The sequence below is a fragment of the Pseudoalteromonas maris genome, from assembly GCF_049257235.1.
In the GTDB taxonomy this organism is placed as follows: Bacteria; Pseudomonadota; Gammaproteobacteria; order Enterobacterales; family Alteromonadaceae; genus Pseudoalteromonas.
This window is the reverse complement of the sequence record NZ_JBMMUF010000001.1, coordinates 1-57,671: the sequence shown is the minus strand read 5'-3', so window position 1 is coordinate 57,671 and position 57,671 is coordinate 1. Positions and strand designations below refer to the sequence as shown.

Annotated in this window: 51 protein-coding genes, 7 tRNA genes and 1 rRNA gene (1 of these 59 running past the window's edge); 46 read left to right on the top strand and 13 right to left on the bottom strand. The window is 45.2% G+C overall.

Annotated features, from left to right (window positions below):
- Nucleotides 1-83: the beginning of a Maf family protein gene (locus AAEU32_RS00295; protein WP_421968553.1), read on the bottom strand. 505 nt of this gene lie to the left of the window's left edge; the window shows 83 of its 588 coding nt (coding positions 1-83); the start codon lies at nt 81-83; its stop codon lies off the left edge, out of view.
- Between the two features lie 120 nt (nt 84-203).
- Between AAEU32_RS00295 and yceD the strand changes: the two genes are divergently transcribed.
- From yceD to AAEU32_RS00225, 14 genes are all read left to right on the top strand, one after another.
- A complete protein-coding gene (yceD, locus tag AAEU32_RS00290; protein WP_421968552.1) occupies nt 204-728 on the top strand; it encodes a 23S rRNA accumulation protein YceD in 525 nt (174 codons plus the stop codon).
- 10 nt (nt 729-738) lie between these two features.
- On the top strand, nt 739-909 hold the full coding sequence (rpmF, locus tag AAEU32_RS00285) for a 50S ribosomal protein L32 (protein ID WP_105190738.1): 171 nt from the start codon (nt 739-741) through the stop codon (nt 907-909).
- Between the two features lie 11 nt (nt 910-920).
- Nucleotides 921-1,958, top strand: coding sequence for a phosphate acyltransferase PlsX (gene plsX, locus AAEU32_RS00280; protein WP_421968551.1), 1,038 nt, complete (start codon nt 921-923; stop codon nt 1,956-1,958).
- A gap of 76 nt (nt 1,959-2,034) precedes the next feature.
- The gene (gene fabD / locus AAEU32_RS00275) at nt 2,035-2,961 is read left to right on the top strand and encodes an ACP S-malonyltransferase (RefSeq protein ID WP_421968550.1); all 927 of its coding nucleotides are present in this window, start codon (nt 2,035-2,037) and stop codon (nt 2,959-2,961) included.
- 11 nt (nt 2,962-2,972) lie between these two features.
- The gene (gene fabG / locus AAEU32_RS00270; protein ID WP_421968549.1) at nt 2,973-3,719 is read left to right on the top strand and encodes a 3-oxoacyl-ACP reductase FabG; all 747 of its coding nucleotides are present in this window, start codon (nt 2,973-2,975) and stop codon (nt 3,717-3,719) included.
- 242 nt (nt 3,720-3,961) lie between these two features.
- A complete protein-coding gene (gene acpP / locus AAEU32_RS00265) occupies nt 3,962-4,198 on the top strand; it encodes an acyl carrier protein (RefSeq protein WP_010374019.1) in 237 nt (78 codons plus the stop codon).
- An 81-nt stretch (nt 4,199-4,279) separates the two neighbouring features.
- A complete protein-coding gene (gene fabF / locus AAEU32_RS00260) occupies nt 4,280-5,518 on the top strand; it encodes a beta-ketoacyl-ACP synthase II (protein WP_421968548.1) in 1,239 nt (412 codons plus the stop codon).
- Nucleotides 5,519-5,600: 82 nt separating this feature from the next.
- Nucleotides 5,601-6,407 (top strand): aminodeoxychorismate lyase, encoded by an 807-nt coding sequence (gene pabC / locus AAEU32_RS00255; RefSeq protein WP_421968547.1) that lies wholly within the window; start codon nt 5,601-5,603, stop codon nt 6,405-6,407.
- Nucleotides 6,401-7,390, top strand: a complete 990-nt coding sequence (gene mltG, locus AAEU32_RS00250) for an endolytic transglycosylase MltG (RefSeq protein ID WP_421968546.1) — start codon at nt 6,401-6,403, stop codon at nt 7,388-7,390. The genes pabC and mltG overlap by 7 nt, the downstream gene beginning before the upstream one ends.
- Nucleotides 7,380-8,003 carry a dTMP kinase gene (gene tmk / locus AAEU32_RS00245; protein ID WP_421968545.1) on the top strand — a complete coding sequence of 208 codons (624 nt, stop codon included), beginning with the start codon at nt 7,380-7,382 and terminating at the stop codon, nt 8,001-8,003. The genes mltG and tmk overlap by 11 nt, the downstream gene beginning before the upstream one ends.
- Complete coding sequence (gene holB, locus AAEU32_RS00240; protein WP_421968544.1) at nt 8,003-8,902, top strand: DNA polymerase III subunit delta'; 900 nt, start codon at nt 8,003-8,005, stop codon at nt 8,900-8,902. The genes tmk and holB overlap by 1 nt, the downstream gene beginning before the upstream one ends.
- A gap of 13 nt (nt 8,903-8,915) precedes the next feature.
- Nucleotides 8,916-9,242: a PilZ domain-containing protein gene (locus AAEU32_RS00235; RefSeq protein WP_421968543.1), complete on the top strand. Its 327-nt coding sequence runs from the start codon at nt 8,916-8,918 to the stop codon at nt 9,240-9,242.
- A gap of 37 nt (nt 9,243-9,279) precedes the next feature.
- The gene (locus AAEU32_RS00230; RefSeq protein WP_421968542.1) at nt 9,280-10,059 is read left to right on the top strand and encodes a TatD family hydrolase; all 780 of its coding nucleotides are present in this window, start codon (nt 9,280-9,282) and stop codon (nt 10,057-10,059) included.
- 21 nt (nt 10,060-10,080) lie between these two features.
- A complete protein-coding gene (locus AAEU32_RS00225) occupies nt 10,081-11,916 on the top strand; it encodes a metallophosphoesterase family protein (protein ID WP_421968541.1) in 1,836 nt (611 codons plus the stop codon).
- Nucleotides 11,917-11,919: 3 nt separating this feature from the next.
- On the opposite strand, the gene AAEU32_RS00220 is transcribed toward AAEU32_RS00225, so the two are convergent.
- From AAEU32_RS00220 to AAEU32_RS00210, 3 genes are all read right to left on the bottom strand, one after another.
- Entirely contained in the window at nt 11,920-13,464 is a 1,545-nt protein-coding gene (locus tag AAEU32_RS00220; RefSeq protein ID WP_421968540.1) for a trehalase family glycosidase, read from the bottom strand.
- Between the two features lie 9 nt (nt 13,465-13,473).
- A complete protein-coding gene (locus AAEU32_RS00215; protein ID WP_421968539.1) occupies nt 13,474-14,730 on the bottom strand; it encodes an MFS transporter in 1,257 nt (418 codons plus the stop codon).
- 106 nt (nt 14,731-14,836) lie between these two features.
- Complete coding sequence (locus AAEU32_RS00210; protein ID WP_421968538.1) at nt 14,837-15,850, bottom strand: LacI family DNA-binding transcriptional regulator; 1,014 nt, start codon at nt 15,848-15,850, stop codon at nt 14,837-14,839.
- Nucleotides 15,851-16,140: 290 nt separating this feature from the next.
- On the opposite strand from AAEU32_RS00210, the gene AAEU32_RS00205 reads away from it, so the two are divergent.
- Complete coding sequence (locus tag AAEU32_RS00205) at nt 16,141-18,387, top strand: TonB-dependent receptor (RefSeq protein ID WP_421969037.1); 2,247 nt, start codon at nt 16,141-16,143, stop codon at nt 18,385-18,387.
- A gap of 333 nt (nt 18,388-18,720) precedes the next feature.
- Here AAEU32_RS00205 and rsmF read toward each other — a convergent pair whose 3' ends face one another.
- Nucleotides 18,721-20,160, bottom strand: coding sequence for a 16S rRNA (cytosine(1407)-C(5))-methyltransferase RsmF (gene rsmF / locus AAEU32_RS00200; RefSeq protein ID WP_421968537.1), 1,440 nt, complete (start codon nt 20,158-20,160; stop codon nt 18,721-18,723).
- Between the two features lie 226 nt (nt 20,161-20,386).
- Here rsmF and AAEU32_RS00195 point away from each other — a divergent pair, with 226 nt between their 5' ends.
- From AAEU32_RS00195 to prpF, 5 genes are all read left to right on the top strand, one after another.
- Entirely contained in the window at nt 20,387-21,070 is a 684-nt protein-coding gene (locus AAEU32_RS00195; protein WP_421968536.1) for a GntR family transcriptional regulator, read from the top strand.
- A gap of 28 nt (nt 21,071-21,098) precedes the next feature.
- The gene (gene prpB, locus AAEU32_RS00190) at nt 21,099-21,977 is read left to right on the top strand and encodes a methylisocitrate lyase (protein ID WP_421968535.1); all 879 of its coding nucleotides are present in this window, start codon (nt 21,099-21,101) and stop codon (nt 21,975-21,977) included.
- Between the two features lie 36 nt (nt 21,978-22,013).
- Nucleotides 22,014-23,138: a bifunctional 2-methylcitrate synthase/citrate synthase gene (gene prpC, locus AAEU32_RS00185; protein ID WP_421968534.1), complete on the top strand. Its 1,125-nt coding sequence runs from the start codon at nt 22,014-22,016 to the stop codon at nt 23,136-23,138.
- A 65-nt stretch (nt 23,139-23,203) separates the two neighbouring features.
- Nucleotides 23,204-25,795 carry a Fe/S-dependent 2-methylisocitrate dehydratase AcnD gene (gene acnD, locus AAEU32_RS00180; RefSeq protein ID WP_421968533.1) on the top strand — a complete coding sequence of 864 codons (2,592 nt, stop codon included), beginning with the start codon at nt 23,204-23,206 and terminating at the stop codon, nt 25,793-25,795.
- A gap of 46 nt (nt 25,796-25,841) precedes the next feature.
- The gene (prpF, locus tag AAEU32_RS00175) at nt 25,842-27,008 is read left to right on the top strand and encodes a 2-methylaconitate cis-trans isomerase PrpF (RefSeq protein ID WP_421968532.1); all 1,167 of its coding nucleotides are present in this window, start codon (nt 25,842-25,844) and stop codon (nt 27,006-27,008) included.
- Nucleotides 27,009-27,073: 65 nt separating this feature from the next.
- Here the strand turns inward: prpF and AAEU32_RS00170 are convergent, their stop codons facing one another.
- Complete coding sequence (locus AAEU32_RS00170; RefSeq protein WP_421968531.1) at nt 27,074-27,475, bottom strand: hypothetical protein; 402 nt, start codon at nt 27,473-27,475, stop codon at nt 27,074-27,076.
- Nucleotides 27,476-27,650: 175 nt separating this feature from the next.
- Here AAEU32_RS00170 and AAEU32_RS00165 point away from each other — a divergent pair, with 175 nt between their 5' ends.
- Nucleotides 27,651-28,403: a Nif3-like dinuclear metal center hexameric protein gene (locus tag AAEU32_RS00165; protein ID WP_421968530.1), complete on the top strand. Its 753-nt coding sequence runs from the start codon at nt 27,651-27,653 to the stop codon at nt 28,401-28,403.
- A gap of 47 nt (nt 28,404-28,450) precedes the next feature.
- Here AAEU32_RS00165 and AAEU32_RS00160 read toward each other — a convergent pair whose 3' ends face one another.
- Entirely contained in the window at nt 28,451-29,341 is an 891-nt protein-coding gene (locus tag AAEU32_RS00160) for a LysR substrate-binding domain-containing protein (protein ID WP_421968529.1), read from the bottom strand.
- 429 nt (nt 29,342-29,770) lie between these two features.
- Here AAEU32_RS00160 and pyrC point away from each other — a divergent pair, with 429 nt between their 5' ends.
- Complete coding sequence (gene pyrC, locus AAEU32_RS00155; protein WP_421968528.1) at nt 29,771-30,814, top strand: dihydroorotase; 1,044 nt, start codon at nt 29,771-29,773, stop codon at nt 30,812-30,814.
- Nucleotides 30,815-31,033: 219 nt separating this feature from the next.
- Entirely contained in the window at nt 31,034-31,873 is an 840-nt protein-coding gene (locus AAEU32_RS00150) for an isopenicillin N synthase family dioxygenase (RefSeq protein ID WP_421968527.1), read from the top strand.
- Between the two features lie 36 nt (nt 31,874-31,909).
- Here AAEU32_RS00150 and AAEU32_RS00145 read toward each other — a convergent pair whose 3' ends face one another.
- On the bottom strand, nt 31,910-32,665 hold the full coding sequence (locus AAEU32_RS00145) for a DUF3307 domain-containing protein (protein WP_421968526.1): 756 nt from the start codon (nt 32,663-32,665) through the stop codon (nt 31,910-31,912).
- Nucleotides 32,658-33,281: a hypothetical protein gene (locus tag AAEU32_RS00140; protein WP_421968525.1), complete on the bottom strand. Its 624-nt coding sequence runs from the start codon at nt 33,279-33,281 to the stop codon at nt 32,658-32,660. The genes AAEU32_RS00145 and AAEU32_RS00140 overlap by 8 nt, the downstream gene beginning before the upstream one ends.
- A gap of 365 nt (nt 33,282-33,646) precedes the next feature.
- Between AAEU32_RS00140 and nagK the strand changes: the two genes are divergently transcribed.
- The 10 genes from nagK (at nt 33,647) to AAEU32_RS00090 (ending at nt 43,336) form a co-directional block, all read left to right on the top strand.
- Nucleotides 33,647-34,555 carry an N-acetylglucosamine kinase gene (gene nagK, locus AAEU32_RS00135; RefSeq protein WP_421969036.1) on the top strand — a complete coding sequence of 303 codons (909 nt, stop codon included), beginning with the start codon at nt 33,647-33,649 and terminating at the stop codon, nt 34,553-34,555.
- A 2-nt stretch (nt 34,556-34,557) separates the two neighbouring features.
- Nucleotides 34,558-35,688, top strand: a complete 1,131-nt coding sequence (gene nagA / locus AAEU32_RS00130; protein WP_421968524.1) for an N-acetylglucosamine-6-phosphate deacetylase — start codon at nt 34,558-34,560, stop codon at nt 35,686-35,688.
- Between the two features lie 68 nt (nt 35,689-35,756).
- Nucleotides 35,757-36,890: a transmembrane glucosamine N-acetyltransferase NagX gene (gene nagX, locus AAEU32_RS00125; RefSeq protein WP_421968523.1), complete on the top strand. Its 1,134-nt coding sequence runs from the start codon at nt 35,757-35,759 to the stop codon at nt 36,888-36,890.
- Between the two features lie 211 nt (nt 36,891-37,101).
- Nucleotides 37,102-37,893 carry a glucosamine-6-phosphate deaminase gene (gene nagB, locus AAEU32_RS00120; protein WP_421968522.1) on the top strand — a complete coding sequence of 264 codons (792 nt, stop codon included), beginning with the start codon at nt 37,102-37,104 and terminating at the stop codon, nt 37,891-37,893.
- Between the two features lie 124 nt (nt 37,894-38,017).
- Entirely contained in the window at nt 38,018-38,938 is a 921-nt protein-coding gene (gene nudC / locus AAEU32_RS00115) for an NAD(+) diphosphatase (protein ID WP_421968521.1), read from the top strand.
- Nucleotides 38,935-40,104, top strand: coding sequence for a cystathionine beta-lyase (locus tag AAEU32_RS00110; RefSeq protein ID WP_421968520.1), 1,170 nt, complete (start codon nt 38,935-38,937; stop codon nt 40,102-40,104). The genes nudC and AAEU32_RS00110 overlap by 4 nt, the downstream gene beginning before the upstream one ends.
- Nucleotides 40,105-40,206: 102 nt before the next feature.
- Nucleotides 40,207-41,016, top strand: coding sequence for an ABC transporter permease (locus AAEU32_RS00105; RefSeq protein WP_421968519.1), 810 nt, complete (start codon nt 40,207-40,209; stop codon nt 41,014-41,016).
- Nucleotides 41,013-41,924: an ABC transporter ATP-binding protein gene (locus tag AAEU32_RS00100; protein WP_421968518.1), complete on the top strand. Its 912-nt coding sequence runs from the start codon at nt 41,013-41,015 to the stop codon at nt 41,922-41,924. The genes AAEU32_RS00105 and AAEU32_RS00100 overlap by 4 nt, the downstream gene beginning before the upstream one ends.
- Before the next feature lie 2 nt (nt 41,925-41,926).
- Nucleotides 41,927-42,301 (top strand): PH domain-containing protein, encoded by a 375-nt coding sequence (locus tag AAEU32_RS00095; protein ID WP_421968517.1) that lies wholly within the window; start codon nt 41,927-41,929, stop codon nt 42,299-42,301.
- Between the two features lie 243 nt (nt 42,302-42,544).
- Entirely contained in the window at nt 42,545-43,336 is a 792-nt protein-coding gene (locus AAEU32_RS00090; RefSeq protein ID WP_421968516.1) for a putative porin, read from the top strand.
- A gap of 60 nt (nt 43,337-43,396) precedes the next feature.
- Here AAEU32_RS00090 and AAEU32_RS00085 read toward each other — a convergent pair whose 3' ends face one another.
- On the bottom strand, nt 43,397-45,247 hold the full coding sequence (locus tag AAEU32_RS00085; protein ID WP_421968515.1) for a M2 family metallopeptidase: 1,851 nt from the start codon (nt 45,245-45,247) through the stop codon (nt 43,397-43,399).
- A 237-nt stretch (nt 45,248-45,484) separates the two neighbouring features.
- Between AAEU32_RS00085 and AAEU32_RS00080 the strand changes: the two genes are divergently transcribed.
- Nucleotides 45,485-47,761: an acyl-CoA dehydrogenase gene (locus AAEU32_RS00080; RefSeq protein ID WP_421968514.1), complete on the top strand. Its 2,277-nt coding sequence runs from the start codon at nt 45,485-45,487 to the stop codon at nt 47,759-47,761.
- 253 nt (nt 47,762-48,014) lie between these two features.
- On the opposite strand, the gene AAEU32_RS00075 is transcribed toward AAEU32_RS00080, so the two are convergent.
- Together AAEU32_RS00075 and cysK are read right to left on the bottom strand one after the other, a co-directional pair.
- A complete protein-coding gene (locus AAEU32_RS00075; protein ID WP_421969035.1) occupies nt 48,015-48,455 on the bottom strand; it encodes a hypothetical protein in 441 nt (146 codons plus the stop codon).
- Nucleotides 48,456-48,557: 102 nt separating this feature from the next.
- Nucleotides 48,558-49,526, bottom strand: coding sequence for a cysteine synthase A (gene cysK, locus AAEU32_RS00070; protein WP_421968513.1), 969 nt, complete (start codon nt 49,524-49,526; stop codon nt 48,558-48,560).
- Nucleotides 49,527-49,887: 361 nt separating this feature from the next.
- Here cysK and AAEU32_RS00065 point away from each other — a divergent pair, with 361 nt between their 5' ends.
- From AAEU32_RS00065 to AAEU32_RS00015, 11 genes are all read left to right on the top strand, one after another.
- A complete protein-coding gene (locus AAEU32_RS00065) occupies nt 49,888-51,039 on the top strand; it encodes a dicarboxylate/amino acid:cation symporter (RefSeq protein WP_421968512.1) in 1,152 nt (383 codons plus the stop codon).
- 67 nt (nt 51,040-51,106) lie between these two features.
- On the top strand, nt 51,107-51,757 hold the full coding sequence (gene uvrY / locus AAEU32_RS00060; protein ID WP_421968511.1) for a UvrY/SirA/GacA family response regulator transcription factor: 651 nt from the start codon (nt 51,107-51,109) through the stop codon (nt 51,755-51,757).
- Between the two features lie 9 nt (nt 51,758-51,766).
- Complete coding sequence (gene uvrC, locus AAEU32_RS00055; RefSeq protein ID WP_421968510.1) at nt 51,767-53,587, top strand: excinuclease ABC subunit UvrC; 1,821 nt, start codon at nt 51,767-51,769, stop codon at nt 53,585-53,587.
- Nucleotides 53,588-53,638: 51 nt separating this feature from the next.
- Nucleotides 53,639-54,190, top strand: coding sequence for a CDP-diacylglycerol--glycerol-3-phosphate 3-phosphatidyltransferase (pgsA, locus tag AAEU32_RS00050; RefSeq protein ID WP_421968509.1), 552 nt, complete (start codon nt 53,639-53,641; stop codon nt 54,188-54,190).
- 158 nt (nt 54,191-54,348) lie between these two features.
- Nucleotides 54,349-54,424, top strand: a tRNA-Gly gene (locus AAEU32_RS00045).
- Between the two features lie 9 nt (nt 54,425-54,433).
- Nucleotides 54,434-54,507: transfer RNA gene (locus tag AAEU32_RS00040), tRNA-Cys, on the top strand.
- 36 nt (nt 54,508-54,543) lie between these two features.
- A tRNA-Leu gene (locus AAEU32_RS00035) sits at nt 54,544-54,630 on the top strand.
- Nucleotides 54,631-54,655: 25 nt separating this feature from the next.
- Nucleotides 54,656-54,731, top strand: a tRNA-Gly gene (locus AAEU32_RS00030).
- A 41-nt stretch (nt 54,732-54,772) separates the two neighbouring features.
- Nucleotides 54,773-54,859 (top strand) — tRNA-Leu (locus tag AAEU32_RS00025).
- A 51-nt stretch (nt 54,860-54,910) separates the two neighbouring features.
- A tRNA-Gly gene (locus tag AAEU32_RS00020) sits at nt 54,911-54,986 on the top strand.
- Nucleotides 54,987-55,021: 35 nt separating this feature from the next.
- Nucleotides 55,022-55,095, top strand: a tRNA-Cys gene (locus AAEU32_RS00015).
- Between the two features lie 414 nt (nt 55,096-55,509).
- On the opposite strand, the gene AAEU32_RS00010 is transcribed toward AAEU32_RS00015, so the two are convergent.
- Nucleotides 55,510-56,922: an alanine/glycine:cation symporter family protein gene (locus AAEU32_RS00010; protein ID WP_421968508.1), complete on the bottom strand. Its 1,413-nt coding sequence runs from the start codon at nt 56,920-56,922 to the stop codon at nt 55,510-55,512.
- A 650-nt stretch (nt 56,923-57,572) separates the two neighbouring features.
- Between AAEU32_RS00010 and AAEU32_RS00005 the strand changes: the two genes are divergently transcribed.
- A 16S ribosomal RNA gene (locus AAEU32_RS00005) occupies nt 57,573-57,671 on the top strand; the annotation flags it as partial.

Here is a 57,671-nt window from a genome sequence, read left to right as displayed (position 1 = left end):
AAGTGATTAAACTCAGGGATAATTTTTTTTAATAATTGCTGCCTAAATGGCGAACTTGAGGCTAAGATAAAAGCTGTTTTCATTGCCCGATCATCGGATTGCTGTATTTTGACCTAAGAATACGGCGCAATCGGGCGAAAAACAAAAGGAAAGTCGAATTTTATTTTGACTCTAATGACAACTATCTATATGATGCAGCCCCTATGCAAAAGGTGAAGATTCCCGTCACCCTTGATCCGGGCAGAGCAGCAACTCGCAAGTTAGAATATGACGGCGTGGTGATGTTTGACGAACTTTCTCGTTTCGAGCAAGTTGTGCTGGATGAAAGTGGTGAAGTAGCGGTAAAAATTCATTGCAAGCATGACGAGCAAGGTTTAACTGTTCTCAGTGGTACTATTAAGGCCCGAGCAACCCTTGTCTGTCAGCGTTGTAATGAAGAGTTTGGGTTGGATTTGGAGCAAGACTTTGCGTATACGCCGGTTGGCATGGGTGCAGAGTCCGATCATCTCCCTGATTACTACGATGTGGTGGAGCTAGATGAGAACGGGGAAGTCAATCTTCGACAATTAGTGGAAGACGAATTGATTTTAGCCATTCCTATCGTGCCTATGCATGACGAAGCATCTTGTCGGTATTCAGAGCAACAAAAAAGCTTTGGAGAAATCGATGAAAAAGATGAAAAACCAAATCCATTTGATATTTTGAAACAACTTAAGAAAGATTCTTAGGAGAAGGCTCATGGCGGTACAAAAAAGCAAAAAGTCTCGTGCAAGACGTGGTATGCGTCGTTCACACGATGCAATCAGTGGTCCAGCTCTAACAGTTGATAAAGTGACTGGTGAAACTCACCGTCGTCACCACATCACTGCAGACGGCTACTACAAAGGCGTTAAAGTAATTTCTAAATAAGAGATTGCTTTATGCAGCGCAGTCTAACCATTGCGTTAGATATGATGGGGGGCGATTACGGCCCCCGTTCATCTATCCCTGCTGCGGTCGACGCGGTACATCATCACCCAACACTTACCCTGATCCTCTGCGGTAATGAAACTCTAATTCAAGAGCAACTTTCAAACCTCGACGCCCTTGAGCATCCTCGATTAAAAATCCATCATTGCACTCAAATAGTGACTAACGCTGACGATCCTGGCCATGCTTTACGTAGTAAAAAAGATGCGTCAATGCGTGTTGCCTTAAATCTTGTTAAATCAGGTGAAGCACAAGCGTGTGTGAGTTCGGGCAATACTGGAGCGTTGTTTGCTATGGCGCATTATGTATTAAAAATGCTGCCAGGTATTAAGCGTCCCGCATTGATTTCAGCTGTTCCCACTGAAACAAAAAATCCTGTTTATTTACTCGATCTCGGGGCGAACGTACATTGTGATGCACCGACGCTGTATCAGTTTGGATTAATGGGCTCGGTGGTTGCACGTGAAGTGCAGGGCATAGACCAACCAAAAGTAAGCTTGCTGAATATTGGCTCTGAAGATATTAAGGGTCATGAAGGTATTAAAGAAGCGGCCAAACTGATGACTCGATGTGATGCGATTAACTACACAGGCTATAGCGAAGGCAGTGATATATTCAGTGGTAAAGCCGATGTGATTGTGTGTGAAGGGTTTGTTGGTAATGTGGCACTTAAGACGTGCGAGGGAATTGCTAAATTAATCATGCATAAGATGACCAAAGCCCTGAAAAAGCATTTACTTTATCGCGGATTGGCTCTATTACTTATGCCCGTACTAAAAAAACTCTACAAAAAGGTGAACCCCGACCAGTATAACGGTGCATCTTTGGTAGGATTGCGCGGTATAGTGGTTAAAAGTCACGGAAATGCATCATCAAGTGCATTTCTGGCGGCAATTAATGAGGCTGTAAAGGAAGTGCAGCGACAGTTGCCAGAGAAAATTCAAGCAGCCTTCGCTGAGAAGATTCCAAAGCAAGAACCAAGCGAATAACGCACGTTCATTCCTCCCTCATTAATGTCTGCTAAAATCCGCGAATATCGCTAAAACAATACGAAAAGAGCAGCATATGTCTGAAAAAATCGCAATATTATTTCCTGGTCAAGGCTCACAGAGCGTTGGCATGTTATCTGAGCTTCTTAACGAATCAGAGGTAGTAAAAGCTACGTTCGCAGAGGCTTCAGAAGCGCTAGGTTACGACTTAGCAGCGCTTGTTCTAAATGGTCCAGAAGAAGAACTAAATCAAACACATCGTACTCAGCCTGCATTACTGTGCTCGTCTGTGGCAATTTTCCGCCATTGGCAACAACAGGCGCCAGAGCAAGAACTCGTGTTAGCTGGTCACAGTTTAGGTGAATATTCTGCACTCGTGTGTGCGGGTGTAATGAGCCTTGCTGACGGAGTGAAGCTGGTAGAAAAACGTGGCCAGTATATGCAACAAGCAGTACCTGCTGGTGTAGGTTCAATGGCAGCAATCATTGGCCTTGATGACGATGTAATCGCCAAAGCGTGTGCAGATAGCGCACAAGACCAAGTCGTTGCGCCAGTAAACTATAACTCACCGGGTCAGGTCGTTATCGCAGGTAACAAAGAAGCCGTGGATCGTGCCAGTGAAGCATGTAAAGAGGCAGGAGCCAAACGCGCTTTACCACTTGCTGTGAGCGTTCCTTCACACTGTGAACTAATGAAACCTGCTGCTGAGCAATTAAAAGGTGACCTTGATGCATTAGCGCTCAACGCGCCTGCGTACTCGGTCATTAACAATGTTGATGTTGCCGCAGAGCAAGATATTGAAGCAATTAAAGATGCACTTGTACGTCAACTTTACAGCCCAGTACGCTGGACTGAAACAGTTCAGGCAATTGCAAAACTGGGCGTAACTCAAGCCTATGAATTTGGTCCAGGCAAGGTATTGACTGGTCTTGTGAAACGAATTGATAAATCAGTCGCCTGTGCCGCTGTAAATGACAGCGCCAGTGTTGACGCAGCAAAATAAAGAGAATTGTAATGGCAAATTTATTTTCCCTTGAGGGTAAAGTTGTATTAGTAACGGGTGCTAGCCGTGGTATTGGTAAAGCGGTTGCTGAACAGCTTGTAGCGCAGGGCGCGAAAGTAGCGGGTACCGCAACAAGTGACGGTGGTGCCGAGAAGATTTCTGCATACCTAGGTGAGAACGGTAAAGGTTACAAATTAAACGTAACTGACGTTGATTCAATCACTGAAACGCTAGCGGCAATCAAAGCAGATTTAGGTGATGTTGATGTACTCGTTAACAACGCAGGTATCACTCGCGATAACTTGTTAATGCGTATGAAAGACGATGAATGGCAAGACATTATTGATACCAACCTGTCATCAATTTACCGCCTTTCTAAAGCTGTATTGCGCCCAATGATGAAGAAAAAGTCAGGTCGCATTATTAACATTGGCTCAGTTGTGGGTACAATGGGCAACGCGGGACAAGCAAACTACGCGGCAGCGAAAGCAGGCGTGATTGGTTTCTCTAAATCGTTGGCGCGCGAAGTCGCATCACGTGGTATCACAGTTAATGTCGTTGCACCTGGATTTATCCAAACGGATATGACTGATGAGCTAACTGATGAGCAAAAAGCGGCTACACTTGCAAATGTGCCAGCAGGACGCCTTGGTCAGCCGAATGAAATCGCCGCAGCGGTATGTTATTTAGCATCTGATGCAGCGGCATACGTTTCAGGCGAAACTCTGCACGTTAACGGCGCGATGTACATGGTTTAACGCTTTTTTGAAGCGTAACAAAGTCGCAAAAAGTCGGCTATTGGCATTGAACTTTTTGCGATCTTGCTTTAAACATACTTGAAATCGCTGCGAAAATGGGCGATAAAAGTTGAAATAAGTAAATGTAGAGGTTTGACCAGATAAAAAACTGAGGTCAAATCCTTGAACAAGATAAATATGCTGCGTAAACTACGCCGAAATCTGAAAAATAACGCGAAAGCGTTTAGTTAAAGGAAAGAAGAATGAGCGACATCCAAGAACGCGTAAAGAAAATCATCGTTGAGCAACTAGGTGTAAAAGAAGAAGAAGTAAAATCTGAAGCGTCTTTCGTTGACGATCTAGGTGCGGATTCTCTTGACACTGTTGAACTAGTAATGGCGCTAGAAGAAGAATTTGATACTGAGATTCCAGACGAAGAAGCTGAGAAGATCACTACAGTTCAAGCTGCTATCGACTACGTTACTGCTCACGCTGAGTAATAACGCATTTCTTTAAGGGCAGCATTCGCTGCCCTTAGTCTATCTGAGACCCCCATCTTTTATTCCCTTTTGGAGGACACCGTGGCTAAACGTCGAGTCGTAGTTACCGGCTTAGGTATGCTTACGCCGCTGGGTAATGATGTAGCGTCAACCTGGCAGGGCTTGTTAAATGGACAAAGTGGCATCGGCCCAATAACCCATTTCGATACATCTGACTTCGGTACCAAATTCGCTGGTTTAATCAAAGATTTTGATGTGACCAACTACATTGCCAAAAAAGATGCTAAGAAAATGGATTTATTTATCCAGTACGGCATCGCAGCGGGCTTGCAAGCACTTGAGGACTCTGGTCTTGAAGTCAATGAAGCAAATGCTGATCGTGTAGGTGTGGCTGTGGGCTCAGGGATCGGTGGTTTAACACTGATTGAAGAAAACCATGAAAAACTTTTAAATGTTGGGCCGCGTAAGTTATCACCATTTTATGTTCCATCAACGATCATAAATATGATTTCAGGGCACCTTTCTATCATGAAAGGCCTTCGTGGACCGAACATCTCGATCGTTACCGCGTGTACTACTGGTCTGCATAACATTGGCCATGCAGCGCGTATGATAGCGTATGGCGATGCCGATGCTATGGTTGCCGGTGGTGCTGAGAAAGCGTCTACACCAATGGGTATGGGTGGTTTCAGCGCAGCGCGTGCGTTGTCAACTCGTAATGACGATCCACAAGCGGCATCGCGCCCTTGGGATAAAGACCGTGATGGTTTCGTGTTGTCAGACGGTGCGGGTGTTGTGGTACTTGAAGAGTACGAACACGCTAAAGCCCGTGGCGCTAAAATTTATGCCGAGCTTGTGGGCTTTGGTATGAGTGGCGATGCGTATCACATGACGTCACCGCCAGCTGACGGTGCAGGTGCAGCATTAGCGATGGAAAATGCGATTAAAGACGCAGGTATCAATGCTGAACAAGTGGGCTATATTAACGCACACGGCACTTCAACACCTGCTGGTGATAAAGCAGAAACCAGCGCTGTGAAAAGCATCTTTGGTGCAGCTGCAGATAAAGTGATGGTGGGTTCATCAAAATCAATGATGGGTCACTTGCTAGGTGCTGCAGGCTCGGTAGAGTCAATTATCACAGTACTGTCACTTCAAGACCAAAAAGTATCGCCGACTATCAACTTAGATAATCCTGACGAAGGCTGCGACCTTGATTACATCGCCCATACTGCGCGCGACGTAAAACTTGATTACGCATTGTGTAACTCTTTTGGTTTTGGTGGTACTAACGGCTCGCTATTATTCAAAAAGATCTAACAGCGAAATCAACTACCTGCTGGCATAGACCTAACAAGGTCTATGCTGGTAACATAAGCTCGGTTATGACCGAGCTTTTTTTATGACAAAAACAATTATAAACGGCGACCCAGCTGGCGTAATAGACATTTCAGATCGCGGCTTAAATTATGGCGATGGTTTTTTTACCACCGCTAAAGTCTGTGCCCGACAGATTGAATTATGGCCTCTTCATCAACAGCGATTGGCTTCATGTGCCAAGCGTCTAGGCTTCGGTGAACTCGATTTTTGTGCGCTCGATAAAGATATCAATCAATTGCTTGAGGGCGACACCACACAACACAGTGTGCTTAAGGTAATGTACACGCGTGGTAACGGTGGTCGTGGTTATACCCCGCCAAGCGATGCTCAGCCCACTCGGGTGGTGCGCTTACTCCCTTATCCTGAGTCTTATCATGAGATTGGCAAAGTAGGTGTGACCTTGTCTGTGGCGAAAACTCGCCTAGCCCAGCAACCTTTGCTCGCAGGTTTGAAAACGCTTAACCGCCTCGAGCAGGTGTTCATAAAACAAGAAGCCGCTCAGCAAAGCAGTGACGACCTATTGGTGTTGGACACCACTGACAATGTCATTGAGACATCCAGTGCAAACCTTGTTATGTACCATCAAGGGCAATGGTTTACGCCAGAGCTCACACAAGCAGGTATCCAAGGCGTGTATCTGAGCCATTTACAACACCGGCTCGCCATTACCAGTTGTAAGCTATCATTGGCGCAATTGTTTACCATGGAAGCGGTATTTTGCTGCAACAGTTTAATGGGGTTGGTGCCTGTTACACGTATTGCGCATCACAGTTATAATTTAGATATTAGTCAAAGCCTTATGGCAAAGTATGGGATTTCAGTATGTTAAGGGTTGTTGTTGCTGTGTTGCTGCTGGCGTTAGGTGTTTGCTCATTTGGTTACTATCAACTGCAGCAAACAATAAATACCCCGCTGCGTATCGAGCAAAGCCAATTAGTGGAGGTAGCGACAGGTACCGGTTTTAATAAGCTGTGCCAACAATGGCAAGCCAAAAATTGGCTTAGTGAATGTTGGCGCTTTCAATTGATGGCTAAATTAGATCCTAGCCTCACTGATATCAAGGCAGGTTTGTACCAAATTCAGCCCGGTACGGTCCTGTCGGCATTTCGTAAAATTGCCCTAGGTCAACAGCACGAATTTAGCTTTACCATTATCGAAGGTGATAATTTGCGTCAGGTATTGGCGCGTTTAGCAGAAGCACAATTTGTGACAGAGCCGCTAAAATGGGGCGACTCTTTTTTAGGTAAGCCATTGAATGAGCAATTCGAAGGTAAACTATTCCCTGATACCTATCATTATCATGCTAACGAAACAGCCCAACAGATCCTCAAGCGCGCCTATAATAAAATGGAGCAAGAGTTGGCTTTAGCGTGGCAACAGCGAGCACAAAGCTCACCACTTCAAACCCCTTATGAAGCGCTCATTCTCGCCTCTATCATAGAAAAAGAAACGGGTGCGGCAGGTGAGCGACCGTTAATTGCTTCTGTGTTTGTTAACCGTTTAAATAAAGGCATGCGCCTGCAGACGGACCCGACGGTGATTTATGGGATTGGCCCCGATTTTGATGGCAATATTACTCGCCGCCACCTGCGTGAAGTAACACCTTACAACACCTACAGAATCGATGGACTTCCGCCTACACCCATTGCTATGCCATCGCGCAAGGCGTTAATGGCTACGGTGCAACCGGCGCAGTCAGATTATTATTACTTCGTCGCCAAAGGCGATGGTAGTCACCAATTTTCAAAACGGCTTGAAGAACATAACCAAGCCGTTCGTCAGTATCAGTTAAAGAGTCGAAATGGCAGCTAAATTTATTGTAATTGAAGGGCTTGAGGGCAGTGGAAAGTCAACTGCGATGCGCGTATGCGCAGATTTATTGAGCCAAGCAAACCGTGAGTTCATAACCACTCGAGAACCTGGTGGCACCCCTGTTGCCGAGCAACTGCGTAGTGTCGTTAAAGAATGCCAAGGCGAGCGCATTAGCACGCAAACAGAGTTGCTACTTATGTACGCCGCGCGTTCTCAGCTGCTTGAAAACGTTATTCGCCCAGCTTTGGACGCGGGCACGTGGGTACTTGGCGATCGCCACGATTTATCCTCGCAAGCGTATCAAGGCGGAGGCCGAGGGGTGAGTGAGCAGGTGATGGCGTTTTTATCTGATTATGTATTAGGTGGTATGCGTCCAGATTTAACCTTGTATTTAGATATCGACCCAGCTATTGGTTTAGAAAGAGCGAGAGGACGCGGCGAACTAGATAGAATCGAGCAAGAAGATGTTAGCTTCTTTGAGCGTACGCGCGAAAAATACCTTGCCTTGGCTGCGCATGATGAACGTATTCACATTATTGATGCGAGTCAGTCTATGGCCGACGTTCACCAAGCGATAACTGCCGTCATTAACGACTTTATAGCGAGAAATTAATGTACCCTTGGCTGAGTCCTTTACTTAATCAATATGCGCTGCAGCACCAGCAAAGCAGATTGCACCATGCCCATTTATTACATGGTGCACAGGGCACAGGTAAACGCGCTCTTGCCCAGAGTATTTGCGAAGCTTTACTGTGTGAGCAGCCATTAAATATGCAGCCATGTGGCGAGTGTAAGGGGTGCAAGTTAAACGGTGCTGGTACCCACCCTGACTTGCTAGTACTCAGTGAAGAGGGCTCGAGCATTGGCGTTGATGCCATTCGCAGTGTGAGTGATTTCATTGTGCATAGTGCGCAACAAGGTGGCGCTAAGTGTGTCATCGTTCCTAATGCACATCGTATGACAGTAGCGGCGAGTAATGCATTATTAAAAACGTTGGAAGAGCCAAATAATCATTGTTACTTGTGGCTTTTGACAGACAACATTTCCAGCTTGCCAGCAACCATTTTGAGCCGTTGTGCGAAACAACAAGTCAGTGTTGCAGATACATCTGAGCTGAACCAATGGTTATCAGACAATGTCGGTGAAGCCAAGGCGTATCACTTTGCCCACATGTACCATACTCAGCCTTTGTTGCTTAAAAGCTGGCAAGATAATGGCGAGTTAGCGCAAATACAGGCTTTGTATGACGCGGTTTATAATGACCAAATGAACACGGATGAGCAAAAGCTAGTTGATATTTTGGCGCAAAACTCACAATATATTGCTATCTTTAGGCTGTTTATGAGTCAGTTTTTACTGCAAAAGTCCTATCAAGGGCTAGCCTATGAACAATTAACACGCTGTCATGCTCATTTGCAGCATTTCAGTGAACATTTAGTGCAAACACCCGGATTAAATATGACTTTAGCGTTGTCGCAATTAATGCGTGGGCTGAAGCAAGAATTAGGATAACAAAGGAGCCGTTGTGCAAGAGCTACTTGTCGATTTAGACGATTTGGATGAATTATATCGTTGTTACATGCCTTATTTGAAAACAGGCGGTTTGTTTGTGCGCACGAACATGAACTACGAGATGGGGCAGTCGTTGGCACTGCGAGTGACGCTTCCTGATTCACTTGATGATGACGTAGTAACAGGAAAAGTGGTGTGGGTTACACCAATCGGAGCGCAAAGCTCTAACCCTCCGGGCGTCGGCATTGGCTTTATTGATGACAAATCACATCTTAAAGACAAAATCGAAAAGATGCTTGGCACTATGTTAAACTCAGGCCATCCAACATACACCATGTAAGGCGCTCGCGCCTTACACCCAAACTTGTAGTAACTCCATGATTGTAGATTCTCATTGTCACCTCGATAGACTGGATTTCGAAAAACTAGATACAGACTTAGCCGGTGTGCTTGATGCTGCGCGAGCTAAAGATGTGGAACACTTTTTGTGTGTCAGCGTTACGCTTGAGCAATTTCCTAAAATGCTGGAAAAGATCAAGCACTTTGCTGATGTGTCGGCCTCGTGTGGGGTCCATCCACTCGATCAGAAAGACGCGTTAGATATCGACTTGTTGCGTCACTTGGCAGTGCATGACAAAGTGGTTGCCATTGGTGAGACAGGACTCGATTATTACTACAGTGAGCAGACTCGCACTGTGCAACAGGAAAGTTTCGTAGGCCATATTCAGGTCGCTAATGAACTTAACAAGCCATTGATTATCCATACCCGAGATGCGCGAGATGACACCATTAATCTGATGCGAGAGCATAACGCACAAAACTGTGGTGGGGTGTTGCATTGCTTTACCGAAGATTTGGACATGGCGAATAAAGCGCTGGATCTGGGCTTTTATATCTCAATCTCAGGGATCGTGACATTTCGTAATGCTGAGCAATTGCGTGATGTGGTAAAACACATTCCACTTGATAGGCTGCTTATAGAGACAGACTCGCCGTATTTGGCGCCGGTTCCACATCGTGGCAAGACTAACCAACCAGCCTATGTGCAAGATGTTGCTTACTATATTGCAGAGCTCAAAGGGCTTAGCTACAAAGAGTTAGCAACGGCAACCACAGATAACTTCTATCGCTTGTTCAGCGGTATAAACAGGCAATAATCTGAATTGGGGCCATGTAACATGACAGAGATACCGCTGCTGCTACTAGGCCCACTTCTGCGCCGTGCGCAAAGTGACTTTATTCGCTTTCAGTTGGCAACTTCGCGCCAAATCACCCCTCGTTTTGCCATCGATGGAGTCGACATCGAACAACAAATACATCAAAGTCGGTTAGGGGAGCGTTTGTTTCTCTACAGTTGTACGCTAACGCCTGTCAGTGGTTCGTTTGTGTGTGATACGCCAATTACATATTCACTCTACGATAATCACACGCCGATTGATTTAAGCGCCTATTGCTATGGCAGTGTGCAATCACCCTCTGTGGTTGTGCCAAGTGCTCTGAGTAAGGTGTTACATGGTTCATGTCGTAATCCACATCATTACAGCGATGATGCACTCATTCAAGCTGATAACCTCGTTAATGAGGCAGTGTCGGGTGACCCATCGCAGCGACCTCAGCTCTTGATCTTATCTGGGGACCAAATCTATGCGGATGATGTGGCTGGGCCAATGTTATTGGCAATACATCAACTTATTGATTTGCTCGGTATATACAAAGAGCAAAGCCGTCTTTTAGAGGGCTGTGAAGACGTTTATGGCATGCTGTATTCACGTGATTCTGTACTGCCTAAAACACCGTGGCATGCGTTGTCTAAATGGGATTCAGGGTATTGGTTACGAAAAGATGAGCCTCACTTCAGTAGTGTTAAAAGTGCCAATCACCTTATTCATTTTGAAGAATTTATAGCGCTTTATTTGCTGAGCTTTTCAGCGCCTGTATGGCAAATTATTGACTTTGAAACAATGCGCCTTGACACGTCGCACCCACACAAAGCGCGCTTTGATAATGAATGCGACCACATTGCGCGTTTTGCTGATACGCAGATCCATGCGGCTCGACTTATGGCTCATGTTAGTACGCTTATGGTGTTTGATGATCATGATGTCACTGATGATTGGAACTTAACAGCAAATTGGGAGCAGGCAGTATATACCCATGATGCCAGTCGCGGCATCATTTGTAATGCGATGCTGTCTTACGCACTTTTTCAAGGCTGGGGGAACACGGATTTAAGCGCTAATTTCCCATTTTTACAGGCACTTGATAAGTATTGCATTGACCGCCAATGGCAATTAAAGGCACTCCAACAGTCTTTGCTTGATTATGACTATTGGCATTATGAATTGCCGACCACACCTAAAGTTGTGGTGCTCGACACCCGTACTCACCGTTGGCGCAACGAAAGTGACTTTAATGAGCCATCGGGCTTATTAGATTGGCAACGGTTGTTAGAGCTGGAAAATACTCTAGAGGGCACAGACAAGGTGTTGTTAGTCTCTCCTGCGCCAGTATTTGGAGTAAAGTCCATTGAGGCTATTCAAGCGCTATTTACCCTTTGCGGTAAGCCGCTGATGGTGGACTGTGAAAATTGGATGGCTCATGAAGGCTCGGCTAAAAAATTGTTGGATATTTTTAGACGAGGAGAGACGCCCGATGAGACCATTATACTTTCAGGCGATGTGCATTACTCATTCTGCTTTTCAGTCAAAGCGCGCTTTGGTGGTCGTGATAATCGCATCTGGCAGTTGACCGCCAGCGGTATTAAAAATGAGTTTCCGCGTAAGCTGATTAACTTTTTAGACAGGCTTGATTCACTCTTATACGCACCAAGTAGTCCACTGAACTTGTTTACCAAGCGTTGGCATATGAAGGTCGATAAGCACGATACTACCACTGGGCCACAAAAACATTTGGTCAGTCATGCGGCCATAAGTTTGGTGGAATTAGAAGAGGCACAACTTAGCCGCTACCGCTTGTTTCACAGTGACGGCTCAGTAACTGAATATGAGTTGTGATGCCTAAGCGATGACAAGAGTAGGTAAGTTACTTGCGAAAAGCTTTTGTAACTTGTGCTCATCGCCTACTTGTCGGGCTTTTTGTAATTCATAAAATCGACTTGTTACGCCATTGGTCCAGCCAAAGCCCTGTTGCACCACATATTCACCGCCGCCTGCAATCTGTTGCCAATTTAACACATTGTATTTTTCCAACAGGCAAGCGGTTTGCGCGTAACTTGCCTCAATCATTGCCAGCCAGCGTTCAACGATATCAAAGGCGAGCTCTTGTTGCCCATGCTTCAATAATCCAGCTACAGCAAACCACTGTAGCGGTGCCCAGCCATTGGGAGAGTCCCACTGTTGCTTGCTACTGATAGCTGTTGTGACTAGACCACCTTCTTTTAAAAACGTGTTAGCTAGCGCGCCGCCAATGTCATAGCTTTGTTGCTCAGAGCACATCTCGCAAAACAGGGGCACGGTCGTTGCCAAAGATTGTACTGTGCTGCGTTGTTGTTCGCTCAATACCCAGTCAAAATAAATCCCAGAATCAGGATCCCATAGGTAAGTGTTGATCAGCGTCTTACGTTTACTCGCACGTTCTTGGTAATGGTTTGCTTTTGGCATGTTGTTGTGGTGCTTATAACACGTAGCAAGGCACTTTTCTAACTGAAACATCAGCGCATTTAAGTCTACAGGCACAATATCGCAGGTGCGAATAGACTCAAGTTTTTGTGGGTCGGCTAGCCAGCGGCTACTAAAATCCCAACCCGACTCACACGCTGCGCGGATATGGCGGTAGAACGCCTTTTTATGTTGTGAATCTATGTGTTGTGCTTCAGCTATGTCTTCTTTATAGGACTCAGGTCGTGGACTGGGATCATTGTCCCAGTATCGATTCAACAAACCGCCACATGGCATGGTAACAACGCGGCCACCGAATGGCTCCGCTTCTTGTGACATCCAAAATGTATACTCGCGCTCGAGCGCTTTAGTTACGCGAGCCACCCAGCGACAATCCACATGGTAATGGGGCCATAGCAAGTCGACCATCAACGAGCATACCGGTGGCTGTGAACGGCTGATGTAATAACTGCGGTTGCCATTGGGTACGTGACCGTATTTATTAATTAAGTTAATAAAGTTTTCGAGCATGCTGGCAACTTGCACAACGTTACCCTGATCCATTAAACCTAACGCAGTAAAATAGGTGTCCCAATAGTAGATTTCATTAAATCGCCCACCGGGAACTGTGTATGTGTGCGGCAGCGCGAGTAATGACCCCTGAGATTCTTTAGTGGGTGGGCGGGCGAGTTTTTCCCACAGGGTGCTAATGTACTCGTCTACCGTATCAATCTTACCGAGTAGCTCAAGCTCAGGTTTGGCAGCAAATGTAAAATGCGCATCAACAAAATCAGATAATGCATTGCCACTGGGTAACTGTTGCTCATATAAGGCACACGCTTGCTCCCAACTTACTTTAGGAATGGCATCTGCAAAGGCCTTACTGTCAGCAAATATATTTGACTGTTGCACAGCGAGAAAAAGAGGAGTGTGGAAAAATTGCATATTAAACTCCTATGCCGCAGCGCTAGCTTGGATGAGCTTGGTACGTTTGTTGAAGAAAAACAGCGCGATTGCAATGAGGGAGATAGGCACAAGCGCGCTATAAAAAGCATTAACACCGCCGAGTTTAGCAAACAGCATGCCGGTGATCAGTGAACCGAAGGTGCCACCAAGAGCCGAGAACACAACGATTAAGCCTGTCATTTTCGCATGTTGGTGTGAAGGTAAGCTGCTGAGCATAGCGGAATTTAAAATAGGGTAAATGGGGGCCATGAACAAACCAATCAGTGGCATCAGTAATGCTGCAAACGGGACATCAAAAATACTCGATACTTCTTGAGGTTCATAAGCCGCGGTAAGCGGTAGGGTTAGCACCACAAGTGCAGCCATCATCACCAAGTTGATATTAACCAAGGTGTACCAGCCAATGTAGCGCAAAATTGTGCCAGCTAATAAACGCCCAACGGCGAGGCTAGCAGCGAAAATGCTGGTGAGCTGCACACTGATATCAACAGGCATGTGCAGCACTTCATTATTGAATGTAGGTAACCAGGTTCCGATACTTTGTTCAATAAGCACATACAGAAAGGTTGAGATAACGAAAATCAGCACCAAAGATTGCGCGCACAATTTTATCATGGATAAAAACTCGTGCAGCGAACCACCTTGGTGATGCGACTCATTGACTTCGACCTTTTGAATCGGAGCTTGTAAAACAACGAGTAGGGTAAACAGAGCAAATGCCCCAAGCAGATAGTAAACATTTAGCCACGCCATTGGTGATTGAGGGTCTATAAACCAGGCAAAAAACCAGTAGCCACTGAGAACGCCCACCATGAACATTCCTTCAACAAAGCTAAACAGGCTCGAATGTTGTTGCGCATTGTCGGTAACTTGACCCACGAGGGCATACACCGAAACTTTCACTAAGGCAAACGCACCACCTATGGTCGCAAACAGCAGTTTTAACATCCAAAACGTGCCGATGGTAGGCATCATTAATGATGCTGCCAATGTGGCCGTTAGGGCCAATATTAGTGCAACTTTATAGCCGATACGAGGGATAAAGGAAGCAACAAAGAACGATACCAAGGCAATGGGTAAATCTTTAAAGCCCTCGAGACTCGCGGCTTGTGGCTTAGAAACATTCATCGTGTGAATCGCCTGAAGAATAACCGTGCCGACGCTATTGAGTAATATCGCAAAGAGAAAGTAACAGGTGATCATCGCCACGATGATACGAATTCTAGAGGCTTTAACGTCGTTCATTTATTAACCTTGATTGGAGCTTTTCACTTGAGTCTAGCGTCAAAGAATAGCCTTTGCAATCGTTTGCATTAATAAATTGTAAAGTTTGATATTAACTAGTTGATTATTAACTAGATTGACGTTGCTTTAGGGTAATTGGCAACTGTTCACTCTCGACCTTTTTACCTTCGAGTTGCGTGATCAGTTTTTGCACTAAGAGGTAGGCGGCAGCCCGCGTATCTTGGGCAATAGTGGTCAAAGAAGGGGAGCTGATATCTGCCATACTGATATTGTCGAAGCCGACAATACGTACGTCATTAGGGATGCTGACGTAGCGCTCTTTGAGGGCTTTGATAGCACCGAGTGCCAACATGTCACTACACGCAAATATCCCATCAAAATCAAGCCCTTGCTTTAGAATTCTCGCGTTTATCGCCGCGTATGCAGCATCACATGTTATGTCCGCTTTTAATAGCTCCCATTGTAGTGGGTGTTGTTTGCTTAAGGACTCGCAACATTCGTTAAAGCCTCTGAAACGCTCACTTAATTCAGGGTGAGCTGGGTCACCAATAAACAACAAACGTCGCGCACCACGATTGATAAGGTGTTTGGTAGCGGTTATACCGCCGTTATAGTTATCACTACCGACCACAGTGTAGTTGCTTGCTATGATGGGATCACCCCAAACAACAATTGGCGTTTTAGCCTCAGCGGCAGCTTCTATTAGGCGTTGTTGTTTACCTTGACCAATAACAATCAAGCCATCGGCACGGCGCCCATCTATGAAATAGCCATGCCAGTCTTGTCCGGCCATATAGGAATTGGACAGCAGTAACTCATAACCCTGGCGGTTCACAGCTAGGTTGATATCACTGACAACTTTAAGCAAAAAGGGGTCATCAACAGACTGCTCTGTGTAGTCATCTAAGTTCAATAACACCGCGATAACATTGGTTTTTTGTGCTCTTAAACGACTTGCAGCAGCGTTCAACGAGAAATTGTGTTGTTTGGCTAATTGCTGGATGTATTCACGTGTCTCGCGTTTAATAAGCGGGCTGTTATTGAGCGCTCTAGAAGCAGTTGAGGTAGAAACACCTGCAATTTTAGCAAGGTCGGCTAACTTTAACTTATTATTTTGCATTGATTTTTTGTTATCGCGTACAGTTTGTCAGTGGTTAGCTTAGCGCGGCACTGGGTGTAAGTCTATGTATGTGATGCGAATGTTTCCAATTTGGAACGTTTTTTAACAGAATAGTAAATTAATTATTGCAAACGTTTGCATTGGTCGCTATGTTTAAAAAAGCATCGGTATAAATGTGGCTCAACGAGCAGTTATTCCAATGCATGACAGAGATGTCACTGGCAATAATTAAATTAGTCAACATGTGGGGGGTTCCCGTGGCACAACATACTAAACAAACATCTAAGAGAATGAACTTCACAGCGAAGCTAAGCACCATTGGTCTAGCTGTATCATTAGCATTTAGCGCGCAAGCTCAAGAGCAAGCAGCGAGTGAAGATGCCAAGATAGAAACGATTATCGTATCGGGTACGGCCGGTGGTCGAGGTATACGCAAAGTAGACGCTGCTTTTGCTGTTACTAACCTCGATGAAGTGAAGATAGAGCGTTTAGCTCCAAAGAGTACCGCTGATTTATTCAAATCAGTTCCAGGTGTGTGGGTTGAAAGCTCCGGTGGTGAATCGGGAGCGAACGTCTTTGTGCGTGGTTTCCCAGGCAGTGGTGATGCACCGTTTTTAACCTTGAGTGTTGAAGGTGTGCCAGTTTACCCTGCGCCAACACTATCATTTTTGGAAAACTCTTCAATTTTCCGTCTTGATGACACTATCTCAGGAATGGAAGGTCTACGAGGTGGTCCAAACCCCGTTGTATCTAATGGTCAACCGGGTTTAACAACAAACTTCAGTCTTAAACGCGGCTATGAAGACACTGAAGGTTCAGTTAAGTACACCACGTCAGATTATGGCTTAAACCGTGTTGATGCAGTTTTAAGTGGTGAGTTAGCAAAAGATCTTTACTTTATGGTGGGTGGTTACGTGAAGCGTTCACCTGGTATTCGTGATGCTGGTTTTGATTCTGAAAAGGGCAACCAATTTACTATCAATATCACTAAAGAATTCGACAATGGCCAGTTTAACATCTTCACTCGCGTTACCGATGACCGTGGTGCCTGGTATCTGCCTACACCACTGAATGTTGATGGTGTTGATGGTGGCTTTACGCAGATAGGCACTAAAAACCGTTACGCGACTGTATATGCTGGCGTAAATAACGAAGCGGTTGAATATGATCTCGGCGAGGGTCGTGGTTGGGACGGCTCTGTGTCTGGTGGTAGTTTGAAGCTAGAGTTAGGCAATGGCTGGGAATTGATTGACCGTTTTGGTTTGACCAAGGGTGATGCAAATACGATTGGCTTAGTACCTCACGGTACTGCAGTGGCTCTGTCTACCGTTGCTGATAATGGTCTAAGTGCAACGGGTGCTGTAACAGGAATTGAATACAGTGGCGACACTATCGTTCAAGACTACGGCCGTTGGATTGTGCAAAAAGAAATTGAAGCCTTTGTTAATGACCTTGCTGTAAGTAAAGACTTTGACTCTTGGTCAAGTTCTTATGGCATGTACACAGCGACCACCTCAGCAAAAGATTGGTGGGCACTGGGTAACTCTGCTTACCACGTAGTAGAACAAGGCGGCGAAATGCTCGAAGGTGTTGCGTGTAACTTCGAGCTTTCTGGTTGTAGCTGGAACTATGACATTAGCAGTGTAGGGGATGCTAAAACATTGGCGTTTTATACTACTCAGAAGTGGTTCGCAACGGATGACTTAACACTTGATGTGGGCGTGCGCTCAGAAAAGCATGAGGTTGAGTATTCGGTGGATGAAGGTCTTGATGGCACTGCGTCAAAGTACGTCGAGTACAGTGAACGTAAAACATCATGGACCCTAGGTGCTGACTACAAGTTTGATATCAACCAAGGTATGTTTGTACGCTTCAACCAAGGTTACAAGATGCCTTACTTTGATGACTTCCGTGACAACTACGGTGCTTACACCGGTGGTGAGGACTTAATCAAAGAAGTGAAACAGGCGGAAGTGGGCTATAAATACATGGGCGACAGTGTTGATTTATATGCAACATTCTTTGCCAATGAATTTGTTGGTGACACTTTCCAGCGTAACTTTGGTGGACCAGTGGAGGTTTTCACCACTGAAGCCTACGGTGTAGAAATTGATTTTAATTATGCACACGAGTCTGGTTTCAACTTGAACTTAAACGCAACGCTGCAAGACGGTGAAATCACTGAGAGCCCTGTTAATGAAGGCAATCAGATTCAACGTCAGCCCAACTACCAAATTCGTATGACACCAAGCTATGACTTTGAAGTCGATGGTATGTACGCAAGTGTATACGGTACGCTAAGTGCAGTTGATGATCGCTACGGTAATAATGAAAACGTTGTTACTTTAGATGGTTATGAAAAGCTAGATTTAGGCGCAACACTTGAGCCTGTTGAAAATGTTAAATTACTTCTGTCAATTGACAATATCACAGATGAAGAAGGTTTAACTGAGGGTGATCCGCGTAGTTTAACTGCTCCGAATGGCCGCTATATCTTGCCACGTAGCGTGAAATTCTCGGTTTCATACGCGTTCTAATCGCAACAATTTGTTTCCACTTCAAATCAAAAGTCGCCTCCTACTAGGCGGCTTTTTTTTGTTTTTGGGGTCATAAAATAAAAAACGCCCAGGACGAATCCGCATTGTCCTGGGCCTAGGGGAATGGCTCATTATGAGCCGTGCGCTAACTAAATAAACTGTTCACTTACGTTAGGGAGAAGCGAAAGTCTTCTTAATTGTAGTTAACACATAGCCAAAAGTGAAATAAAAATTCATATAAAATATTCAATTAAAAAACAATGGCTTACTGATATTGTGGGGAGTGTTTCAAGAAAATGGTACAGAGCTTATCCCTGTTATCTCCCCAAGTTATTACCAAGTTATTAACATGCCATCAAGAATTAAATCACGCGCTAAAGAATTCTTAATTTTGTTCTTCTGCCACTTCCCTAAACCGACACTCGCGCCTCTCAAGCGTAGGATCACTTCGCCTGTGTGTGTAGTGGGGGTTTGCAGACGAATATCTTTACCATTGAAGTAATCTGCTGCGTGCTCGGAAGAGAGGTCAAATACGTTTTGCTTGGCTAAATGTCCTAGACAGCTGGCAAATTCATGCTCCAAACGCACACCATTTTTATGCGTAGACCCAATTTGTATACCTATACGTGAGTATTTTACGCTGTGCAGCAGACGCTCATTGTCAACGTTTGGAAAAAGCCACACTTCTTTATCGCGAATGTATATTTCACCGGGGAGTGCGTTGATAGCAAATTGCTTTTTTAATTGCTGTATAAATGTGGCAGATTGTTTCGTGGGCATGGGAGAAAAAGGGAATGCGCCTTTCTTGTTTTTTGGCTCACTGACGGCTTGGCTACCTGTTTTTTTGAATCTTGCAATAAAAAAGCCCTCACTGTCATAGATTTGTGGCCAAATATGAAGAAACCCATCTTCTGTTGCTGCTTTATCGGCGTCTGGGAATAAGTCATGTAGAGATTGAACCTCTATCAAGCCTTTGTATTGTTCCAGCAGATATTGGCACACAGCCTGATTTTCAATGGGAGTTAGCGTGCAGGTTGAGTAAACCAGTGTACCACCTACTTTGAGGGCATGAAATGCACTTTTGATCAAAGCCTTTTGTACGTCACTAATGTCGACATTTGACTGCAATGACCAGTTCTTTAGAGCATCGGCGTCTTTTCTTACGGTGCCTTCACCTGAGCAAGGAGCGTCAAGTAAGATGGCGTCAAACATTTCAGGCATATAATCGCCGAATACGGCGCCGTCAAAGTGAGTGAGGCCAACATTGTGGGCGCCGACGCGTTTAAGAGTGGCACTAAGCGCTTTAAGTCGTGAAGAAGAATACTCATTGGCAACCAAGAAGCCTTCATTATCTAACATAGCCACAAGCTGTGATGTTTTACTCCCCGGGGCCGCAGCCATATCTAACACAGTATGCGCGTCTTTCAAGGTGTCTTTGAGTGCCATGGGAGGCAACATTGAGCTTGCTTCTTGTACGTAGATACATCCACTTAAGTGCAAATCTGTGCGTCCCAGTGGCAGCGCGTCTTCTTCTGCTGCTGGGCGCTCAAGCCAATAGCCAGTGTCACACCATGGCACAGGGGTGATTATCCAATCTCGTTTTGCACATTCTGACTCAAACGCATCGACTGACATTTTTAACGTATTCACTCGCACCGCGCGTTTGAGAGGTGTTTGGCAACTCTTAATGAAGTCTTCAATAGTGAGGTGTTCAGGGATGTAGCTTTTTACATCATCAATAAATGCATCAGGGATATAAGTATTACTGTTCATAGATATGGATAAAGCAGGGCTTAGATTCAGGCTATAGTGTATCGCATCACTGTTGTGAATGCCGATGTTTTTGAAGTGTCGACAGAATTGGTGTTTATTTAGACAAAGCTGGCAGTTTAAGCATTATAAATACAATTTATGTCGACAATATCTGGATGCCCTTGTTGACAAACACCCCTCACTCTCCCATAGTACATGCCAAGATTGTCGACAATTTGAGAATGGCGTGACAAATCAATCAACTCAACCTAGTGAACAAGTGACCACTGCTGCTGATCAAGTTTTTGTTAATCTGCGCCGTGCCATTGTTGAAGGTGATATCGCGCAGGGCTCAAAAATATCCGAGCCTGAGCTCGCCAAACGTTTTGGTGTATCGCGCGCAACCCTGCGTGATGCCTTGAATCGTTTAGAGGCGTGTAATTTAGTTGAGCGCAAAGCAAATGTTGGTTGCCGTGTTGTGGCACTAACACCTGAGCGTCTTATTGAGGTGTATCAGGTGCGAGCAGCACTTGAAGGTTTGGCTTGCCGATTGGCCGCTCAAAATATGGCAGATGATGAAATTGCCGACATCAAGGGGCTGTTAAACAAGCACCTACATGAGCAGCGAGTGAAAGAAGGAGAGTCTTATTACCAAGAGGCTGGGGATTTAGACTTTCACTATCGCATCATCAAAGGCTCAAAGAATGAGCACTTATTTAGCTTGCTCTATCACGACTTATATCAGCTTATTCGTATGTACCGTGTGCAGATGGGAATGACTGGTCCACGAGTATCCAAAGCATTCGATGAGCATTTAGCAATTATTAACGCCATAGCTAATCGCGATGGTGAGCTGGCAGAGATGCTTATGAAGCGTCACATCAGCTATTCAATGAATAACATAGAAAATAAATTTAACGCGGCGCAATAACCGCAACCGTTCAAAGCAGGAGTTAACCATGTCCGCAGGAAAGAAATTCAGAGACGCCCTTAAGGCGAATCAACCACTACAGATTGTCGGCACTATCAATGCCTACTGTGCAATGATGGCGAAGCAACTTGGCCACCAAGCGATTTACCTCTCAGGTGGTGGTGTGGCGAATGCATCATATGGCCTTCCAGATTTAGGTATGACATCGCTAAACGATGTGATTGCTGATGTGCAACGTATTACCTCAGCGTGTGATTTACCACTGATGGTCGATATCGACACGGGTTGGGGCGGCGCATTCAACATTGCGAAAACTATCCGTGACATGGAAAAAGCAGGTGCCGCAGCGGTGCACATTGAAGACCAAGTAGCACAAAAACGCTGTGGTCACCGTCCTAACAAAGAAATCGTATCTGTTGATGAAATGGTTGATCGTATTAAAGCGGCAGTTGATGCTCGTACTGACGAAAACTTCTTCATCATGGCGCGTACCGATTCATTTGCTCAAGAAGGCTTAGAAGCAGCAATTGAACGCGCAAAAGCCTACGTTGCAGCAGGTGCTGATGGCATTTTCGCAGAAGCAGTACAAACCGAAGAACACTATCGCGCATTTGCACAGGCGCTTGATGTGCCAATTCTCGCCAACATCACCGAGTTTGGCAAAACCGAGCTTTGGAACGCAAAAGAATTAGGCGAATGGGGTGTAGACATGGTGCTTTACCCACTCTCAGCCTTCCGTGCGATGAATAAAGCCGCAGAAAATGTTTATAAGTCAATTTTAACGAACGGCGATCAAAAAGCGGTCATAGACACCATGCAAACGCGTATGGAGCTGTACGATTATCTTGGCTATCACGAATACGAACAAAAGCTCGACTCTCTTTTTGCTCAAGGCAAAAACAAATAAACGAGTTTCAACAGGACAAAATTCAGGAGAATAACAATGGTAGATAAAGCACTAAGCGGCGCAGGTTTGCGCGGACAAGAAGCAGGTCAAACAGCATTATGTACAGTAGGTAAAACAGGTTCTGGCCTTACTTATTGCGGTTATGACATCAGTGAACTAGCAGATAAAGTTCAGTTTGAGGAAGTCGCATTTTTGCTTTCGCGCGGTGAACTTCCTACAGCGGGAGAACTGGCTGAATATAAAGCAAAGCTCAAATCATTGCGCGCGTTGCCAGAGGCACTAAAAACAGTCCTTGAAGCAATTCCGAAGGATGCACACCCAATGGATGTGATGCGTACAGGTTGTTCAATGCTGGGCAACTTAGAAATGGAAACCAGCTTTGAGCAAGCAAACGATGCAATTGACCGTATGATTGCTGTTTTCCCAAGCATTATTTGTTACTGGTATCGCTTCAGTCATGATGGCGTGCGTATTAATGTTGAAACTGATGATGATTCAGTTGGTGCACACTTCCTACACCTATTGCACGACAAAGCGCCATCGCAATTATTTGCTGACGTAATGAATGTGTCGCTTATCCTGTATGCTGAGCACGAATTTAACGCATCTACATTTACGGCACGTGTTTGTGCATCAACGCTTTCTGACATCCACTCATGTGTTACGGGCGCAATTGGCTCACTTCGTGGCCCTCTTCACGGTGGTGCGAATGAAGCTGCGATGGACATGATCGAGCGCTTTACAAGTGCCGATCACGCTGAGCAAGAACTAATGGGTATGCTTGAGCGCAAAGAAAAAATTATGGGCTTTGGCCACGCAATTTACCGCGAGAGCGACCCGCGTAATGTGATCATCAAAAAATGGTCAGAGCGCTTAGCACAAGAAGTGGGCGATGACGTGCTTTACCCTGTATCAGTGCGTTGTGAAGAAGTTATGTGGCGTGAGAAGAAACTATTCTGTAATGCAGACTTCTTCCATGCATCGGCATATCACTTCATGGACATCCCAACTAAACTGTTCACACCTATCTTCGTGATGAGTCGTGTAACTGGCTGGACTGCGCACGTCAAAGAGCAGCGTGCTAATAACCGTATTATCCGCCCAAGCGCTGGTTATGTCGGTCCGGATGCACGTCCAGTACCTTCACTAAGCGAACGTTAAACACTTGCCTTTAGGTGCGGCACCACCTTTGTCGCACCGACTCCATTGTCAATGTAGAGAAGATTATGAATACCCAATACCGTAAAACGCTGCCAGGATCTGAGTTAGTTTATTACGATACTCGCGCGGCAGTTGACGCAATTGAACCAGGTGCATACGACGGCCTTCCATATACGTCAAAAGTACTCGCTGAGAACCTTGTTCGCCGCTGTTCACCTGACACACTGACTCAAAGCCTAGAACAACTTATTTATCGCAAACGTGAGCACGATTTCCCTTGGTTTCCAGCACGTGTAGTGTGTCACGATATTCTTGGCCAAACAGCGCTAGTCGATTTGGCTGGTTTGCGTGATGCGATTGCAGCAAAAGGCGGCGATCCGGCAAAAGTAAACCCAGTGGTACCAACACAGCTAATCGTTGACCACTCACTGGCAGTTGAAGCGCCGGGCTTTGACCCTGATGCCTTTGAAAAGAACCGTGCAATTGAAGACCGTCGTAACGAAGACCGTTTCCACTTTATTAACTGGACGAAAACAGCGTTTAAAAACGTTGATGTGATCCCACCTGGTAACGGCATCATGCACCAAATCAACCTGGAGAAAATGTCGCCGGTTATCCAAGTGCGCGATGGTGTGGCTTTCCCAGATACGCTTGTAGGTACAGATTCACACACACCGCACGTTGACGCACTGGGCGTAATCGCTGTGGGTGTGGGTGGTTTGGAAGCTGAAAGCGTAATGCTAGGTCGTGCTTCTTATATGCGTCTGCCTGATATCATTGGTGTGGAGTTAACTGGTAAGCCGCAACCAGGCATTACCGCTACAGATATCGTTCTTGCGCTAACAGAGTTCTTGCGCAAAGAGCGAGTAGTCTCAAGTTACCTTGAGTTCTTCGGTGAAGGCGCCTCGCACTTAACACTGGGCGACCGTGCCACTATTTCGAACATGACACCAGAATACGGCGCGACTGCGGCGATGTTCTACATTGATAAGCAAACGATTGATTATCTAACGCTTACCGGTCGTGACGATGAGCAAGTGAAGTTGGTTGAACAATACGCCAAAGAAACAGGGTTGTGGGCCGATGCAATGACAGGTGCACAGTACGAACGCCTATTGACGTTTGATTTGTCTGCTGTGGGCCGTAACCTCGCTGGCCCATCTAATCCACACGCACGTTTAGCGACGGCTGATTTACAAGCGCGTGGTATCGCCAAACCTATCGAACAAGAAGAAGGCAAAATGCCTGATGGTGCGGTGATCATCGCAGCGATCACCAGTTGTACCAATACGTCTAACCCACGCAATGTGATTGCGGCCGGTTTACTTGCACGCAACGCCAATAAATTAGGTTTAGTGCGTAAACCTTGGGTGAAAACCTCTCTGGCGCCGGGCTCAAAAGCGGTGAAGCTGTACTTAGAAGAGGCTAATTTGCTGCCTGAACTAGAGCAACTTGGTTTTGGTGTAGTTGGTTTTGCATGTACTTCATGTAACGGAATGAGTGGTGCGCTTGATCCAGTGATTCAACAAGAAGTCATTGAACGCGACTTGTATGCGACTGCCGTACTATCAGGCAACCGTAACTTTGATGGTCGTATCCATCCTTATGCAAAACAAGCATTCTTAGCATCACCGCCATTGGTTGTAGCCTATGCAATTGCAGGGACGATTCGTTTTGATATCGAAAAAGACGCACTAGGTTATGATGAGCAAGGTAAACCTATTACCCTCAAAGACTTATGGCCAAGTGACGAAGAAATCGATGCGGTCATTGCCAATAGCGTCAAACCTGAGCACTTCCGTCAAGTGTACGAGCCAATGTTTGATTTGGATGTCGACTACGGTGAGAAAAACAACCCATTGTATGATTGGCGCGAAATGAGTACTTATATTCGTCGTCCGCCGTATTGGGAAGGTGCCTTAGCAGCGCCTCGCACAATGAAAGAAATGCGTCCGCTGGCAGTGTTGGGTGACAACATCACCACGGATCACTTGTCGCCATCAAACGCTATTTTAGCGAGCAGTGCGGCAGGTGAGTATCTTGCAAAAATGGGCTTGCCTGAAGAAGACTTTAACTCGTATGCGACTCACCGCGGCGACCACCTAACCGCACAACGCGCAACGTTCGCCAATCCTAAATTGTTTAATGAAATGGTGCGTGATGAAAATGGTGATGTAAAGCAAGGTTCTTTGGCCCGTATCGAGCCAGAAGGGCACGTTACTCGTATGTGGGAAGCTATCGAAACCTACATGGAGCGCAAGCAGCCACTGTGTATTGTTGCGGGTGCTGATTATGGTCAAGGTTCAAGCCGTGACTGGGCTGCCAAAGGTGTGCGCCTTGCGGGTGTAGAAGTCATCATCGCAGAAGGCTTTGAGCGTATTCACCGCACCAACTTGATTGGTATGGGCGTGCTCCCTCTTGAGTTCAAAGGCGGAGAAAATCGCAAGACATTTAACCTTGATGGCAGTGAAACCTACACTGTGGTCGGTGAGCCAGCACCTGGCGCCGACATGCAGGTGCAGATCACGCGCGCAAATGGTGAGCAATTTACTATTTCGACCAAGTGCCGCTTAGATACCCAAGAGGAATTGTCTATTTACAGTGCTGGCGGTGTATTGCAGCGCTTCGCTCAAGACTTTCTTGAAGGCTCTGTGTAATCAGTGAAAAGTGGGCCAATAGTGCCCATTTTTTTGAGGTTTTTGTATGACACAACAATTAAAAATTCCCGCTACTTATATGCGTGGAGGTACCAGTAAAGGGGTGTTCTTTGCGCTCAACGATTTACCCCCGCAGGCACAACAGCCGGGTGAATATCGAGATGCATTATTACTGCGTGTAATTGGTAGTCCAGATCCTTACGGCAAACACACCGATGGCATGGGTGGGGCGACATCAAGCACCAGTAAAACGGTGATCTTGTCTAAAAGCGATAAGGCAGATCACGATGTAGACTATCTATTTGGTCAAGTCGCTATCGATAAGGCATTTATTGATTGGAGCGGTAACTGTGGCAACTTAACCGCTGCAGTAGGTGCATTTGCGATTAACAATGGTCTTGTTGATGCGTCACGTATTTGTGACAACGGCACCACTGAGGTGCGTATTTGGCAGGCCAATATTAACAAAACCATTATTGCTCACGTGCCAATGCGTGATGGGTTGGTTCAGGAGTTAGGTGATTTTGAACTTGACGGGGTGACTTTCCCTGCGGCTGAGGTCAAAGTGGACTTTCTATCGCCAGTCGGTGATGGGGCTGTGCTGCCAACAGGTAATCTGGTCGACACACTGACTGTGCCAGGCGAAGGGGACTTACAGGCGAGCTTTATTAACGCCGGCATTCCAACGATTTTCGTCAATGCCAGTGAGCTAGGTTATACCGGTGCAGAGTTGCAAGATGACATCAACAATGATGATGCTGCACTGGCTCGTTTTGAGAAAATCCGAGCGTACGGTGCTGTGCAAATGGGGCTTATCTCAGACATTGAAGAGGCGAAGACACGTCAGCATACGCCCAAAATAGCGATGGTTGCACCAGCGAGCAGCTATGTTTCTTCAAGTGGTAAAGCGATTGATAAACAAGACATCGATGTGCAAATTCGTGCCTTGTCCATGGGCAAACTGCACCATGCAATGATGGGCACAGCAGCAGTCGCGATTGCAACGGCTGCGGCAATAGAAGGGACTTTGGTTAATCAGGCCGCCGGAGGTGTTGCTCGTGAGTCACTTACGTTTGGGCACCCATCGGGTACATTGCAAGTAGGAGCTTCGGTAAACATGGCTGATGGCCAATGTGATGTTCACAGCGTGAGTATGAGCCGAAGTGCTCGACGCCTAATGGAAGGTTGGGTACGTGTACCCGAGCCTCAATAGTTGGAATCCAAGTGACATAAAAAAAGCCGCTTATGCGGCTTTTTTTAATTGAAGCAGAAGGTGCATTACACAACGCCGCGCGGTAGGCGACAGTCGTGGTCTTTTTCTGCAAGCTCTTTGATCCACAACTCTTCAGCGGTGTAGCCGTCTTTGTTTTCGCTTACTACAGTGAAGGCAGCTTTATTATCGGCAGGCTTTGCTGCTGGTGCTGCTTTTTTAGTTGTTGTTTTTTTGCTTGCTTTAGCTGGAGCCTTTGCAGGTGCCTTCGTTTCTGCTTTTGCGACCGCTTCTGTCTTACCAGAAGTGAGTTCTTCAGTTAGTGCAGCTACGTCAGCAAGGCGCATGTTTTTGCCGCCATCAATGCTGTACCAGCCAGGCTTAGTTGTGATTTCTGGCTTTTTACCGTTCGCCGCTTCATAGGCAGCTTCAAAAGCAGCTAACACTTCTGTTTTGTCTAGTTTACTCATCAAAAGATCCTAGTCGTTAACGCAGGTTAATTTTATTACAAGTTTATATTTATACCCATTTGTCCCAAGATTTTCAATTTTTTGTGGCGAAATTGCTAATTTCCTTTATTTTTTCCAACACAAGCGTGACAATTTGCACATATTTAAGCGTGTGAACGATGTTCTTGAGGTAAATATGAAACGCACTGATCTAATGGCATTTTTAAATGACACTCTCGCACCGAATCAAATTAGAGACTTTTGTCCAAATGGCCTTCAAGTTGAGGGTGCTGAGCATATTAATAGGATTGTTACCGGCGTTACTGCGAGCCAAGCGCTCGTAGATAAAGCGATTGAATTAGGCGCTGACGCGCTCGTTGTTCACCATGGCTATTTCTGGAAAGGAGAGTCCGAGGTTATTACGGGCATGAAACAGCGCCGCATTAAAGCCTTGCTCGATAACAATATTAATCTGATCGCTTATCACCTGCCGCTCGATGTTCATCCCCAGTTAGGTAACAATGCACAGCTAGCTAAATTGCTAGGCATCGAATTACAAGGCGGTATGGAAGCAAATCCTGTAAGTGTACCGGTATGGGGGCGACTAGCAGAGCCTGTTTCAGGGGAAGCATTTGCACAGCGAATTGAGCGTGTTTTAGGCAGAAAGCCACTGAGCTCATTAGTTCGTTCTGAGCGCATAGAAACAATTGGTTTGTGCACAGGTGGAGGTCAGGGATACATTGACTTGGCAGCGCAACAAGGACTTGATGCGTATCTGACCGGTGAAGCCTCAGAACAAACGATTCATAGCTCGCGGGAGCAGGGCATCGACTTTTTTGCCGCCGGACATCATGCTACTGAGCGCTATGGCGCAAAAGCATTGGGTGAGCATATCAGTCAACACTTCGATGTTGATGTGACCTTTATCGATATCGATAACCCAGTGTGATCACCGCGTGAAATTATTGGGCGATGAAATATCGCCCGATCAACTAGTTACTTTCTATTGTTGTTTTGCTTACAGGTATTTAAGAAGTGACGATATACAGGGTTGTCCTTCATATCTTTGCGCATTGCTAAATACATAGGTCGATTCAATCCTAACGCGCCCAGCGGAATCGACTTAATGAGTCCTTGAGATTCATATGGTGTGACTAACCAATCTGGTAGCGCCGCAATTCCCATACCCGCACTTACTAATTGGAATACTAATAAACCTTGTTCAACCGCTTTTAAGGTGCCGTCAAAGCGCGCATTTTGAATGAAATGCTTGAAAATATCCTGACGTTCACGGGGAATAGGGTATGAAATGATGGTCTCATCTTTTAAATCCAGCGCGGTAACGTAGGCTTTATTTGCCAAAGGGTGATCCGGTGCCACAATAAGCTTTAATTTAAAGTCAAAGAGGTGGGCATATTCTAGGTGCTCAGGTTCGCGAATATCTGATGTCAGTACCATGTCCAAATCACCAGCAAGCAAATCTGGGATGGCGTCATAACTAAAGCCGCGCTCGTAGTCGACATGAATATCAGGCCAAAAATTGTTGAACTCTTTAATAGTCGGCAGCAGCCAGTGGAAGCAGGCGTGGCATTCAACACTCAAACGCAAACTTGAAATAGGCTGATTTAAGCTTTCTTTTAAGCGGCATTTCGTTGCCTCTACCTTGGGTAATACTTCATGAGCGAGTTCCAGTAGTAGCATGCCTTGCGGGGTAAAGCGCACAGGATGCGTCTTGCGCTCAAACAATTGGCAATCTAGTTTGTTTTCTAAATCTTTGATTTGATGCGATAAGGCGGACTGCGTTAAATAGAGTTCACGGGCAGTGTTAACAAGAGAGCCAGTATCTTTTAGGGTGGAAATGGTTTTCAGGTGTTTTATATCTATCATAATCAACTACTCTCAACGGCACATGAACTAATTTAATTCACATTGGGGTACAACTCACACTTTAATATTTACTTTACAAGTCTAGACGGCCAAAACATATCATCATTGTTGTCATTTTGCTAACAAAACATAAAATTTAATCATAATTGTGGTTAAAACGATTAGTTATTAGATATGCAAATAATGAAAATGTGTTTTTCTATGAATAAAATTCAAATTGATATTGATATTGCACGGCGGTGTGTATCAAAAAGAAGTTCCACGTCATTGAACAACCCATGATTGCAAGGCAAATGATGAAAATGGCAATCACATTATCTGAACCTGTGAGTACAAACATATAAGAAGGTGTGTATTAGCGCCGTGCAACCCTTTACTTTGATAGGCTTCCACCCTAAGATCACACAAATTTTTCAGTGGATAAGAGCAATGACAAGTACAGAGCAACGTATTACCCTTACACGCCCAGATGATTGGCACATTCACCTTCGTGATGGTGAACAGTTAAAAGATACTGTTCGCGACGCTAGCCGCTACATTGGCCGAGCGATCATCATGCCAAACTTAGTGCCGCCAGCAACCTGTACTGACACCGCCCTTGCTTATAGGGATCGCATTATGGCTGCGGGTCCTAAAGCACACTTTGAACCATTGATGGTGTTATACCTAACAGATAACACAACACCTGAAGAAATTCGCAAAGCCAAAGCAACAGGTAAAATTGTTGCCGCTAAGTTGTATCCAGCGGGCGCGACAACAAACTCTGATTCGGGTGTAACAGATATCGAAAACATCTATCCAGTGCTTGAAGCGATGCAAGAAGTTGGCATGTTGCTTTTGGTACACGGCGAAGTTACTGACTCGAGCATTGATATTTTCGATAGAGAAAAAGTGTTTATCGAAACGAAATTGAAAAAAGTAGTCAGTGATTTCCCTAACTTGAAGGTCGTGCTTGAGCACATCACGACGGCGGATGCAGTAGAATTTGTTAAGTCTGCATCAGACAATGTTGCGGCGACTATCACTGCGCATCACTTATTGTATAACCGTAACCATATGCTCGCTGGTGGCATTCGCCCTCATTACTATTGCTTGCCTATTTTGAAGCGCAACACGCATCAACAAGCGTTAATTGAGGCGGCTACAAGCGGTAGCCCTAAGTTCTTCATGGGCACTGACTCAGCGCCTCACCTTAAAGATAAAAAAGAAGCTGCGTGTGGCTGTGCGGGTGCGTATACGGCACATGCATCACTTGAGTTATATGCAGAAGCGTTTGAACAAGCTGATGCGCTGGATAAACTTGAGGGCTTTGCAAGTCACTTTGGTCCAGACTTTTACGGTATGGCACGCAATGCCGACACGGTAACCCTTGTACGTGAGCCATGGGAAGTGCCAGCAAGTTATCCGTTAGGTGAGGATAAAGTTATCCCTATTTGCGCAGGTGAAACATTAAACTGGCAAGTGAAAGACTAATTTTGGCCTAGATTTGAGTAGTAAAAGCCCAGCTATGCTGGGTTTTTTTATGCCTGTTCTATAATAGGCCCGCAGGTTGACTTGGATCAAATACTCGCAAGGTGCTATATCATTACGGACATATGTCCTTAGGATCTACAGTCGCTTTGACTAAGCTCTGGCGCTAAAATTAAGCAAGAACAATTGCTTTAAGCGCTACAACTAACAGGTGAACTAACCATGCACTTACCAACAGTGGACTATCAATCGCCATCTGCACCAGCAGAGTTCGTAGAATCTTTGCGTAACACGGGCTTTGGTGTGTTAACGAACCACCCAATTCCGCAGTCGCTGGTGGAGTCAATCTACAATAACTGGCAAGAATTCTTTAACTCTGAACAAAAGCATGACTTTTTGTACAACAAAGACAGCCAAGATGGTTATTTCCCACCTGATGTAAGTGAAGTTGCAAAAGGTTTTAAAGTAAAAGACATCAAAGAGTATTATCACGTATACCCTAAAGGCCGCGTTCCTGCGCAGCTAGAAAAAGAAATTCGTGAGTACTACCGTCTTGCCAATGAATTTGCCAGTGAACTACTAAGCTGGGTGCAAGAGCATGCGCCAGCAGATGTTCAAGCTAAGTTTTCGATTGATCTCAAAGATATGATCAAAGAGTCTGAGAAAACGCTGTTACGTATCTTACATTACCCGCCGATGACTGGTGACGAAGAGCCTGGTGCAATTCGCGCTGCAGCGCACGGCGATATTAACTTGCTGACAGTTTTACCCGCAGCGAATGAACCTGGTTTGCAGGTGCAAACTAAAGACGGTGGTTGGTTAGACGTACCTAGTGATTTTGGTAACCTGATCATCAATATTGGCGATATGTTGCAAGAGGCGTCTGGTGGTTATTTCCCATCAACAATTCACCGTGTGATCAACCCGACGGGCAAAGCGTCAACTAAGTCGCGTATCTCGTTACCCCTGTTTTTGCACCCTCGTCCTGATGTGGTGTTATCTGAGCGCTATACTGCGCACAGTTATCTTGAAGAGCGCTTACGCGAACTCGGCGTTAAATAACAACAAAAAAGCCCGTATCAACGGGCTTTTTTGTGTTTAAAGGGTGATGAAGTACTTAGCACTTAGGCCAATAGCCAAAGTAAATACCACACTGAGCAACGTACCTAGCATCACATATTCAGTGAGATGCTTCTCTTGAGCGTTAGCTAAATCACCGAAACGGAATATCGATTTCGCAGCAAGCACAAATCCAACTCCTGCTAATTCATCTATGAGAATGAAGGTGAGCATCAACGCCCGCTCTAGCAAACCAATGCTATGGCCGGCTTGCGGTAAACTTGCATCACTACTGGTTACTTGAGGTAATTGCCAGCGCTCTAGTAGCATACGAATAGCGACAGAGCAGGGGTTAAATACCAACAGGTAGGCGAGCAACACAACATAGGTTTGCTGATTTGCCAGTAGTGCGCTAAACCACTCATTTAAACTGGTAGCCTCGCTGAGGGCGATACAAATCGCGACTATCACACACAGGTGTGCAATTTGGTCTATAAAAAACGGCACAATGCCATGATTGGTATAAGATTTTGTCACATCGATGAGCCAGTGCGTACTCATAATGACCAAGGAGCAAAGCACAACAGGAAGTAATTCGCCCAAGCCAAAATGCCATTCCCACATCAGCAAAATAACACTGCTGAGCGCGCCATGTATTAGCGTATGAAATACTAATTTTAATGACCTTGCATGACGGCGATTGCGGTCATGCACCCACGTAAGTGGTTGCAAGTAAAAGTCGGCAATAAAGTGTACTAGCAATAATCCTAGTAACAGTGTTATTTGCTCATTCATTTACCATCTCCTTGGTTGCTACTTTTACAAACTCATCAAGTAAGCGATAGTTCCCTGTATTGAGCAGCTTTGTCACGTTCTCACGTGAGGTATCCAACATTTGGGCAATTTGTGCATGCTCAATACCCGGAGTCAAAAAATATAAATACAGTGCTTGAGCTTGCTTCTTAGTGACATGGGAGAGGATGTTATCAACAAACGCGATATTCAGAGCGAAACTCGCACTGAGCTCCTGTCCAATGATCGTAAGAGCAAGACGATGATTTTTGATGTTGTCTAACCCTTTGCCTGAGGCGATAAGCGCAGCGCCAGTTGCTGACTTTATTTCACCCCGATAATGTTCGATAGGTCCGTGTGCTTCACTTATGCGGGCATCAATACCATATTGCTTTAGAAAAAGGCGTGTCAACAAAGCCATCATCAAAGGTGCTGACTGTTTAGAAAAAATACACTGAAATGCATCCCCGCGGTACATATCAAACTCGCCGCCGTAGTGACTACAAATTGTATTTAGTCCCTGCTTGAGTATTGTTATCAGAGTGTCGTATTCATTGCCTTGATAGTGACTCGAGCCAACGAGGTCGCCACTGAGCACGGTGTAATAGGCTGGTGTCATAGTGAGGAAACCTAATTTATTTACTCATATCAAAGTAACTATATTTAGTTACTTGTAGCTATGTAACTAAATATAGTTACAACTAAGCTTTTCTACAAGTATAAAAAGCGCTATCAGGCTGCACATAGGGGCGATAATATGGTCTGCCGATACATACTCTCGGGGACGTCAAAGCGATTATATTTTCTATTTATAAAACAACAAACTAAGATTGAATGGTGTTTTTTAAAGGGATTTTTTCAAAAAAACAATGACAACGCTGTCATTTTTTGTGTAACATAAATTCAACAAGGTAAAGAATATTGCTTGAGTAATCTACATAACTACTTGGGCCATTATGATACTAGGGTGAGGGGTCTTCAGTGATGGGTAACGGTGCTAGCCAAACGCAGCTATATATTGGTATTGACGGTGGCGGAACAAAATGTCGCGCCACCATATATTGTCCAAAGCAAGGAGTGCTAGGAACCGGTTTAGGCGGCCCAGCTAACCCATTACATGGCTTTGAGCGCACGTTAGAGTCCATCATGGTCTCAACACAACAAGCACTTCAGGATGCTGGATTGAGTCTGCAAACAGTGCATACGTTAGTGGCCGGATTGGGGCTTGCGGGCGTCAATTTACCTAATCTTTATGAGCAAATAGGGCAATGGCAGCATCCGTTTAAAAAAATGTACCTCACCACTGACTTACACACCGCGTGCATTGGCGCTCATGAAGGAGAAGACGGGGCGGTTATTATTACCGGAACTGGATCATGTGGGTTTGCATGTGTTGATAATCACAGTGTCAGTTATGGTGGCCATGGTTTTGCTCAAGGTGACAAGGGCAGCGGCGCATGGTGTGGTTTAGAAGGGCTTAAAGCGGTGTTGCTTGACCTTGATGGTTTGGGCCCTCACACAGAGCTTACTGCTTTGTTTAAACTACATTTTAATACCAGTAGTGCAATGGGTATAGCGGAACAAATGGCGGGTCAACCATCAAGTAGTTATGCTAAATTAGCGCGCATGGTACTCGGTGCTGCTGACAAGGGGGACCCCATTGCCAAAGCAATCGTTAAAGAAGGTGCGTTGTACATTAGTATGATGGCAAGACGGTTACTTGAGATTAAGCCGCCAAGGTTATCCATGATAGGAGGCTTGGCCGAACCATTGCAAAAGTGGCTCAGTGACGACATCGCTGAGCTTATAACTGAGCCAAAGCAACCACCAGAATTAGGGGCCGTGTATTTCGCGCAGCACTCTTTTGCGCAAGAGATAGAACAGGTTAAATAATAATGAAAAATACATTTCACGCTGCGCGACTGTTTGACTCACAGCAAATTTTATCAGACGTCACTTTTGAAATCGTCAACGGTAAACTTTCTTTTTGCGATGCACCAGTTGCACAGGCAACACCATTGTCAGGTTTGGTCGTTCCGGGTTTTATTGATGTTCAAGTCAACGGTGGTGGCGGCGCATTTTTTAATGCTCAGCAGTCTGTGACGTGTCTTGAGAGTATCGCTGCGGCCCACGCAAAGTTCGGATCTACTGCGTTAATGCCCACGCTTATCACCGATGATATCCAGGTGATGCAACGCGCTGCACAGGCAACAGCGAAGGCTATAGCCAGCCATGTACCGGGTGTGTTAGGAATTCACTTTGAAGGCCCACATTTAAGTTTGCCGAAAAAAGGCACGCACAGTGAGCAGTTTATCCGTCCAATTACTGCCGCTGAATTCGCAATCTATGAACGTGATGATTTGGGGTTAAAGATGGTTACCTTGGCCCCTGAAAATGTCAGTGTTGCTGACATAAGAAAGCTCGTTGAGATGAAGGTAAAAGTATCTTTGGGGCATACCAATGCCGATTATGCGACTACTATGGCCGCGCTTGACGCCGGTGCAGACGGCTTCACCCATTTGTTTAATGCGATGTCACCTTTTACATCCCGTGAACCAGGTGTTGTTGGTGCTGCATTGCTGGATGATAGAAGTTGGTGTGGCTTGATTGTTGATGGTCATCACTTGCATCCAGACTCAGCAAGACTCGCCATTCGTAGCAAACAACTAGGCAAAATGATGTTAGTGACCGATGCCATGCCGCCTGTTGGCACAGAGCAAACAGAATTCGACTTTTTTGATGGTCGTAAAGTCTACCGCACGGGGGATAGGTTAAATTCAAGTACAGGAGAGCTTGCCGGCAGCGTACTGGATATGGCAAGCGCTGTTCGAAACACAGTACAGACTCTGGGCGTGAGCCTTGAGGAAAGCGTGAGAATGGCGAGCCTTTATCCTGCTCAGTATCTCGGTCTTGGTGCATCAAAAGGGCGATTGCAAAATAACTATGATGCTGATTTCGTTGTACTCAATGACAAGCTCGAGGTGCAACAAACCTTTATAGGCGGCAATCAAGTTCACTATTTTTAGCGCATTGGCTTATTTAGCCAATGTGAGACGCACTATTAATTCTAAGGCTTTAACAGTAAGCAAAGATTATGACTACAGCTGACAAGAACAATAAACAACGCCTTGCATCTCTCGATGCCTTAAGAGGCTTTGACATGTTTTGGATCCTTGGCGGACAAGCACTGTTCGCGGCTTTGTTTGTGCTCACCGGATGGCAAGGGTGGAAAGCGTTTGAAGCACATACCGTGCACGTTCCATGGCATGGTTTTACCTTTTACGATTTGATCTTCCCGTTATTCATTTTCTTATCTGGCGTAGCCATGGGCCTTAACCCCAAACGCATAGATCATTTGCCATTACCCGAACGCATGGTGTTTTATAACAAGGCACTAAAGCGAGTTGCGATATTGATAGGCCTAGGTGTGCTTTACAACCATGGCTGGGGTAAGGGCGTACCGATGAACTATGACGAAGTTCGCTTTGCGAGTGTACTAGGGCGCATTGCGTTGGCGTGGTTTGTTGCTGCTATGTTGGTATGGCACACCTCTTTGCGTACCCAAGCAATGGTTGCTCTAACTATTTTAATCGGTTATTGGATATGGCTGTGTTTCATTCCTGTACCAGGCGGTGAGGCAGGGCAATTGACGCCAGAGGGCAGTTGGAACGCATGGGTCGACCAACACCTGTTGCCGGGCATGATTTATCGCAATGGCCCTATGGATCCTGAAGGATTGTTATCGCAAATCCCTGCCGTTGCCAACGCAATTTTAGGTGTGTTCGCCGGTCAACTGATCGCCAAAGCACAACACTACGGTCAGTGGCGAGTGACGGCAATGCTATTTATAGCGGGTGTTATCGCCTTAGCACTAGGTTGGCTATGGGATATGGCATTCCCCGTAAATAAACGCCTTTGGAGCAGCTCATTTGTGCTTGTCACGGTGGGATGGAGTGCGATGCTGCTGGCTGTTTTTTATGCTGTGGTTGATGTTCTCAATTGTAAAAAATGGGCGTATCCCTTTGTGGTTATTGGCGCTAATTCCATCATTATTTACCTTGCATCAAGCCTTGTAAGCTGGGGACATATTTCCAAGAGCGTATTTGGAGGTGTGATCCGCGCTGTTGGTGAGTCTTGGCAACCTTTAGTAGCGGTACTTGCGGTATTGTTGGTGCAACTACTCGTACTACATTGGATGTACAAGCGTAAGATTTTCGTCAGTGTTTAAGCTGATATTTTTGATTAATTAAAATACAAAAAGTGACTGAGATTTAACTCATTCACTTTACAGAGCGTATTTGCTCTGCAATAATGACAGCGTTGTCATAATGGTTTGGCCTAATTTATGTATCCCCAATTAGGCTTGATCTATGGTCAAGGCTGGATTGCACACAACTTGACCATAGGTCCCATTTTTCAATTTAAACAACGAGCTAACTATGCAAATTGTAATCCTAAAAGATGCCAAAGAAGTTGCAGCCTATGGCGCAGATATTTTTGCCGCCCAATTAATTCACAACCCTCAGAGCGTACTTGGGCTCGCGACTGGTTCCACCCCAGTTGCTTTGTATCAAGATTTGATAGCGCGTAATCGCAATGCTGAGGTGAGTTTCAAAAATGTACGCACATTCAATTTGGACGAATATTTAGGGCTTACAGGTAGCCACCGACAAAGCTATCGCCACTTTATGAATGAGCAGTTGTTCAATCATATTGATATTGATAAACACAACACCCATGTGCCGCAAGGTGACGCACCTGACCCATTTGTGGCCTGTGATGACTATGAGCAGGCAATCGCAAGTGCTGGTGGAATTGATTTGCAACTTCTGGGCATTGGTCGAAATGGTCACATTGGCTTCAACGAACCCTCATCTGGATTAACGTCACGTACGCGTATTAAAACGCTAACGAAAGCCACAATTGAAGACAATGCGCGTTTTTTCAGTGCGGATGAATTTCAACCTTATTTGTCTATCACTATGGGGATTGGCACGATATTAGACGCGAGGAAAGTTGTGCTGTTGGCCACTGGTGAAAACAAAGCGGATGCAATTCGTGCCACAGTAGAAGGGCCTTTAAGTGCAGCGTGTCCGGCATCAGCATTGCAATTACATCGTAATGCCGTGATAGTCATAGACGAGGCGGCAGCATCAAAGTTGGCTGATATAGAGTTTTACAAACATATCGAAGCACAGAATCAAAAGTTACTTAAGCGTCTAGGCAAGTAGGTGAAGTTTACAAAGCGCATAATATAGAAGAAAAAGCCCTGATATGGGCTTTTTTTGTCGCTGTTAAGGAACCGCAAATGTGCTAGGGTAAAGGCATTGTGTACTCGTATATGTTCCACACAGGATGTTGCAATATACCCAACTACCATTAGACCGCCACTCAGGCGAAAGAAAAGATCCAAATTGGCTTATCAATAAACGACAAAACGGCCGCTATGTACTGGTAAATAACGATAAAAACTTGTTCATTGCCGAGCAGAGCGTGGCTGCATATGTTGATTATCAAGCGGTTAAACATTTTGATGTGGATAACGCGATATATTTGGGAGAACACCAAAATCACCACTATTTTGCCATAGATGTTAGTGAGCAACTTGCTGAGCAAACGCAGTTTTGTGAACACCAGTTCATTGATATTCGTCTTTATGGAGCAGTTGTAAATCCACACGACGCAGCCATTTTGGTACTCGCCCGGGGTTTGTGTCATTGGCATAAAACACACAGATTTTGTGGTCGCTGCGGCACTGAAAACCTGTCAGCAGAGGCAGGCCATGCTCGCAAGTGCACAAATAAAGCGTGCCGACACCTGACTTTTCCGCGCACCGATCCAGCGGTGATCATGCTTGTTCACTATACCTTTAGTGATGGTATTGAGCGATGTTTATTGGGGCGACAAGCAAGTTGGCCGCAAGGCGTGTATTCCACCTTGGCAGGGTTTGTTGACCCGGGTGAAACATTAGAGGCGGCAGTGAGCCGTGAAGTGATGGAAGAAGCAGGAGTTGAGGTTGAACAACCGCGATACATTGCATCTCAGCCTTGGCCGTTTCCAAGCTCATTGATGCTCGGTTATATGGCTAAAGCAAAAAGTACCAGTATTTTTGTCGATCAAGATGAATTGAGTGAAGCCAAATGGTTTTCCAAGGAGGAGTTGCGCCAATTTGGCAATTGGGATGAAGGGGGAGAACACCTCAAATTACCACGCAAAGACTCAATATCACGTTTTTTGATTGATACTTGGATAGCACAGAATGAGGACCAACAATGAAAAAAGAAACCCAGCTTATTAGTGCAGGGCGAAGTAAAAAATACACCCAAGGAGTTGTAAATCCAGTATTGCAACGCGCATCGACAGTGGTGTTTGACAATGTTGCCCAGTTTAAAGAGGCCGCTAAAAACCGTGGTAATGGTGCGCTATTTTATGGCCGCAGAGGCACAACCACACACTTTGCATTACAAGAAGCCATTGCAGAGCTTGAAGGGGGCGCGGGCTGCGCGCTATATCCAAGCGGTGCGGCTGCGATTGCTAACTCATTGCTATCTTTTGTCAAATCCGGCGATCATATTTTAATGATGGACACCGCCTACGAACCTACCCGTGATTTCTGTAACAAAATTCTCAGTGGCATGGGGGTGACGACGACCTATTATGACCCCATGATCGGGGGGGGAATTGAAGCGCTGATCCAAGACAATACTCGTGTCATTTTCATGGAATCGCCAGGTTCAATTACCATGGAAGTGCAAGATGTGCCAGCCATTGTGAACGTAGCAAAAGAGCATGGCATCATTACCATGCTCGACAACACGTATGGCAATGGCTTGAACTTTAGGCCGCTGGATTTTGGTGTAGACATCAGTATTCAAGCCGCAACGAAATACATTGTTGGTCACAGTGACGTGATGATGGGGGTAAGTGTAGCCACAGAAAAATACTGGCCAACCTTACGTGAAAACTCTTATTTGCTAGGTCAATGTTGTAGTGCCGATGATGCGTATATGGCGTTAAGAGGATTACGCACAATGGCGGTACGATTGGCGCAGCATGAGCAAAGTGCGCTTAAAATTGCGTCGTGGTTGAGTGAACATCATTTGGTCGACCATGTCCGCCACCCAGCCTTTGCGAGCTGCCCTGGACATGAATTCTTCAAGCGTGACTTTAATGGCAGTAATGGCCTCTTTTCTATTGTGATGAAGCAGGGTAATCAAGCGGCCCTTGATGGCTTAGTTGAAGCGTTACATCATTTTAAAATGGGCTTTTCCTGGGGTGGATTCGAGAGTTTGATCACGACCAGTTTAACAATGAAACCGCTGCGCAGCGCCACAGGGTGGCAGCATGGTCCTGTGGTGCGTTTGCATATAGGTTTGGAGGATGTGGATGACCTTATTGACGATTTAACACAGGGCCTCGAGGTCTACGCCAGTCATCTGTAATCCCAGAAACATCTTTTTACAAGCGCTCATACTTTTGAGCGCTTTTTTCATTTATAGTGAGTAAAGACAAGTAATAGCAGTAACAATAATAAGGAAAATCAAATGAATGCATTACGGATAGTGCAGCTGATGAAATTTGAATTGGCGCGGCACTTTCTCACTAAAAAAGCATGGCTAGCACTGCTGGCTTTTGCTCTAGTATGGTTGATGATATATCGCTATGGCGTGTATGAAGCCGTGTCTATCTTAGCGAACCCAGACTTTGAACAATTTGTCATGGTGGTTTTTGGTAACCTTGGAATTCAGAGCATGTTGCGCTGGCCCGATGCTGAAATGACCGTGTATGTGCTCATTGCCTCGGTGACCTTTCCACCGTTTATTATTTATTTATGCAGTGACCAATTTGTCAGTGATCGCGAGCGCGGTACGCTGCGCTTTATCTCCTTACGTGCAACGCGCTTGGAAATCGTACTGGGGCGCTTTTTAGGACACTGTTTGAGCACGGCAGCTCTCATTGCTATTAGTTTATGTGGTGCCATTATTCTTGTTGCGCTGCGCGATATGACAGCACTTGATGATGCGCTCAATCATGCTGTGCAGTTTGAGTTATTATTGCTTGTTAATCTAATGCCTTTCATAGCGCTAATGTCGTTGCTAAATACGGTGGCGCGAAGCGCTAGAATGGCGCTGATTTATACCATTTTGCTCTACACCATTGGCATGCTCATTGTTACTTTGCTGCAAGTGAAATTAGGATTGCCTGTGTTTTTTGATTACCTGTTCCCCGGTGAGCCTATGGATCAAATCGTTACACTGCGCCCTGATATGGTCAGTGCTGTAATTTGGCCTTTAATACAGTCTGCATTGTTCTTAGCGTTAGGTTTTTGGAAGTTTCAGCGAGGTAGTATATGAGTCTGTTAATCGAGGCAAAAAATGTCAGCCACTACTTTGGCAGCAAACAAGCATTGTGTGATGTCAATATTGAGCTTGAAGCAGGCAAACCCATTGCGTTAGTGGGCCCTAATGGCGCAGGTAAAACGACCCTTTTTAGTTTGATTTGCGGTTATCTACAACCAAGCAAGGGTAGCATTAAAGTACTGGGTCATAAGCCAGGCAATGCTGCCTTATTTGGACGGTTGAGTGCATTGCCGCAAGATGCATTGCTGAGCCCTGATTTTAGTGTAGGTGAACAATTAAACTTATTTGCGCGCCTGCAAGGATTTTCAGCCAAGCAAGCCAAGTTAGAAACTCAGCGTGTACTAGAACTGGTTGATTTGGCAGATACCAACAGTAGCCGCCCGAATGAGTTGTCGCATGGGATGAAAAAACGCGTATGCATTGCCCAAGCGCTGATAGGCTCCCCTAAATTAGTGATGCTGGATGAGGCGACAGCAGGACTCGATCCCGTTAATGCCCGAGCGATACGCGAGTTAGTCAGTGGCTTGAGCGAGCAAACGACCTTTGTGCTTAGCTCGCATGACTTATCTGAGTTAGAACGTTTGTGTGACCGGGTTTTATATTTGCAAAAAGGCAAATTGGTCACTCATGAACTGCATAAAGACACCGCTCAGGTGCGCTACTTGACCTTGCAGCTTCGCGACCAAGGAGAGGGCGTGTTAGCAAAACTAGAAGCGTTAGAGTCGGTTGTTGAGGTGAGTAATAGTCAACGAAATGAATTTGTTATTGGCTATAATCAGGGACAAGCCACAGATGCCATGGATATTCAAATACTGCAATTGTGTCATCAACATAATTGGCAATATCGTGCACTAGTCAATGGCCATACATTAGAAAACCAATTATTTGCAAATGGAGGGTAACAATGGGACTGCTAAGTGGATTAATGGGCAATGCCAGTGAAGTTAATGCGCAAGAAATTGAAGCGCTGCTTGAGGAAATCCTCGCGCCAGAAGAGAACTTAGAAAAAGCCTACAAGGTTATTCGCGATTTGTTTTTATTTACCAATAAGCGCTTAATCTTGGTTGATAAACAAGGTGTGACGGGCTCTAAAGTGGAAGTGTTGAGTATTCCTTATGGCAAAATCACCAAGTTCTCAAAAGAAAGTGCTGGGCATTTCGATATGGATGCAGAGCTTAAAATTTGGATTGGATCTGACACTTCGCCTTTAACTAAAAACTTCAAACGCGGAGACAACATCAACGAGGTATATCGCATACTGTCAAAATTCGCTTTGTAAAAAAGTGTACCTATATCTAACAATTTATAACATTTAACTAATTAGATCAGCGCTTTAGTTAAGTTATAATTCACTCCATCAGCGCAAGGACTTATTGACCTTTGCTGTTTGTTTTTACAGCAGCTGTTGGGGATTTGGGCAAGGCAGAGCCTGCGTCGCATAGTTATTCTATGTAAGTCAGGTGATAACGCAGACAAAATATCCCAATGGCGCTGTCTTTTGTTAGATATAGGGACATCTTTTATGAAAAAGCTATCACTTGCTATTGCTTCAGTATTATTCTCGGGCGTTGCCGCTGCGCAGTCTTACCAATCAATTACTGATTTTGAATACCTTCACGCTGATTCCAATAACTATTATTCAATGCAGAGCAAATACTACTTTGCCCCCAAAAAGGTCTTGGGCCCGTGGGACCAATTCGACTATATCAATAAAACCACAAACGTATTTGGTGGATTAGCCGAAGGTGATGATACTTCTGGCTTCAATGTAGGTGGCGAATATTTCGTTGAAAACTTTGTCATCGGCGCATCATATGAAGAATTTGATTTTGATGGTTTTGGTTACTTTGATGGCAACACAGTGAGTGTTGGTTACTTATTTAACCCTGATTTGCTCGTTAAATTAGAGCGCATAGACTACGATGGCAGCGATGAGTTGTACTTAGTTTCTGGCCAATATAACCATCAATTGAACGCGACTGATTACCTAGGATTCACTGCGCGTGTGGGTGATGACTTGGATTATCGCGAATTTAGTGCAAAGTATTTTACTGAGCTACAAAATGGTCATTATCTGGCTCTCGAAGCAACTATTTTAGATACTGAAGGTGCGGGGAATGATTGGATGTTGGGCGCGAATTACTATTTCAGCGAAGCGACATCGATATTTGCACACATAAGCGATGACGAAAACTATGGTTTTGGCGTACAACACTATTTTACTAAGAACTTTGCGCTCACAGCAGGTTACTCAAATAACGCTGATTATGGCAATGATGACCAATATTACGTGAAAGTCACAGCCCAGTTCTAAGCCAAGACATAGATAAATAAAAAAGCCGCTTTTGAGCGGCTTTTACATATCAGCTAAACATTACCAGCCACATTGGCGGCCTTTGTTTTGCTCGTCTAGGTATGCTTGAAGTGGCGCAAAGTAATCGAGTATTGCTGTTGCGTCCATCTCTTGTTTACCAGTAATGGTTGCAAGGGCTTCTTGCCATGGACGACTCGAGCCCATTTCCAACATCGCATTGAGCTTTTCACCCGCTTCTTTTGAATTATAAACAGAGCAGCGGTGGATGGCTTCTTCATTACCTGCGATTTCACACAAGCTACGGTGGAAATCAAATTGCAGGATATGTGCTAAGAAATAGCGAGTGTAAGGTGTGTTACCTGGTACGTGGTATTTTGCACCTGGGTCGAAGTCTTCTTCGCTACGCGCGATAGGTGCTTGAACACCTTGGTATTTCTCACGTAATTCCCACCATGCTTTGTTATACTCTGCTGGCGTAATTTCACCCGAGAACACTTTCCAACGCCATTGATCCACTAACAAACCAAACGGGATGAAAGCGACTTTGTCCATCGCCATACGCATCAACAAGCCAATGTCTTTTGACTCATCTGGCACTTCATCAAGTAGGCCAATTTCTTTCAAGTACGCCGGAGTAACTGACAGAGCAATGGTGTCACCAATTGCTTCGTGGAAACCGTCGTTGGCACTTTCTTGGTAGTAAAGTGGTTGTGTGTTGTAAGCACGTTGATAGAAGTTATGTCCTAACTCGTGGTGGATCACCGCGAATTCTTCGCCTGTGCGTTGAATACACATCTTAATGCGTAAGTCGTCTTTGCTATCAATGTTCCATGCCGATGCATGACACTGCACATCACGGTCTTGAGGTTTGGTGAACAATGAGCGCTCGTAGAATGTCTCTGGTAGTGGTTCAAAGCCCATTGAGGTGAAGAACTTCTCAGCACCTTTTACCATTTTGATTTCGTCGTAGTTGTGCTTGGCAAGCAGCTCAGTGACATCGTAGCCTGGATCCGCGTTTTCAGGTGCCACGAGGTCGTAAATATTGCCCCATGTTTGTGCCCACATGTTGCCCAATAGGTGTGCAGGGATAGGCTGGTCTTGAGGCACTTTATCTTCGCCATATTTTTCACCAAGCTTGGCACGTACATGGCAATGCAGTGAGTCATACAAAGGTTTTACTTGGCCCCAAATACGATCAAGTTCATTAGCAAAATCATCCGCTGGCATATCGTATTTGCTGCGCCACATCGCACCCGTGTCGGCGTAACCTAATTCTTTAGCACCTTCATTGGTCAGCGCAACCTGTTGCTCATATAAAGGACGCATAGGCTTAGATACTTGACGCCAGCCTTGCCATAAATCTAATAGTTCGTTGTAGTCGCGGCTGGTTGCCATTTTGGCAGTCATGTCACCTAGGCTTAAGCAGGTACCATCGTCTTTACAGTATTTTCCTTTGCCGTATAAACCACCTAGCTCAGCTACAAGCTGTGATAATTTAGCTGTTTTCTCTGCATCTTGTGGGGCAGGAAGGGTAAGCGCCAGCTTTAGCTTATCGAGTTTACGACGAGCATCATAATCAAGCTCTACGTTATCAAACTTTGCCGCTTCATTAGCAAGGCGAACAACGCTTTGGGTCATCTTGCGATTGACCTCAGCCGAAAGCTCAGCCGTGTCGTGAGTGATGAAATTGGCATAAATCCACTCGGCACGACTTGCTTCAAGGTATAGCGCAGTCAGTTCTTGTTCTGTTTTATCTAGAAATGCTTGTGCATCAGCCGCTGTTACTTTGGCTTGTGTTGCACTTGCGCTTGGTTGTTCGTTTGACACCTGTTGCTCAGAGCATGCTGCTAAGCCTAACGTGGCGCAGACAAGCAAGGCACTTAAGCGTGGCTTAAATGGTAAAACGGTCATGAGTCTTCCTTTTGTTGTTGTCTTTTATTATTGCGTTAACTGAGGAATGCGTATGCGCACACCCAGTTGGTGACGTTATAAACATTCACCTCAGTGCAAAGGCATGGTGCTTTTGCAAGGATGGCGAAATGATAGCAATTAGACACGAATTGGTACAATCAAGATGACGCAAATGATTGTAAATCTTGATGGTTCGTCCATACTGATTGCAAGGTACAAGTATCAAGGAATAGAAAAATGAGTTGGTTAGTTTTACTGATTATCGTTGCCATCGTCGTGGTGCTTTCGGTGCGTGATATTCGTATGAATATTGTGACTCGGCCCGTGTTTCACTGGTTTAAAAAGGCCCTGCCACCGTTATCAGAAACCGAACGTGATGCCATGGAAGCGGGCGACATTTGGTGGGATGGTGAACTTTTTAGTGGTAAACCTAATTGGCACACATTACACCAATATGCCACAACACGCTTAAGTGCAGATGAGCGCGACTTTATCGATAACCAAGTCAATACCTTATGCAGCATGCTCAATGATGAGGAAATTACTCGCAATCAAGATATGAGTGAGGAGGTATGGCAATACCTAAAAGATGAGGGCTTTTTTGCCCTCATCATCCCAAAAGACAAGGGCGGTCGAGAGTTTTCAGCGCTCGCTAATTCAACCATTGTGGCCAAAATTGCTACCAAAAGCCTCAGTGCTGCGGTCACGGTTATGGTGCCAAACAGCCTAGGTCCAGCAGAGTTACTGCTTCATTACGGTACCCTTGAGCAACAAAATTACTGGTTACCCAAATTGGCTTGTGGTGAAGAATTACCGTGCTTTGCGTTGACTGCGCCGGACGCGGGCTCTGATGCAGGCGCAATCCCAGATACGGGTATAGTCTGTAAGGGCAAACATGACGGTAAAGAAGTGCTGGGCTTGCGTTTAAATTGGTCAAAACGCTATATCACGCTTGCACCTAAAGCGACGGTGCTTGGGTTGGCTTTTAAGATGTTTGACCCTGATGGATTATTGGGTTCAAAAAAGAACATTGGTATTACCTGTGCGCTTATTCCAACTTCTCATCCCGGTGTGCAAACGGGCGATCGCCACAAGCCGATGAATATGGGTTTTCTAAATGGTACAACCCATGGTGAAGATGTGTTTATTCCTCTTGATTGGATTATCGGCGGCGAGGTACAAGCTGGTAATGGTTGGCGTATGTTGGTTGAGTGTTTATCAGCGGGGCGGGGTATCTCGCTACCCGCACTAAGCACCGCCACCGGTCATTTAAGTGCACGAACCAGTGGTGCATATGCAGCGCTTCGCCAGCAATTTGGTGTGCCTATTGCTGAGTTTGAGGGGATTCAAGAAGCGTTAGCGCGTATTGGGGCTTTAACCTATCAATTAGAAGCAGCGAGAGTGCTCACAGCAACCGCCATTGACCAAAAACTCAGCCCGTCAGTGATCACCGCTATTGCCAAATACCACATGACTGAAATGGGTCGCCAGACTATTAACGATGCGCTTGATATTCATGCAGGTAAAGGTATTCAGATGGGCCCTACCAACTACCTTGCGAGTTGTTACATGGGCACGCCGGTTTCCATTACTGTTGAAGGCGCGAATATTCTTACGCGTAACCTGATGATATTCGGCCAAGGGGCTATTCGCTGTCATCCTTTTGTGATCAAAGAAATGCTATGCGCAGGTATGGAAGACAGTGAAAAAGCGGTAAAAGAGTTTGACCCATTACTGTGTCAACATATGCTCTACAGCGCAAACAATGGTGCTATGGCATTTGTTCATGCGTTAACGCGAAGTCATTTTGCAAGCTCACCTGTAGCGGGGCCAACAGCGCATTATTATCGTTACTTGGGGCGCATCTCGCGCGCATTGGCATTTTGTTCTGATATTGCCATGCTGCGTTTTGGCGGTGAGTTGAAGCGTAAAGAGATGCTCTCTGCGCGATTAGGTGATGTGCTTAGTCACCTATATTTGGCCTCATCTGTATTGAAGCGTTTTGAAGATGAAGGGCATCAGCATGCCGACTTACCGTTTGTGCAATATTCCGTTGAGCGTAGTTTATACCTAAGTGTTAAAGCGCTTGATGAGTTTATTAATAACGTGGGTGGTTTCTTTATGCGCGCAGCGCTGCGTCTTGTTGTGTTGCCATTGGGTAACCACTTTAAGATGCCAAAAGACGAAATTGCTCAGCAGGTGGCGAAGCACATGACACAAATTGGTGTTGTTCGCGAGCGTTTAACGCATTTGTGTGTCGTTGACGAAAACAACGGCACAAAAGTGCTAGAGCAGGCACTGGAGGCACAACATGACGCCGCCAGCGCCTATAAAGTGCTCAACAAACTTAAACGTAAAAAAGAAATTAACGGATTGACCATGGCTGCACTCATTAGTGATGCCAAGGATAAAGGCAAGTTAGATGACGAGCAGGTTAGCTTACTCACCAAGGCTGAGGAGCTCCGACAGCAAGTGATAGCGGTTGATGTATTCTCTCCTGAGGCGTTTAAGTGACGGTGACGTTACAGTCATACCGTAACTAGCCGAATTTCGGGTTAGATAACAAATCAATAGGGCGTTTTTCAGCTGACTACCGTCCCACAGCTCCCTCGTATGGCTTAGGGCGTAAGCACAATTTACCTCAGACACATCTGCAGAAAAAGGGCTATGAATTTATGATTCATAGCCCTTTTGTGTCATGTTCACCTTGGCTTCGGCACGTCAGTCTTTGCACGCGAAAGATACACTGTATTTGTTAGGCTTTTTTCTATCGCCCGAATGGGTCGGGTACAATTTCGGTGATGATCCAGTCTCCGCCTTCGCGTACCATTTTTACGCTGCGCATGTCATCGACCTTATTACCCTGAAAATAACCTGTGAAGATTAGATTGATGGTGGCTCGGTCACCAAATTGTTGGCGTATACTCATTTCTGTTCGGTCCTGCTCAATGACTACTTCATCAAACTGCATATTGACGAGATTGCGAGCAAACTGTGATGCCGTACCATAAGAGCGCATGATGCGGGCGAGTTTAGGTGAAGCATACTTGGTCGCACGCTCTAAGTCTTTGTGATTATAAAGGGCATAGAAGTATTGGGTCGCAACGTAACCAGGTGAATCAGGGTCACCAGTGATATTGTCATCTTGGCCACAGGCGCTTAGAAATAGGGTTAATACGATTAAAAGTAGTCGGCTCATAGCAAACAGTTCATTCTCCAATAACTGTACTAAAGGATGATATTTTTAGCGCTATAAGTAAAGAAAAAGGCGCTAGCGCGCCTTTATTTTAGGAAAAAAGAATTAGCTTTGTTACTGTACTAGTTCCTGATCGCTAAACTGATCAGCAAATAGTGGGCTGGTTAAGTAGCGCTCAGCTGAACTTGGCAATATAACGACAATTTTCTTATCCGCATTCTCTGGGCGCTCTGCGATGCGTTTTGCTGCCGCAACAGCTGCTCCAGATGAGATGCCAGCCAAGATACCTTCGTTTTTCATTAGGTTATGAGCCATTTCAATAGCTTCTTCGTTGCTTACTAGCTCAACACCGTCGATTACTTCTAAATCTAGGTTACCTGGGATGAACCCTGCACCGATACCTTGGATTTTGTGTGGTCCAGGTTTCACTTCTTCACCCGCCATGGTTTGGCTGATCACAGGTGAGTCTGCTGGTTCTACGGCAATAGATTTAACATTTAGGCCTTTCTCGTTTTTCAGGTAACGGCTGACACCAGTAATAGTACCACCAGTACCTACACCAGCTACGAAGAAGTCGATGTCACCATCAGTTGCGTCGAAGATTTCTGGGCCTGTTGTTTCAAAGTGAATCTTCGGGTTCGCCGGGTTTTCAAATTGCTGCAACAAGATGTATTTTTCAGGATTGCTGTCGCGGATTTCTTTAGCCGCTTCTATCGCACCCTTCATGCCTTTGGCACCTTCGGTTAAGACAAGGTTTGCTCCAAGGGCTTTAAGCAATTTGCGGCGCTCTAAGCTCATCGTGTTTGGCATTGTAAGGGTAAGTTTGTAACCACGAGATGCAGCAACGAATGCAAGTGCAATACCCGTATTCCCTGAAGTTGGCTCAATAAGCTCTTTGTCTTGAGTGAGTTGGCCAGACTTTTCAGCTTCCCAAATCATTGATGCGCCAATACGACATTTAACGCTGAAACTCGGGTTGCGGGCTTCAATTTTGGCGTACACATTGCCAGAAGTGACGCGGTTGAGTTTAACCAGTGGTGTATTACCGATAGACTGCGAGTTATCTTGATAAATCTTTGACATGTTCAATACCTAGCTATGTGACTGCTGTATTAATAATGGCCTAACTTTACTCTATGTTGCATAAAACTAAAGGAAAGATTGGCTATATCTTATAGCCAATTATTTATAACCATTAGGAATAAAATCAAGATTTCATAGAGCCATTAGAAATGCACTGGGCATAGAGTGACAGAGTAAATCTGCGTAACACTCAGCTAATGTATGAGTTGTAGAACTGCTGTTGTCCCCGACAATCTAACAAGACAGTGTAAGTCGGTTGCTTTTTGCGCTCTCAATTAGGTATTCGTCTGATTTATGCGTACTTTGTGCGAAAAAAATGATAAAACAGAATCATTAAAACAACTATAACAAGGAAAGGGCGATGAAGCTTATCCTAAAACTTATTGCCGGTATCATTCTGGGTATCGTCATTGGGGCATTTGCCCCGCATGAAGTGGCACGTGTTTTATACACAGCAAAAACCTTAATTGGTGAGCTGATTGGCTTTACCATTCCGTTGATTATTTTGTTCTTTATATGCTCGGGTATCGCAGGCCTACCTAAGGGCGCAAATCATCTCCTTGGTAAAACCGTAGGATTTGCATATGGCTCTACGGTTATTGCTGGAACATTAGCAACGCTTGTTATGATTTGGGCTGCGCCTATGCTTTCTGGAAGTATTAGCTTTTCAGGCGGTGAAGAGAGTGCGCTCACAAGCTTCATTGATATTGAGATCCCACCATTGATGGGCGTGATGACAGCACTTGTTACCGCGTTTACCTTTGGTATTGCTATCAGCCAACGTGGTCTTAGCGATTTGCACTCGGTAGTTGATCAAGGTCGCGACGTGATTGATGGTCTATTGAGTCATGTGATTATTCCGGCGCTTCCGTTTTACATTGCGGGTGTGTTTGCGGACATGACGGTAGCAGGGACGGTAGCCCAGACCTTGCAAACATTTGCTGTTGTACTTGTTATCGCACTGCTAATGCATTGGCTATGGCTTACGGTACTTTATGTTGGCACGGGTATTTTACTTGGCCGTTCTCCGCTTGAGTTAATCAAAAACATGCTTCCAGCTTACCTTACTGCCCTAGGGACTATGTCTAGCGCTGCTACGATTCCTGTGTCATTGCAATCGAGTAAGAACAATGGAGTAAAGGAAAATATTGCTAACTTTAGTGTGCCTTTGTGTGCAACTATACACCTATCTGGCTCAACGATTACCATCGTTACCTGCGCAATGGCAGTAATGGCGCTATCACCCAATATGGTGGTAGGCAGTTTGACTGAGATGCTACCTTTTGTATTTATGCTGGGTATTGTCATGATCGCTGCTCCAGGTGCTCCAGGCGGAGCTGTGATGTCGGCACTGGGCCTTTTAACTAGCATGTTAGGTTTTAATGATGCTGCTATCGCATTAATGATTGCATTGTATTTAGCTCAAGACAGCTTCGGTACTGCATGTAATGTCACCGGTGATGGTATCATTGCGTTGTGGGTCGATCGTTTTTCTGATAAAACAGAGGCTTGAGCATATATTCAAAAGTGTGCACTTGTGACAGGACGTTACAAGTGCATGGTTTAAGAGGGTTTTCCTGTTGATTAATGTATTACTAGTAGACGACCATGAATTGGTCCGCACTGGGATTAAGCGCATTTTAGATGATGTGCGAGGCTTCAAGGTTATTGGCGAAGCTAAAACAGGCGAGGAAGCCGTTCAATTTTGTCGTCACCATGAACCTGATATCGTGTTGATGGACATGAACATGCCCGGTATTGGTGGTTTGGAAGCCACGAAGAAAATTTGCCGTTATTGTCCTGATGTTAAAGTGATTGTTTTAACCGTTCACGCAGAAGATCCATTCCCAAGTAAGGTGATGCAAATTGGCGCGCATGGTTATCTCACAAAGGGGGCTGGCTCTGAAGAAGTAGTAAACGCTATTCGGGCTGTTAATTCGGGGCAAAGATACATCGCACCTGAGATAGCGCAACAAATTGCGTTGGCGCAGTTTAGCGGTCGTACCGATGAAAATCCGTTCCAAATTCTCTCAGACAGAGAGCTGCAAATCATGCTGATGATCACTAAAGGTGAGAAGGCGCAGAATATCGCTGATAAGTTAAACCTCAGTTCTAAAACGGTAAATAGCTACCGCTATCGCATTTTTGAAAAATTAGCAGTGAATGGCGATGTGGAGCTGACGCATTTGGCGATTCGCCATAAAATGATTGATATCGATACTGATTTGTAACCACTCATCATGACCTTTACGGCTGAGCATTTTTTAAAGACAGTCTCTGAAGAACCCGGCGTGTATCGCATGTTCGATGAACAAGAACAGGTGATATACGTCGGCAAAGCAAAAAATTTAAAGAAACGCCTGTCGAGCTATTTCCGTAGCTCTGGATTAGACACCAAAACGCAAGTGTTGGTGCGTAATATCCGCAATATCCAAGTCACACTGACTAACACCGAAACAGAAGCATTACTGCTTGAAAATAACTTAATAAAAAAATATCAGCCACGCTACAACATCTTGTTACGTGACGATAAGTCTTATCCCTATATCTTGCTCACCAAGCACCCACATCCACGTCTAGCGTTTCACCGTGGTGCGCAAAAGATTAAAGGTGAATACTTTGGGCCTTTCCCAAGCAGTAGCGCGGTTTCAGATAGCCTGCGTTTGATGCAAAAGCTCTTTCCCGTGCGTCAATGTGAAGATAGCTACTACAAAGCGCGAAGCCGTCCGTGTTTGCAATATCAACTCAAGCGATGCAGTGCGCCGTGTGTGGGTAAAATTAGTGACGAAGATTATCAACAAGAAGTTACTTTTGTACGCAAGTTCTTAGGTGGTAAATCTCATGAAGTTATCACTGAGTTAGTATCTAAGATGGAGCAGGCCAGTGAGCAATTGGCCTTTGAAAAAGCGGCAAAGTTTCGCGACCAAATCCATTTGCTTCGTAAGGTGCAAGAACAACAGTCTGTGTCGGGCAAACATGCAGAGCTTGATGCAATTGGTTACTGCAGCCGTAATGGCATAGTCGCCGTGCATATTTTAATGGTGCGTGACCATAAAGTACTGGGTAGTAAAACACTATTTCCAAAAGTACCCAAAGATAGCTCGCACGATGAGGTACTGACCTCATTCATCGCACAATATTACTGTACACCAGGTGCGACAGGACGAATTGCAAAAGAACTCATCTTGCCTTTTGAAATTGCTGAGCAACAAGAGTTAGCGCAGGCGATGAGTGAACTTAAAGATTCAAAGGTTAAATTATCCTTGGTACAGCGTGGGGAGCGAGCTCAGTACCTTCAGCTTGCAAATAAGAATGCGCAAAGTAGTTTAGAAGTTCAACAAAGCACACAAGATTCAATCAATAAGCGTTATGCGTTACTCAAAGAAGCGCTGCATTTAGATGACATCGATCGAATGGAATGCTTCGATATCAGTCATACTATGGGCGAGAATACCGTCGCTTCGTGTGTTGTGTTTGATAAGCAAGGCCCTAATAAATCTCAGTATCGTCGCTTTAATGTTGAAGGGATCACGCCGGGTGATGATTATGCGGCAATGGCGTTTGCGCTCAAAAAGCGCTACGGCAAACTTACCGATGAGAGCAAAATTCCAGACGTGATCTTTATTGATGGTGGTAAGGGGCAATTAAATCAGGCCGTTGAGTTTTTCAGTGATTGGTCTTTTGACAAAGAGCCATTACTTGTGGGTGTAGCAAAAGGAACAAGTAGAAAGCCAGGTTTAGAGACCTTACTTATTGATGCTGGCCGCAAAACCGTGTCATTAAGTAGTGACTCACCAGCGCTACATCTTATTCAGCATATTCGCGACGAATCTCACCGCTTTGCAATTGCCGGACATCGAAATAAACGTCAGAAACAACGTAGCAAATCAGTACTAGAAGAAATCAGTGGTGTAGGGCAAAAACGTCGCCAAGCACTGTTAAAATACCTAGGAGGAATGCAAGGCGTCAAAAGCGCCACATTGGAACAATTAAGCCAAGCTCCAGGGATCAGTCAAGCCATGGCTGAAAAGATATTTAACCATTTGCATGACAAGGCATAGCCCTTCGTGCGAATATTAATAAAAAGAAGACGCTAAGAACGCCTAGTAGTTATGTGGAACATTCCCAATACGTTAACAACCTTTAGGTTGTGCCTAATTCCGATTTTTTTAATTATTTTTTATTTACCTTATCAGTGGGCGTTTTTCGCAGCGGCTTTTGTATTTTGGTTGGCATCAATCACTGATATCTTAGATGGTTACCTCGCTCGTAAACTTGACCAATCCACGCCTTTTGGCGCATTTTTAGACCCAGTCGCCGATAAAGTGATGGTCAGTGCGGCGCTTGTGCTGTTAGTCAGTCACTATCAAACGATTTGGATGACGATACCTGCGGTGATTATTATTTCTCGAGAAGTCATCATTTCGGCTCTGCGAGAATGGATGGCAGAGCAAGGTAAGCGTGACGATGTCGCAGTCTCTCAGTTAGGTAAAGTAAAGACTGCCGCGCAAATGTTAGCCATTATAGGTCTAATTTGGCAGTACGAACCTTGGATGGTTACGCTTAGCTATGCATTATTGTATGTTGCGACCATTCTTACCTTCGGCTCAATGGTTCAATATTTGTTCGTTGCAAGGCATAGTTTGTTCGCGAACGACGACTAAATGTATAATTACACACCGTTTTAGATAAAAATTAAGCAAACGATTCAAAACTGATATTTTTTGTGTTGACGCGTTTAATAATCTCTGTAGAATGCGTCGGTGTTGAGAGGGCGCTAGCCCAATCAAAGTAAAACAAGAGGCATCGTTTCTTGTCAGGTGCGAGTATAGCTCAGCTGGTAGAGCGCAACCTTGCCAAGGTTGAGGTCACGAGTTCGAACCTCGTTACTCGCTCCAAACTTTGATGGCGGAATGGCAGAGTGGCCATGCAGCGGATTGCAAATCCGTCCACCTCGGTTCGACTCCGGGTTCCGCCTCCATTTTCTCAACGTTTCCACATGCGAAAGCAACCCGATGCCCGGGTGGTGGAATTGGTAGACACAAGGGATTTAAAATCCCTCGCTGGTAACAGCGTGCCGGTTCAAGTCCGGCCCCGGGCACCATTGACTGTTAAGTCAAATAGGAATTGCGAGTATAGCTCAGCTGGTAGAGCGCAACCTTGCCAAGGTTGAGGTCACGAGTTCGAACCTCGTTACTCGCTCCAATTTCTTCGCTTTGCATGTATGACTCTTGAGTCGTCCATCCGCCCGGGTGGTGGAATTGGTAGACACAAGGGATTTAAAATCCCTCGCTGGTAACAGCGTGCCGGTTCAAGTCCGGCCCCGGGCACCATTTTGGCGCTTTCGGTCAATAGGAATGATGAGGGCAAACCTCATATGGAACGCGAGTATAGCTCAGCTGGTAGAGCGCAACCTTGCCAAGGTTGAGGTCACGAGTTCGAACCTCGTTACTCGCTCCAATTTTCCTCTTTTCATGCTAAAATATAAAGCCTACGGCGGAATGGCAGAGTGGCTATGCAGCGGATTGCAAATCCGTCTACCTCGGTTCGACTCCGGGTTCCGCCTCCATCTTCATAATTTTCCAGCGCTGTATCTAGTCACATCTTGACGCTTATTGGCATTACAGCCTAAAAATCACATATCACTTTACGCGTTTTCACTGCCTATCATTTATTTACCTGTGCTCAGCACTGTGAGCCAACGTGGTTCAGATTCAAATATACATAAACACTATCCTTGATAGTTGCCAGTTGTTTTCACCCAATATTGAGCACAAATACCAATTGAATTAAATGAACTCACTTCTTTGCGGGCTAAATAGCACGCTCACCGCGTTATAATTTTACTATGTAAAATAAAAACATACGTACAATGATAGCCTTGCTATCACGCTAGTTATCCAGCGCCATCCTAGCTCACTGTTATAATACAATTGCTATAAAAAAAGGAGCGCCGGGCTCCTTAGTTATTATCTTTTGATGTTCACCATGATTGAGGGTCAACTTCTTTGGCGAGCTTAGCGTGCTTTGATTTATCAAACCGCGGTATCACACCCTGTTTGCGCTGAGTTTGATAGTCCTTGGTTAGCCAAATTACCACAGAAGAGAGCATAAACAGCGCGACTACGTTAACTATTGCCATTAAACCCATGGAGATATCAGCCAGGGTCCAGACCAGCTTCAATTCACCCAACGAGCCAAACATCACCATAGCCAAAACCAATAAGCGAAATATCATCATTCCTTTTTGGTGATTATGCTCTAAAAAGAGTAAGTTGGTTTCAGCGTAAGAGTAATTAGCGACGATAGAGGTGAAGGCAAAAAACAATATCGCTACAGCAACAAAGATAGCGCCCCATTCACCTACATGGGTTACTAAGGCTTGTTGAGTTAAAGCAATACCAGTAACACCTGAGCCCGCTTCAAGCTGACCCGATAGCAGAATAAGTGCTGCCGTTGCAGTACAAATAACGATGGTATCGATGAATACACCAAGCATTTGCACATAACCTTGAGACGCAGGGTGAGGTGGGTTCGGTGTTGCAGTTGCAGCCGCATTGGCAGCACTACCCATACCCGCTTCATTTGAAAACAAGCCACGCTTGATCCCCTGGATCATTGCCTGCATAACGCCATAGCCTATAGCGCCTGCACCAGCCTGCTCAAGACCAAAAGCATGGTTGAATATGGTCACAAAAACCCCTGCAAGCTGATCATAATTAACAGCACATATATAAAGTGCTAATAACAAATAGGCTAATGCCATGAATGGCACTACCACTTCAGCAAAGCGGGCGATAGTTTTTAGGCCGCCAAAGATAATAAAACCAGAACCCAACACTAGGATGATGCCCATCACATAATGGGGTACACCAAACGCTACATTAAATGCTGCAGCAATAGAGTTTGCCTGTACTGCATTGAACACCAAACCAAACGCTAAAATAAGGCACAAGGAAAATAATACGCCCATCCAACGTTTGCCTAGGCCTCTTTCCATATAATAAGCAGGGCCGCCACGGAAGTTACCTTCCTCGTCTTTTACTTTGTATGCTTGGGCGAGGGTACTTTCGGCAAAACTTGTAGCCATACCAATAAGGGCTATAAGCCACATCCAAAAGATGGCACCAGGGCCACCCAAGTACAACGCAACTGCGACACCGGCCATATTGCCCGTACCAACTCGCGCTGCTAAGGATGTACAGAACGCTTGGAAAGAAGATATGCCACCTTCAGCGCCTTCACGGCTAGACAACATAACTTTAAATGAGTAGCCAAAATCTTTGAATTGGATAAAACCAAGTCTGATAGTAAAAAATACGCCTGCAGCGATTAACAAATAAATAAGGACGTGACCCCATATAAGGCCGCTAATGGCATTAGCGATGTCGGTCATAATAAAGCACCTTTTATTAATAGTGGGAGATGGACGTGTAAAATCGTGCGGCAATCTAGCACATAGCAGCAAAAACTTTTAGTCACAGGGTTCAATTATTGCTTTTGAAGGAGGGTTATACACAGAAAATTGTGGAAAATAGGTGTGTAAGATGTAGCTAAATACGGTGTGAGGAATTATTTCATTTTTTTTGAAAAAAAGGGGTTGCGTCGAAAATGTTTCTCCCTATAATGCGCATCCACCGACACGGCGGACTGCTTACAAACAAGCGATACGACGAGTTGGTTGAGTCAAGTAAAACTGAGTTTTAAGAAACTTTAAACTTTCTCAAAATTAAGTGTTGACAACAAATCAGGGTTGAGTAGAATGCACAGCCCTCTAGACGCGAAAGCGTTCTCTTCCAAGAAATTGGAAACGTTCTTTAAAAATATGAAGCAATCATCTGTGTGGGCACTCGTACAGATTGAGTTCTAACAGCAGATTCTAGTTCGCTAGATGACGCAAATAAATTTAGAGTCTCAAATGAACTGAGTGACCAACGGAAACAAGTTTACTTGTTTCAGCACAGTCAATTCGATTCGAAAGAATCAAAATCAGAATTCATTGAGCATGATTCTTCGTCTTTTATTAGGTAGAGAATAAAAAACTTTTAATTGAAGAGTTTGATCATGGCTCAGATTGAACGCTGGCGGCAGGCCTAACACATGCAAGTCGAGCGGTAACATTTCTAGCTTGCTAGAAGATGACGA

Excerpts from the sequence above, each read along its gene's own strand:
- nagK (WP_421969036.1), top strand. The coding sequence starts at position 33,647 with ATGGGTAACGGTGCTAGCCAAACGCAGCTATATATTGGTATTGACGGT.
- AAEU32_RS00225 (WP_421968541.1), top strand. The coding sequence starts at position 10,081 with ATGACAGAGATACCGCTGCTGCTACTAGGCCCACTTCTGCGCCGTGCG.
- AAEU32_RS00165 (WP_421968530.1), top strand. The coding sequence starts at position 27,651 with ATGAAACGCACTGATCTAATGGCATTTTTAAATGACACTCTCGCACCG.
- AAEU32_RS00080 (WP_421968514.1), top strand. The coding sequence starts at position 45,485 with ATGAGTTGGTTAGTTTTACTGATTATCGTTGCCATCGTCGTGGTGCTT.
- nudC (WP_421968521.1), top strand. The coding sequence starts at position 38,018 with ATGTTGCAATATACCCAACTACCATTAGACCGCCACTCAGGCGAAAGA.
- tmk (WP_421968545.1), top strand. The coding sequence starts at position 7,380 with ATGGCAGCTAAATTTATTGTAATTGAAGGGCTTGAGGGCAGTGGAAAG.
- cysK (WP_421968513.1), bottom strand. The coding sequence starts at position 49,526 with ATGTCAAAGATTTATCAAGATAACTCGCAGTCTATCGGTAATACACCA.
- fabG (WP_421968549.1), top strand. The coding sequence starts at position 2,973 with ATGGCAAATTTATTTTCCCTTGAGGGTAAAGTTGTATTAGTAACGGGT.
- AAEU32_RS00065 (WP_421968512.1), top strand. The coding sequence starts at position 49,888 with ATGAAGCTTATCCTAAAACTTATTGCCGGTATCATTCTGGGTATCGTC.
- AAEU32_RS00140 (WP_421968525.1), bottom strand. The coding sequence starts at position 33,281 with ATGACACCAGCCTATTACACCGTGCTCAGTGGCGACCTCGTTGGCTCG.
- AAEU32_RS00215 (WP_421968539.1), bottom strand. The coding sequence starts at position 14,730 with ATGAACGACGTTAAAGCCTCTAGAATTCGTATCATCGTGGCGATGATC.
- AAEU32_RS00110 (WP_421968520.1), top strand. The coding sequence starts at position 38,935 with ATGAAAAAAGAAACCCAGCTTATTAGTGCAGGGCGAAGTAAAAAATAC.
- acnD (WP_421968533.1), top strand. The coding sequence starts at position 23,204 with ATGAATACCCAATACCGTAAAACGCTGCCAGGATCTGAGTTAGTTTAT.
- pyrC (WP_421968528.1), top strand. The coding sequence starts at position 29,771 with ATGACAAGTACAGAGCAACGTATTACCCTTACACGCCCAGATGATTGG.
- prpB (WP_421968535.1), top strand. The coding sequence starts at position 21,099 with ATGTCCGCAGGAAAGAAATTCAGAGACGCCCTTAAGGCGAATCAACCA.
- nagX (WP_421968523.1), top strand. The coding sequence starts at position 35,757 with ATGACTACAGCTGACAAGAACAATAAACAACGCCTTGCATCTCTCGAT.
- rsmF (WP_421968537.1), bottom strand. The coding sequence starts at position 20,160 with ATGAACAGTAATACTTATATCCCTGATGCATTTATTGATGATGTAAAA.
- AAEU32_RS00145 (WP_421968526.1), bottom strand. The coding sequence starts at position 32,665 with ATGAATGAGCAAATAACACTGTTACTAGGATTATTGCTAGTACACTTT.
- nagB (WP_421968522.1), top strand. The coding sequence starts at position 37,102 with ATGCAAATTGTAATCCTAAAAGATGCCAAAGAAGTTGCAGCCTATGGC.
- acpP (WP_010374019.1), top strand. The coding sequence starts at position 3,962 with ATGAGCGACATCCAAGAACGCGTAAAGAAAATCATCGTTGAGCAACTA.
- nagA (WP_421968524.1), top strand. The coding sequence starts at position 34,558 with ATGAAAAATACATTTCACGCTGCGCGACTGTTTGACTCACAGCAAATT.
- AAEU32_RS00205 (WP_421969037.1), top strand. The coding sequence starts at position 16,141 with ATGAACTTCACAGCGAAGCTAAGCACCATTGGTCTAGCTGTATCATTA.
- AAEU32_RS00210 (WP_421968538.1), bottom strand. The coding sequence starts at position 15,850 with ATGCAAAATAATAAGTTAAAGTTAGCCGACCTTGCTAAAATTGCAGGT.
- holB (WP_421968544.1), top strand. The coding sequence starts at position 8,003 with ATGTACCCTTGGCTGAGTCCTTTACTTAATCAATATGCGCTGCAGCAC.
- AAEU32_RS00230 (WP_421968542.1), top strand. The coding sequence starts at position 9,280 with ATGATTGTAGATTCTCATTGTCACCTCGATAGACTGGATTTCGAAAAA.
- plsX (WP_421968551.1), top strand. The coding sequence starts at position 921 with ATGCAGCGCAGTCTAACCATTGCGTTAGATATGATGGGGGGCGATTAC.
- AAEU32_RS00220 (WP_421968540.1), bottom strand. The coding sequence starts at position 13,464 with ATGCAATTTTTCCACACTCCTCTTTTTCTCGCTGTGCAACAGTCAAAT.
- pgsA (WP_421968509.1), top strand. The coding sequence starts at position 53,639 with ATGTGGAACATTCCCAATACGTTAACAACCTTTAGGTTGTGCCTAATT.
- AAEU32_RS00095 (WP_421968517.1), top strand. The coding sequence starts at position 41,927 with ATGGGACTGCTAAGTGGATTAATGGGCAATGCCAGTGAAGTTAATGCG.
- AAEU32_RS00105 (WP_421968519.1), top strand. The coding sequence starts at position 40,207 with ATGAATGCATTACGGATAGTGCAGCTGATGAAATTTGAATTGGCGCGG.
- rpmF (WP_105190738.1), top strand. The coding sequence starts at position 739 with ATGGCGGTACAAAAAAGCAAAAAGTCTCGTGCAAGACGTGGTATGCGT.
- AAEU32_RS00090 (WP_421968516.1), top strand. The coding sequence starts at position 42,545 with ATGAAAAAGCTATCACTTGCTATTGCTTCAGTATTATTCTCGGGCGTT.
- prpF (WP_421968532.1), top strand. The coding sequence starts at position 25,842 with ATGACACAACAATTAAAAATTCCCGCTACTTATATGCGTGGAGGTACC.
- AAEU32_RS00010 (WP_421968508.1), bottom strand. The coding sequence starts at position 56,922 with ATGACCGACATCGCTAATGCCATTAGCGGCCTTATATGGGGTCACGTC.
- AAEU32_RS00085 (WP_421968515.1), bottom strand. The coding sequence starts at position 45,247 with ATGACCGTTTTACCATTTAAGCCACGCTTAAGTGCCTTGCTTGTCTGC.
- prpC (WP_421968534.1), top strand. The coding sequence starts at position 22,014 with ATGGTAGATAAAGCACTAAGCGGCGCAGGTTTGCGCGGACAAGAAGCA.
- pabC (WP_421968547.1), top strand. The coding sequence starts at position 5,601 with ATGACAAAAACAATTATAAACGGCGACCCAGCTGGCGTAATAGACATT.
- AAEU32_RS00100 (WP_421968518.1), top strand. The coding sequence starts at position 41,013 with ATGAGTCTGTTAATCGAGGCAAAAAATGTCAGCCACTACTTTGGCAGC.
- yceD (WP_421968552.1), top strand. The coding sequence starts at position 204 with ATGCAAAAGGTGAAGATTCCCGTCACCCTTGATCCGGGCAGAGCAGCA.
- AAEU32_RS00150 (WP_421968527.1), top strand. The coding sequence starts at position 31,034 with ATGCACTTACCAACAGTGGACTATCAATCGCCATCTGCACCAGCAGAG.
- uvrC (WP_421968510.1), top strand. The coding sequence starts at position 51,767 with ATGACCTTTACGGCTGAGCATTTTTTAAAGACAGTCTCTGAAGAACCC.
- mltG (WP_421968546.1), top strand. The coding sequence starts at position 6,401 with ATGTTAAGGGTTGTTGTTGCTGTGTTGCTGCTGGCGTTAGGTGTTTGC.
- AAEU32_RS00170 (WP_421968531.1), bottom strand. The coding sequence starts at position 27,475 with ATGAGTAAACTAGACAAAACAGAAGTGTTAGCTGCTTTTGAAGCTGCC.
- fabD (WP_421968550.1), top strand. The coding sequence starts at position 2,035 with ATGTCTGAAAAAATCGCAATATTATTTCCTGGTCAAGGCTCACAGAGC.
- AAEU32_RS00160 (WP_421968529.1), bottom strand. The coding sequence starts at position 29,341 with ATGATAGATATAAAACACCTGAAAACCATTTCCACCCTAAAAGATACT.